General features: G+C 56.1%; 49 protein-coding genes and 6 pseudogenes (2 of these 55 cut by a window edge). 28 read left to right on the plus strand and 27 right to left on the minus strand.

Annotation, left to right across the window (positions count from 1 at the left end; genetic code table 11):
- Positions 1–116, minus strand: a pseudogene (locus ATI02_RS29315) (L-dopachrome tautomerase-related protein) (its annotated part extends 229 nt beyond the left edge of the window); the annotation flags it as partial.
- On the opposite strand from ATI02_RS29315, the pseudogene ATI02_RS33440 reads away from it, so the two are divergent.
- A pseudogene (locus tag ATI02_RS33440) lies at positions 108–254 on the plus strand (L-dopachrome tautomerase-related protein); the annotation flags it as partial. The pseudogenes ATI02_RS29315 and ATI02_RS33440 sit on opposite strands and share 9 nt — an antisense overlap.
- A gap of 36 nt (positions 255–290) precedes the next feature.
- On the opposite strand, the pseudogene ATI02_RS33445 reads toward ATI02_RS33440, so the two are convergent.
- A pseudogene (locus ATI02_RS33445) lies at positions 291–539 on the minus strand (L-dopachrome tautomerase-related protein); the annotation flags it as partial.
- A gap of 205 nt (positions 540–744) precedes the next feature.
- Here ATI02_RS33445 and ATI02_RS29330 point away from each other — a divergent pair.
- Positions 745–1321, plus strand: a pseudogene (locus ATI02_RS29330) (LysR family transcriptional regulator).
- A gap of 104 nt (positions 1322–1425) precedes the next feature.
- On the plus strand, positions 1426–1794 hold the full coding sequence (locus tag ATI02_RS29335) for a putative quinol monooxygenase (protein WP_192886588.1): 369 nt from the start codon (positions 1426–1428) through the stop codon (positions 1792–1794).
- Between the two features lie 42 nt (positions 1795–1836).
- Here ATI02_RS29335 and ATI02_RS29340 read toward each other — a convergent pair.
- Positions 1837–2112: pseudogene (locus ATI02_RS29340) on the minus strand (iron-containing alcohol dehydrogenase); the annotation flags it as partial.
- Between the two features lie 527 nt (positions 2113–2639).
- On the opposite strand from ATI02_RS29340, the gene ATI02_RS29355 reads away from it, so the two are divergent.
- The 4 genes from ATI02_RS29355 (at position 2640) to ATI02_RS29370 (ending at position 5854) form a co-directional block, all read left to right on the plus strand.
- Entirely contained in the window at positions 2640–3110 is a 471-nt protein-coding gene (locus tag ATI02_RS29355; protein WP_095191890.1) for a VOC family protein, read from the plus strand.
- Positions 3110–4015 (plus strand): glycine betaine ABC transporter substrate-binding protein, encoded by a 906-nt coding sequence (locus ATI02_RS29360; RefSeq protein WP_238156284.1) that lies wholly within the window; start codon positions 3110–3112, stop codon positions 4013–4015. Before ATI02_RS29355 ends, ATI02_RS29360 begins: the two co-directional genes overlap by 1 nt.
- A gap of 81 nt (positions 4016–4096) precedes the next feature.
- A complete protein-coding gene (locus tag ATI02_RS29365; protein WP_167394900.1) occupies positions 4097–4573 on the plus strand; it encodes an Atu1372/SO_1960 family protein in 477 nt (158 codons plus the stop codon).
- Between the two features lie 15 nt (positions 4574–4588).
- Positions 4589–5854, plus strand: a complete 1266-nt coding sequence (locus ATI02_RS29370; protein WP_100848097.1) for an MFS transporter — start codon at positions 4589–4591, stop codon at positions 5852–5854.
- Positions 5855–5867: 13 nt separating this feature from the next.
- Here the strand turns inward: ATI02_RS29370 and ATI02_RS29375 are convergent, their stop codons facing one another.
- Entirely contained in the window at positions 5868–6533 is a 666-nt protein-coding gene (locus tag ATI02_RS29375; RefSeq protein ID WP_202864025.1) for a TetR/AcrR family transcriptional regulator, read from the minus strand.
- A gap of 685 nt (positions 6534–7218) precedes the next feature.
- Between ATI02_RS29375 and ATI02_RS29385 the strand changes: the two genes are divergently transcribed.
- The 5 genes from ATI02_RS29385 to ATI02_RS29405 all read left to right on the plus strand — a co-directional run bounded on the left by ATI02_RS29385 (position 7219) and on the right by ATI02_RS29405 (position 13107).
- A protein-coding gene (locus tag ATI02_RS29385) for an IS3 family transposase (protein WP_095191983.1) occupies positions 7219–8381 on the plus strand; the annotation gives its coding sequence in 2 pieces (ribosomal slippage) (positions 7219–7474 and positions 7474–8381; 1164 coding nt in all).
- Between the two features lie 340 nt (positions 8382–8721).
- Positions 8722–9941, plus strand: a protein-coding gene (locus ATI02_RS29390; RefSeq protein WP_372241875.1) for an IS3 family transposase whose coding sequence is annotated in 2 segments (ribosomal slippage) — positions 8722–9067 and positions 9067–9941 — 1221 coding nt in all. Because the reading frame shifts where the segments join, the coding sequence is not laid out codon by codon here.
- A gap of 264 nt (positions 9942–10205) precedes the next feature.
- A complete protein-coding gene (locus ATI02_RS29395) occupies positions 10206–11294 on the plus strand; it encodes an L-dopachrome tautomerase-related protein (protein WP_100848528.1) in 1089 nt (362 codons plus the stop codon).
- Between the two features lie 102 nt (positions 11295–11396).
- A complete protein-coding gene (locus ATI02_RS29400) occupies positions 11397–12512 on the plus strand; it encodes an L-dopachrome tautomerase-related protein (protein ID WP_100848529.1) in 1116 nt (371 codons plus the stop codon).
- A 40-nt stretch (positions 12513–12552) separates the two neighbouring features.
- Positions 12553–13107 carry a cytochrome b gene (locus ATI02_RS29405; protein WP_272948221.1) on the plus strand — a complete coding sequence of 185 codons (555 nt, stop codon included), beginning with the start codon at positions 12553–12555 and terminating at the stop codon, positions 13105–13107.
- Positions 13108–13340: 233 nt separating this feature from the next.
- On the opposite strand, the gene ATI02_RS29410 is transcribed toward ATI02_RS29405, so the two are convergent.
- Positions 13341–14243 carry a LysR family transcriptional regulator gene (locus tag ATI02_RS29410; protein ID WP_100848099.1) on the minus strand — a complete coding sequence of 301 codons (903 nt, stop codon included), beginning with the start codon at positions 14241–14243 and terminating at the stop codon, positions 13341–13343.
- A gap of 97 nt (positions 14244–14340) precedes the next feature.
- Here ATI02_RS29410 and ATI02_RS29415 point away from each other — a divergent pair, with 97 nt between their 5' ends.
- The gene (locus ATI02_RS29415) at positions 14341–15351 is read left to right on the plus strand and encodes a zinc-binding alcohol dehydrogenase family protein (protein WP_100848100.1); all 1011 of its coding nucleotides are present in this window, start codon (positions 14341–14343) and stop codon (positions 15349–15351) included.
- A gap of 98 nt (positions 15352–15449) precedes the next feature.
- Positions 15450–15749 (plus strand): putative quinol monooxygenase, encoded by a 300-nt coding sequence (locus tag ATI02_RS29420; protein ID WP_238156167.1) that lies wholly within the window; start codon positions 15450–15452, stop codon positions 15747–15749.
- 389 nt (positions 15750–16138) lie between these two features.
- Here the strand turns inward: ATI02_RS29420 and ATI02_RS29425 are convergent, their stop codons facing one another.
- Positions 16139–16630, minus strand: a complete 492-nt coding sequence (locus tag ATI02_RS29425; RefSeq protein ID WP_042559172.1) for a cupin domain-containing protein — start codon at positions 16628–16630, stop codon at positions 16139–16141.
- 1029 nt (positions 16631–17659) lie between these two features.
- Here ATI02_RS29425 and ATI02_RS29440 point away from each other — a divergent pair.
- The 3 genes from ATI02_RS29440 to ATI02_RS29450 all read left to right on the plus strand — a co-directional run bounded on the left by ATI02_RS29440 (position 17660) and on the right by ATI02_RS29450 (position 21697).
- A complete protein-coding gene (locus ATI02_RS29440; RefSeq protein WP_095191265.1) occupies positions 17660–18151 on the plus strand; it encodes a sigma-70 family RNA polymerase sigma factor in 492 nt (163 codons plus the stop codon).
- 40 nt (positions 18152–18191) lie between these two features.
- Positions 18192–19175, plus strand: coding sequence for a FecR family protein (locus ATI02_RS29445; RefSeq protein WP_100848101.1), 984 nt, complete (start codon positions 18192–18194; stop codon positions 19173–19175).
- A 98-nt stretch (positions 19176–19273) separates the two neighbouring features.
- Positions 19274–21697 carry a TonB-dependent siderophore receptor gene (locus ATI02_RS29450; RefSeq protein ID WP_100848102.1) on the plus strand — a complete coding sequence of 808 codons (2424 nt, stop codon included), beginning with the start codon at positions 19274–19276 and terminating at the stop codon, positions 21695–21697.
- Positions 21698–21807: 110 nt separating this feature from the next.
- Here ATI02_RS29450 and ATI02_RS29455 read toward each other — a convergent pair whose 3' ends face one another.
- Positions 21808–23055: an IS256 family transposase gene (locus ATI02_RS29455; RefSeq protein WP_095191982.1), complete on the minus strand. Its 1248-nt coding sequence runs from the start codon at positions 23053–23055 to the stop codon at positions 21808–21810.
- A 111-nt stretch (positions 23056–23166) separates the two neighbouring features.
- Between ATI02_RS29455 and ATI02_RS29460 the strand changes: the two genes are divergently transcribed.
- Complete coding sequence (locus ATI02_RS29460) at positions 23167–23982, plus strand: VanW family protein (RefSeq protein WP_100848103.1); 816 nt, start codon at positions 23167–23169, stop codon at positions 23980–23982.
- A 311-nt stretch (positions 23983–24293) separates the two neighbouring features.
- Positions 24294–24416, plus strand: a pseudogene (locus ATI02_RS33450) (tellurite resistance TerB family protein); the annotation flags it as partial.
- Between the two features lie 97 nt (positions 24417–24513).
- Here the strand turns inward: ATI02_RS33450 and ATI02_RS29470 are convergent.
- The 4 genes from ATI02_RS29470 to ATI02_RS29485 form a co-directional block, all read right to left on the minus strand.
- Positions 24514–25059 (minus strand): hypothetical protein, encoded by a 546-nt coding sequence (locus ATI02_RS29470; protein WP_238156166.1) that lies wholly within the window; start codon positions 25057–25059, stop codon positions 24514–24516.
- Positions 25060–25214: 155 nt separating this feature from the next.
- Positions 25215–26434, minus strand: a protein-coding gene (locus ATI02_RS29475; protein ID WP_372241875.1) for an IS3 family transposase whose coding sequence is annotated in 2 segments (ribosomal slippage) — positions 25215–26089 and positions 26089–26434 — 1221 coding nt in all. Because the reading frame shifts where the segments join, the coding sequence is not laid out codon by codon here.
- 339 nt (positions 26435–26773) lie between these two features.
- On the minus strand, positions 26774–27070 hold the full coding sequence (locus ATI02_RS32185) for a hypothetical protein (protein ID WP_146166057.1): 297 nt from the start codon (positions 27068–27070) through the stop codon (positions 26774–26776).
- A gap of 11 nt (positions 27071–27081) precedes the next feature.
- Positions 27082–27834 (minus strand): hypothetical protein, encoded by a 753-nt coding sequence (locus tag ATI02_RS29485; RefSeq protein ID WP_338110225.1) that lies wholly within the window; start codon positions 27832–27834, stop codon positions 27082–27084.
- A gap of 401 nt (positions 27835–28235) precedes the next feature.
- On the opposite strand from ATI02_RS29485, the gene ATI02_RS29490 reads away from it, so the two are divergent.
- Positions 28236–29216, plus strand: coding sequence for an IS5 family transposase (locus ATI02_RS29490; protein ID WP_100845114.1), 981 nt, complete (start codon positions 28236–28238; stop codon positions 29214–29216).
- A 134-nt stretch (positions 29217–29350) separates the two neighbouring features.
- Here the strand turns inward: ATI02_RS29490 and ATI02_RS29495 are convergent, their stop codons facing one another.
- The 13 genes from ATI02_RS29495 to ATI02_RS29555 form a co-directional block, all read right to left on the minus strand.
- Complete coding sequence (locus tag ATI02_RS29495) at positions 29351–30421, minus strand: DUF6708 domain-containing protein (RefSeq protein ID WP_338110224.1); 1071 nt, start codon at positions 30419–30421, stop codon at positions 29351–29353.
- Between the two features lie 4 nt (positions 30422–30425).
- Positions 30426–30713 carry a hypothetical protein gene (locus tag ATI02_RS32190; protein WP_146166056.1) on the minus strand — a complete coding sequence of 96 codons (288 nt, stop codon included), beginning with the start codon at positions 30711–30713 and terminating at the stop codon, positions 30426–30428.
- Between the two features lie 179 nt (positions 30714–30892).
- On the minus strand, positions 30893–31978 hold the full coding sequence (locus ATI02_RS29505; RefSeq protein WP_338110223.1) for an Asp23/Gls24 family envelope stress response protein: 1086 nt from the start codon (positions 31976–31978) through the stop codon (positions 30893–30895).
- Entirely contained in the window at positions 31978–35340 is a 3363-nt protein-coding gene (locus tag ATI02_RS29510; RefSeq protein ID WP_100848107.1) for a toxin VasX, read from the minus strand. The genes ATI02_RS29505 and ATI02_RS29510 overlap by 1 nt, the downstream gene beginning before the upstream one ends.
- On the minus strand, positions 35337–36236 hold the full coding sequence (locus ATI02_RS29515; protein WP_100848108.1) for a DUF4123 domain-containing protein: 900 nt from the start codon (positions 36234–36236) through the stop codon (positions 35337–35339). Before ATI02_RS29515 ends, ATI02_RS29510 begins: the two co-directional genes overlap by 4 nt.
- The gene (locus ATI02_RS29520; protein ID WP_100848109.1) at positions 36229–38271 is read right to left on the minus strand and encodes a type VI secretion system Vgr family protein; all 2043 of its coding nucleotides are present in this window, start codon (positions 38269–38271) and stop codon (positions 36229–36231) included. Before ATI02_RS29520 ends, ATI02_RS29515 begins: the two co-directional genes overlap by 8 nt.
- A 132-nt stretch (positions 38272–38403) precedes the next feature.
- A complete protein-coding gene (locus ATI02_RS29525; RefSeq protein WP_007919523.1) occupies positions 38404–38919 on the minus strand; it encodes an Hcp family type VI secretion system effector in 516 nt (171 codons plus the stop codon).
- Positions 38920–39356: 437 nt separating this feature from the next.
- Positions 39357–40745 (minus strand): 2-oxoadipate dioxygenase/decarboxylase HglS, encoded by a 1389-nt coding sequence (gene hglS / locus ATI02_RS29530; RefSeq protein WP_100848110.1) that lies wholly within the window; start codon positions 40743–40745, stop codon positions 39357–39359.
- Between the two features lie 88 nt (positions 40746–40833).
- Positions 40834–42054, minus strand: a complete 1221-nt coding sequence (gene glcF / locus ATI02_RS29535; protein ID WP_100848111.1) for a glycolate oxidase subunit GlcF — start codon at positions 42052–42054, stop codon at positions 40834–40836.
- A gap of 2 nt (positions 42055–42056) precedes the next feature.
- Positions 42057–43106: a glycolate oxidase subunit GlcE gene (gene glcE / locus ATI02_RS29540; protein ID WP_100848112.1), complete on the minus strand. Its 1050-nt coding sequence runs from the start codon at positions 43104–43106 to the stop codon at positions 42057–42059.
- Positions 43106–44605: a glycolate oxidase subunit GlcD gene (glcD, locus tag ATI02_RS29545; protein ID WP_100848113.1), complete on the minus strand. Its 1500-nt coding sequence runs from the start codon at positions 44603–44605 to the stop codon at positions 43106–43108. The genes glcE and glcD overlap by 1 nt, the downstream gene beginning before the upstream one ends.
- A 36-nt stretch (positions 44606–44641) precedes the next feature.
- Positions 44642–45568: an alpha/beta fold hydrolase gene (locus ATI02_RS29550; protein WP_100848114.1), complete on the minus strand. Its 927-nt coding sequence runs from the start codon at positions 45566–45568 to the stop codon at positions 44642–44644.
- Between the two features lie 22 nt (positions 45569–45590).
- Positions 45591–47045: a flavin-containing monooxygenase gene (locus ATI02_RS29555; protein ID WP_100848115.1), complete on the minus strand. Its 1455-nt coding sequence runs from the start codon at positions 47043–47045 to the stop codon at positions 45591–45593.
- A 195-nt stretch (positions 47046–47240) separates the two neighbouring features.
- Here ATI02_RS29555 and ATI02_RS29560 point away from each other — a divergent pair, with 195 nt between their 5' ends.
- Positions 47241–48314, plus strand: a complete 1074-nt coding sequence (locus tag ATI02_RS29560; protein ID WP_100848116.1) for a diguanylate cyclase — start codon at positions 47241–47243, stop codon at positions 48312–48314.
- A gap of 136 nt (positions 48315–48450) precedes the next feature.
- Entirely contained in the window at positions 48451–48861 is a 411-nt protein-coding gene (locus tag ATI02_RS29565) for an SRPBCC family protein (protein WP_095190213.1), read from the plus strand.
- Between the two features lie 131 nt (positions 48862–48992).
- Here ATI02_RS29565 and ATI02_RS29575 read toward each other — a convergent pair whose 3' ends face one another.
- Both ATI02_RS29575 and ATI02_RS29580 read right to left on the minus strand, forming a co-directional pair.
- Positions 48993–50387 (minus strand): sensor histidine kinase, encoded by a 1395-nt coding sequence (locus tag ATI02_RS29575; RefSeq protein ID WP_100848117.1) that lies wholly within the window; start codon positions 50385–50387, stop codon positions 48993–48995.
- Positions 50365–51048 (minus strand): response regulator transcription factor, encoded by a 684-nt coding sequence (locus tag ATI02_RS29580; protein WP_100848118.1) that lies wholly within the window; start codon positions 51046–51048, stop codon positions 50365–50367. The genes ATI02_RS29575 and ATI02_RS29580 overlap by 23 nt, the downstream gene beginning before the upstream one ends.
- A 192-nt stretch (positions 51049–51240) precedes the next feature.
- On the opposite strand from ATI02_RS29580, the gene ATI02_RS29585 reads away from it, so the two are divergent.
- The 6 genes from ATI02_RS29585 to hcnC all read left to right on the plus strand — a co-directional run bounded on the left by ATI02_RS29585 (position 51241) and on the right by hcnC (position 56658).
- On the plus strand, positions 51241–51549 hold the full coding sequence (locus ATI02_RS29585; protein WP_095190223.1) for a YdcA family protein: 309 nt from the start codon (positions 51241–51243) through the stop codon (positions 51547–51549).
- A gap of 191 nt (positions 51550–51740) precedes the next feature.
- On the plus strand, positions 51741–52682 hold the full coding sequence (locus tag ATI02_RS29590; RefSeq protein ID WP_100848119.1) for a hypothetical protein: 942 nt from the start codon (positions 51741–51743) through the stop codon (positions 52680–52682).
- A 225-nt stretch (positions 52683–52907) separates the two neighbouring features.
- A complete protein-coding gene (locus ATI02_RS29595) occupies positions 52908–53447 on the plus strand; it encodes a hypothetical protein (RefSeq protein WP_095190209.1) in 540 nt (179 codons plus the stop codon).
- A gap of 238 nt (positions 53448–53685) precedes the next feature.
- The gene (locus tag ATI02_RS29600; RefSeq protein WP_095190222.1) at positions 53686–54000 is read left to right on the plus strand and encodes a (2Fe-2S)-binding protein; all 315 of its coding nucleotides are present in this window, start codon (positions 53686–53688) and stop codon (positions 53998–54000) included.
- A complete protein-coding gene (hcnB, locus tag ATI02_RS29605; protein WP_095190208.1) occupies positions 53997–55406 on the plus strand; it encodes a cyanide-forming glycine dehydrogenase subunit HcnB in 1410 nt (469 codons plus the stop codon). Before ATI02_RS29600 ends, hcnB begins: the two co-directional genes overlap by 4 nt.
- Entirely contained in the window at positions 55399–56658 is a 1260-nt protein-coding gene (hcnC, locus tag ATI02_RS29610) for a cyanide-forming glycine dehydrogenase subunit HcnC (protein WP_100848120.1), read from the plus strand. Before hcnB ends, hcnC begins: the two co-directional genes overlap by 8 nt.
- 118 nt (positions 56659–56776) lie before the next feature.
- Here the strand turns inward: hcnC and ATI02_RS29615 are convergent, their stop codons facing one another.
- Positions 56777–57671 carry the 3' portion of a monovalent cation:proton antiporter-2 (CPA2) family protein gene (locus tag ATI02_RS29615; protein WP_100848121.1) on the minus strand. 914 nt of this gene lie beyond the right edge of the window, so the window shows 895 of its 1809 coding nt (coding positions 915–1809); its start codon lies beyond the right edge, outside the window; its stop codon occupies positions 56777–56779.

Raw genomic sequence — 57671 nt, forward strand, 5'->3', positions numbered from 1 at the left:
TGATAGTCGCCAGCGTAGATCGCACCTTCGCTGTCAGCCTCTAGCCCGTCCGAGGGCCCTTTTTCGCCTGAATCCTTAACTGCCTCGCAGAGCTGCTGCTCGGTCAGCCGAGAGTTGAAGGTCAAATAATGAGAGTTCGCAACGCCGATGGAAGCATCAAGCCATTTGCCGTTGCTTCTGACGGTATTGCTCTCTCGGCGGATCGCCAGACGCTGTATTTCTGCCCACTGTCCAGCCGCCACCTGTATTCGGTGCCTCAAAGCTATTGCGCGCTCCGACAGGTCTGCCTGGTTTAACGCTAAATCGGGGTAAGGCACTGCCTTCCCTTCGCGTAATTCGCCGACAGTGAACGGTACATTGCCGCCCCAACGAGGGACGTTGACGAAAATGCGTCCCTTTTCACTGATGCTGACGCCCGTTGGCAGAGCGACGCGAAATGCGAAGACCTGTTCAATCTTCCCCTGAGACTGGTCTTTTGGGAGAGCGGTTATAGCAGCAGCCTGTGCAGGCTGGCTGCTGAACGCGACTATCAACGCCATGGATGCCCACGAAATTGATTGTTTAAAAGACAAGATAGGTCTCCTTGGCCTACTTCCGGCGGGCCAATATTGAAGAGTGAGCTCAGGGTCTTTTCGAGGCCAAGGCATGCCAAGCTGACAATGAGATTTCGGTGGGCATACTGACGCCTTTATTGGGGCTTAAAAAGCCGGTGAATTCGCTAGCACTTTCACTTGAATAGCGAAAATGATGCGGCTGGACGACTTAAGATTATTCGCGTGTACCGTAAAGCTTGGGAGTTTTCCAACACGGTACGTGAGGCTGCCCTTTTGCCGGGACAAGTCAACGCCGCCATAAAACGCCTGGAGCACGAACCCGGTATCCGCTTGTTCGCCCGCTCTACCCTTAGCCTGCGCCTGACTGGAGAGGGGATGACGTACCTCCCCAGCGCAATTACCGCATTGGAAGCGCTGGCTCAAGGGCAGGAAAGATTGCAGGGGCAAGGCAACGAATTATGGCTGTTTGGGCAGCAAAAGATTGCCATCAAGGGGCTATTGCTGAGTGACGGTGCGGATACCGTAAGGCTTTGGGCGATAGCAGGCGAAGGTATCGCCTACAAGTCCTGGCTTGACGTCCGCGAGGATGTTCTTGGCGGTCGTCTGGAGAGCATCCTGGAGAATTGAGCCCGTCAAATTTTGTCTGTCCGCACCGCAAGCAATACTCGCCGGTATTACGGCAATTGCACGAGATGCTGAGCCGCCATTTAGCGCCCTTCGCTGATGACATGTCTACAGCATTGGCGGACGGCCGCAAAAACCCTTAATTCGACTGCGTGATCAGTTGCTTGTAATTGTGTTGCCCGGGTGTTGGATTCTTGAAAAGCGAGTTCTGAATTCGTTGATTGCTGACTACTGAGGTATGGGTTTGATGGGTAGATTTGGTTTTGCAGAACGTATGCAAACATCTACTCACGAGGGTAAAGACATGCTTTATATGGTTTTCAGCGGCACGATCAAAGAAGGCAAAACCGAAGAGTTTTACCGAGACGTCGCAGCGGTATCGCAAAAGCTCACCCTGCAGCACGACAAGGCAGTGGTCTACCAATGGCATCGGGACGAAGAGAATGCAAACCGCTTTTTCCTGAATGAGCAGTGGGAAAGCGTCGAGGATCTGCATGCCCATTTCGAGACGCTCTACAAAGCCTTCGGACCGGCTAAGCCGACTGAGCGTTTGCCGTCCAAAATTCTCGACTACCTTGACGAGGCCAGAGTAAATTTCTATCAGACAGTTGGCTGATAGAAATTCGCTCCCTTGGGCAGGTTGCCCAAGGGAGCTGTTGCTGGCCTCAATCGCTGAAATGGCGAAGGTGTCCGAAACGGGATTGGCATTGATGTTCCAGATTGACTCCAATGCATGCGACAGCGCGTCCAGCCCCGTAGACACCGTGACACTGCCCGGAACCGCCAGCGCCAACTGCGGGTCAACAACGGCTACCTTTGGCCTGGTGCATTCCAGATGCAGCGAGTATTTTTTGTGGCTGGCCGAATCCCGGATCGTCGGCCAAGACGTGACTTCGCTTCCGGTACCCGCCGTGGTCGGAGCAGCAATCGGTTTCTCCGGCTGAAACCTTGAACTCGATGCCACGCAATACCGGGTTATCCCCGTAACGCTTGGTCAGTTGGCTGATGTTGATCATTTCAGCCTCCGCGCATCGATGTCTCGATACGGGTGGGCAAATCGGCGAAGGTGTTGGCCGATCTTGAGAATTACGGGACGGATATCGCGATACAGGTCCGGCGACCCGATGGGCGTATTGATACGCTGATCGTCGATCCCCGCCTGCATTGGGTAGACGCACCTTCCTTGATCGTGACGGAATGCTCTGGTTGCCAGCAGCGCAGATGGATCGGGTCAGTTTGTTCAATGACGGTACTTCGCGCTCCCCACGCGTTGAGCCTGACTGCAAAGCCCTCGCCTCGTTGACAAAGGATGGGGGCTGTTTCATGTGACCGATACAAATTATCAATTGATAACTTGTTGTCCGGTTTTATTTATCGAGTGATAATTAATTGCCGGTCAATGCAGCCAAAAGGATGCGCTGGCGCTTCAACTCACCGCATCAATTAATGCCAGGAGAAACCATGGGAGTGCTACAGCTCGACCATTTCACCATCCGCACCGAACAGTGGGCTGAAACCGCCGAGTTCTTCGAACACGTCATCGGCCTGACGCCAGGGCCGCGACCGGGGTTTCGTTTTCCCGGATGCTGGATGTACGCCGCTGGCCACCCGTTACTGCACATTGCCAGCGTTCAAGGCGATCCGGATGAACTCAAGGGATACCTCGGCGACAAGCCGGGCGGCTATGGCTCGGGTTCGCTCGACCACGTGTCGCTGCGTTGCGAAGGGCTGGAGCAGGTCCAGGCGCGGTTGCAATCGATGGGGATCGCGTTTCGTGAGCGCGTCATCCCTCAGATTGCTGAGCACCAACTGTTTCTCGAGGATCCTAACGGCATCACCATCGAGATGATTTTCGACTATGTGCCGGGTAGCCGCATCGTGGGTCAGGCCATGCCGCACCTTGCTGTCGGTCCGTCTGAGGAAGACCTGTGATGGCAGGTTTCAATCGCAGACAGTTTATTCACGCCTTGGGTGGCACGGCACTGTTGGCGCCTGTGCTGGCCCGCGGCAACATCTTCAAGGGGAACCAGACCATGGTACGACTCGGTGTCACCGACCTTTCCTTTCATCGCGCCACTGCGGCCGTCATTGTGCAAGTGTTGCAGCGCATGGGGTTTGCCGTAGAGCGTTCTTACGCACTACACGAAGCCAACTTCGAGCAACTGCGTGCAGGGTCGATCGACATGATTGCCTCGGCCTGGATTCCCTCCAGTCATGGGCTGTACAAGGCACGTGTCGAAGAGCAGGTTGCGACACGTGAACTGGGGCTGCATTACGAGCCGTATGCGCTTTGGGGCGTGCCTGACTATATCCCGGAGTCCGAGGTAGGTTCGGTCGAGGACCTGCTGAAGCCGCAGGTGTTAGCGCGCATGCACCCCCTGATCCAAGGCATCGGTCCGGGTGCCGGGATCACGCGTTTTTCCCTGCGCATGATGGACGATTACGGCCTTACGTCGGCAGGCTACCACTTTCGTACCGGCACTCAGGAAGAGTGTGTGGAAGCTTTTGAAAGTCTGGTGCAGACGGGGCGCTGGGGAGTGGTTCCGCTCTGGCATCCACAGTTTTTACATTTCCGTCATCTCATACGCGACCTCAAGGATCCCAAGGGGTTGCTGGGCAGCGTCGACCGCGCAGTATTGTTGGCGCGAGCCGATCGCCTCGGGCATTTGAGCGCTGCGCAGATTCAGGTACTGGACAACATTCGCCTGAGCAATGCCATCGTTGCCGAACTTGATTACGCCATCAACCGCGAGGGCAGAAGTGCTGACCAGGCAGCTATCCGCTGGTTGGATAAAAACCCGCAAATGCTTGCCTCCTGGCTCACCCCACTTGGCTGAGTAACCACAGATTTTTCCTCGGTATAGCGTCCAGGCGCGCCGTCGGTGTGCCTGACAATAAAAACAACACAGGACCTCACAATGAATATTCTCAATACTCCCGAGTTACGCCTGCAGGCAGCCGGTTTGCACTTGCCACGTCCCGCACCAGCACTGGGCAACTATGTACCTTGGAGCATTGTGGGCAACACGCTGATGACGTCAGGGCAGTTCCCCTGGATCGATGGTCAACTTCAGTACCGTGGACGCTTGGGCCGCGATCTCGATTTGGAGCAAGGGTATGCGGCCTGCCGCCTGGCAGCGTTGAATGCAATAGCTCAACTCAAGGATGCAGTAGGTGAGCTGAGCCGGATCCGCCAGATCTACAGGCTTGAAGGCGTGCTCAATGTCGCTGAGGATTTTTACGACCATCCCAAGGCCCTCGACGGCGCTTCGGACATTTTGGTCGAGATATTCGCTGAGCGCGCCCGGCACACACGGATGATTTGGACCAACCCGGTGATGCCCATGGACGGCTTCTGTCTGGTCTACCTGTTTGCCGAAATAGACCACCAGTGAACAGGAGCCAAAACCATGATTCAGGCCAATAAACTGTTCTTCGCCAGTTGCTTGTCGCTGCTGGTGACTTCAATGATTTTTTCCATCCGCGCGGACGTATTGCAATCGATCAGTGCCGACTATCTCTTGTCCAACGCGATGATCGGCTTAACGATTTCATCAGTGTTTTGGGGCTTTACATTGGGTATTATTTCCTGCGCCTTGATTGTTGATTGGGTCGGCATGAAGTGCCTGCACATTGTGTCTGGGTTGGGTTACCTGCTGGGGATTACGTTGATTCTGTTGGCACCGGCCAATAGCAGCGGCCAGCCCATTGACGATGTGTTTGCAGCCACGGGCACCACGGTGCTGTATCTTGGATTTCTGCTCACCGGTATTGCCCAGGGCATTGTGGAGGGCGTGACCAATCCTCTGGTTGCTACGCTGTTCAAGCGTGACAAACGGCGCATGCTCACTAGGCTGCATGCCTGGTGGCCAATGGGTCTGATCGTGGGTGGCTTGATTGCCTGGGGCCTGGGACAACTGGGTCTGTCCTGGCAAGTCAAGTTGGCGGTGGTAGCCTTGCCCACCCTCGGTTATCTGATGCTGGTCATTGCACTCCAGTACCCCAGCACCGAACGAGTAGACGCAAGGATATCCAGCGGCGTCATGTTCGCCCAGCTCAAGCGCCCTTTGTTCATCGTGCTGATGTTGCTCATGTGGTTGACAGCGGCCACCGAGCTGGCCCCTGATCAATGGTTCGCAAAAATCATGGTCGACCTGCTACCCCAATTGGGCAGCAATAGCATCCTGCTCTTGGTGTACACCGCAGGCTTGATGTTCATTCTCAGGCATTACGCGTCGGGCTGGATCTTCGCGCGCTACTCGCCTTTTGCGGTGCTGACCTCAAGTGCGGTACTGACACTGGTAGGCTTGCTTGGCCTGGGTTTGTCCGGACAAAGTGCTCTACAGGGAGGCTTGACGGGCGCCGTAGCGCTCTTCTGCGTAACGGCATTCGGCGTTGGCAAGACCTTCTTTTGGCCGACTATGCTCGCGATCACAAGTGAGTTGCTGCCCAAGGGCGGAGCGCTCTTGATCAACTTGATGGGCGGCGCAGGCATGCTGTCGGTGATGGTCGCCGTGCCGGCAATCGGTTCGTTGATGGATCAATACGACACCGCCAGCGCGTTGTTGGTGGTCGCCTTATTGCCGAGCGTGCTGGTCATCGCCTTTGCCAGCCTGTGGCTCTACTCACGCAAACGCGGTGGGTACCGTCCGAATGTGCTGGAGGCACCACACTGATGGCAATTGCAGCCTAAGGCGTCGGTGCCGGATGGCAATGCAGGGCGCCGTCCAGGAAGCTATTGACTCGATGGGTGATCAGATCGGTCAGATTTTCCGGGACGGGCATCTGGTAAACCCACTTACGTACCCCCAAGTAAAAGAAGCTGCTGTGGAAGCCCCACAGCACTTCGATATCGAGGGCCAGCTCGTGCTCGGTCGGCGCGTCGGTGAGTTGCCTCTGGTGACGCAGCTCTTCAATGATCACCAGGAAGATATTCTCATGCAGGCGCTTAAGGTAACGCTGGTTCAGAGCGGGGTCCTGCAGGCCTGCATACAGGAAGATTCGCACCCACTCATTGTTCAGTATCGTGCGGGTATAGCTGATGAAATACTCAATCAACCGCTTTCTCAAAGGGCATGTGCGATCTTTGAGATGAAGCTCCAAATCAGGATCCCAGCGGTTCATGAACACTTGCTGGTAAACCTGTTCGATTAACAGCTGTTTGCTGGGGAAGTAGCGGTAAAGCAGGGGCTGAGTCACTTGCAAACCCTTGGCCAGTTCCCTTGTGGTCAGGGCAAAGCCTTTCTGGGCAAACAAGGAGATGGCCCGGTCGACCATCTGCTGTTGACGGTCCACCGCTGTGAGGTTCTTGCGACCAGCAGTAGACACTTTTTCGGTGTCGCTGATTTTTGCCATTGTTGACCTATGCAATAAAGGGTGCGCAATTCCATAGAATAATCATACCCGTTAGCGCGAGCACAATGGTGCTGCAGTGCGACAGTCGTTCAGGGATATCGTAGTGAACGGGGCAAAGGCGAGAGGTAGCATGACCAGTGCGGCACCGACGAGTATTGCGCGTTGCCGCGTGGTTCGGGTGCTGCCCTTATTGCAGGAAAAAGCCAGACTGATTAGCGAAAGCGTTGTCAGTATCAGGTGAGCGTTAATTTATATCTTGAGTCGATGGGTTGGCAGCTGATCAGGTCATTACCCACAGTCTTGACTTCTGCAAAAGCACCTTCTTGTATTTCACTCCCTCAATGGCCTTCCTACCGCTCGTGCTGCTGGAGGCAGGATTCGCCAAAGTGACGAGCGGTCGACCCTGGGCCGCACGTTGGCCGGTGTCTATGACACGGCTCTCAAGACGTCAGCAAGTATGGCCAAAACCCTCAAGGCCGAGCAGCGTGGCGGGACGAATGCTGGAAAGCCGACGATATGCAGACATGTTATCGCGGCAGCAAACTTGACGATAATCAGGTATGGCAGTCTCTACACTCGTATGGGTGTAGAGATTGCCATCCGACAAGAGTGGGTCTAAAGTGTAGTGGTCTAATGAAACCGGACACCCATTTAGGCGAGAATGCTCGCCAGATAGAGGTGTCTGATGACCAAACAACGTCGTTCTTTTTCCGCTGAATTCAAACGCGAGGCCGCAGGCCTCGTGCTCGATCAAGGCTATAGCCATATCGAAGCCAGCCGCTCGCTTGGTGTGGTTGAGTCCGCGTTGCGCCGCTGGGTTAATCAGCTTCAGCAGGAGCGCACTGGCGTTACTCCGCAGAGTAAAGCGCTGACGCCAGAGCAACAGAAAATCCAGGAATTGGAAGCTCGAATCGCTCGACTTGAGCGGGAGAAATCCATTTTAAAAAAGGCTACCGCGCTCTTGATGTCGGAAGAGCACGAGCGCACGCGCTGATTGATCAACTGAGCCCCCAAGAGCCGGTTGATTGGCTTTGCGCAGTCTTTGACGTCACTCGTTCGTGTTACTACGCCCATCGTCTCAGGCGCCGAACTCCAGACGTTGAGCGGCTTCGGTTGCGCAGCCGGGTTAACGAACTGTTTACGCAAAGTCGAAGCGCCGCCGGTAGCCGCAGCATCGTGTCGATGATGCAGGAAGACGGCGAGCAAATTGGGCGGTTCAAGGTGCGAGGCCTGATGCGGGAACTGGAGTTGGTCAGTAAACAACCTGGATCACATGCCTACAAACAAGCGACGGTTGAGCGGCCTGACATTCCGAACATATTGAATCGAGAGTTTGATGTGCCGGCGCCGAATCAGGTCTGGTGTGGCGACATCACCTACATCTGGGCTCAAGGGAAATGGCATTACCTGGCTGTCGTTATGGATCTTTACGCGCGCCGAGTGGTGGGCTGGGCGCTGTCGAACAAGCCGGATGCGGATCTGGTCATCAAGGCGTTGGACATGGCTTACGAACAGCGTGGCAGGCCTCAAGGGCTTCTGTTTCACTCGGATCAGGGCTCGCAATATGGCAGTCGCCAGTTTCGCCAACGGCTCTGGCGTTACCGCATGCGCCAAAGCATGAGCCGTCGTGGAAACTGCTGGGATAACGCGCCGATGGAGCGTGTGTTTCGCAGCTTGAAAACTGAATGGATACCGACCGTGGGCTACATGACAGCTCAAGAAGCGCACCGCGACATCAGTCATTACCTGATGCATCGGTACAACTGGATTAGACCGCACCAATTCAACAACGGACTGGCCCCAGCTCAGGCCGAGAAAAAACTTAACGTCGTGTCCGGGATTAGTTGACCACTACAGTCCAACGGCCATGTCGAGGTGCTGCGTTCATCTATTTGTCTCTCAGAAGAGCGGTGGGCAGCGGATATGAAGGGACCTGAGTTGGCGCTCATGTTGAACAGTCCCGCTAGACGCAAAAACCCGCTGGTGGCATTAACAGTTTCATTGAAATCGATAAACTGAGAAGAGTTTGAGCTTTATGAGAGTTTCATTCGGTTGAGTCTAGTGACCACAAGCACAGGATTTTCATGATTTCGAAGAAAGTGTTTGCGGGTCTATCGATGAACGAGCCCCATGAAAGACAGGACACCGTTTCCCCCTTACGATAAGGGATAGGCAAACGGTTATGTTTATGACTAATAGCAACGATAAGAGTGGTGAGCTTTTGGGCCAGGAGCGGCGGCGCCGCTGGAGCCCAGAGCAAAAGCTGGCCATGGTTCGAGAGAGCCTTGAACCAGGACAAAGCGTTTCGGTCGTGGCTCGGCGCAACGGCATCAATGCCAACCAGTTGTTCCTGTGGCGCAAGCTGTACCAGGACGGCAGTCTATCGGCGGTCAGTGCTGGCGAAGCCGTGGTGCCGGCCTCCGAGCTGAGCGATGCGCTCAAGCAGATCCGTGAACTGCAACGGATGCTGGGCAAGAAAACGATGGAAGCGGAAATCCTAAAAGAAGCCGTGGAGATCGCCCGGTCGCGAAAATGGATTGCGCACTCACCCTTGTTGCCGGGGGACGACCAGTGAAGCTGGTCAGCGAATGTCTCGGTGTGGCGCGCTCGCAATTAACGGTTCGAATCAAGCAATCGGTATCGCCCAAGACACGGCGAAGCAGGCCTGTGAACGACGCTGAGTTGGTGGCCGAAATCCAGCAACAGGTCAGCGAGCTGCCCAGCTATGGCTACCGTCGAGTCTGGGGATTGCTGCGTCGCGCCCGTGAAACCCAGCTGCTACCTGCGATCAACGTGAAGCGGGTTTACCGGGTGATGCGTGATCACAACCTGCTGCTTGAGCGCCGGATCAAACAACCCGGCGTGCCGCGTCGGCACGAAGGCCGTATTGCGGTGCAAACCAGCGATACGCGTTGGTGCTCGGACGGCTTTGAGTTCCGTTGTGAGGACGGCGCTAAACTGAGCGTGACCTTCGCCCTGGACTGCTGTGATCGCGAAGCCATCGGCTGGGTCGCGAGCCCGACCGGGTACAGCGGCGATGATATCCGCGACTTGATGCTGGAAAGTGTGGAGAAGCGCTTCGGTGATCAACTGCCTGCAACGCCGGTGCAGTGGCTCAGCGATAACGGTTCGGCCTACACCGCCGAACAGACGCGCCTGTTTGCTCGGCAGATCGGCTTGCAGCCGGTGACCACACCAGTGCGTAGCCCGCAGAGTAATGGCATGGCCGAGAGCTTCGTGAAGACGATCAAGCGTGACTACGTGGCGCACATGCCCAAGCCGGATCGGGAAACGGCGCTGCGTAACCTGGCGATTGCCTTCGAACACTACAACGAGCAGCATCCGCACAGCGCCTTGAACTATCGCTCACCGAGGGAGTTCAGGCGCTTGGCAGTGGCATCAATTTAACGGGGAGTTGGTGTCCGGTTTTGTAGGGGCAAGTCCAATCGAGTGTTTGAGACGTAGCAAATTCGTTACGCTGGATTTATCACTCATTATCCTACGAAGCCAAACCATGCCATTTAAAAAGCTTTCCGATAACCTCAAAAGCGTTGAATCTGCCCTCGCACAAATATGGAATTTGCATCTGCGGGGTGGGTCTGTCTCCGCTGGAACATGGGGATCGTCTGCGCCGACTTCATCGAGCAGGCTCGAGAGCCTGGAGGTGACGCCATGAATGCTGTCCGTTCCTTGTCGTGCGGATTGGCGATAGCCGTTTTACTTGGTGGGTGTAAAAATCTATCGGATGAAGCACCCATTCTTGAGGTTGCTCTGCAAAGTCAAAAACAGATTTGGAACGCCGTCGCCCACTTCGACGACTATACATACGTTGCGGGGCCTCGCTGGACAGGGGCGGATGGAGGTTCGCAGCTTACCGTTGTCAATCTCCGTGGACAGCGTGAGGCTTATCCTAACTTGGCGTGGAATGCATGGGCGCCAGGAAAAGACGCCCGCGATGCGTTTGTGAACATAAATGCGTTACGTCTCGAAAAGGATGTTTTATGGGTAGTGGACACAGGCGCGCCTGACTTTGGAGGCGACCCATTGCCCGGCGGCGCAAAGCTGGTGGCTATTAATCTGGCTGAGAAACGCGTAGTGCGAACTTATCTTTTCTCGGCTGAGGTCGCACGACCGGGGAGTTACGTGGATGACGTTCGGTTTCAGGGCGACTATGCATTTCTGACCGATGCAGGCAACGCGGGCATTATTGTCCTCGATTTACGCAATGGTGACGCTAAGCGCGTGCTGGACGGGCATCATTCGGTCGTTGCTGGAAGTAACAGGGAAATCGTACTCAGTGGCAGAACGGTCAAGACGCCTGGGGGCAGTCCGTTACGTGTCAACGCTGATCCATTGGAAATTAGTCCGGACGGCGAATGGCTGTATTTCGGCGCATTGCAGGGGCCATGGTTCAAAGTTCGCATCACTGACCTGACAACCTCTACGCTAAGCTCGCAGCAGCTTGCCAGTCGTGTTGAGCCATTTGCTGACATTCCACCCACGGGAGGTACTGTCATGGACGCGAAGGGCAACTTGTATTTTTCCGATTTGGCTAACGACTCGATACGTGTGCGTCGCCCTGATGGCCGTGTCGATACGTTGATCACTGACGCACGTCTGCACTGGGTAGATGCACCGTTTCTAGATCAGGACGGAACATTGTGGCTACCTGCGGCACAAATGGATCGTGTGAGTCTTTTTAATGAGGGCGTTTCCCGCGTTCAATGGCCTATGACAGTCTTTCGTCTTTCTACTCGTTGATTTTATCAACGGTGGCTCATGCAGTATTAATGGGTGCTGGCCTGAGCCACCTGGGTCAGCACTCATAGGCCTTTGAAGTATGAATTGTTTGCGGGGGATATAATGAAAAGAACAGTCGCTATCTACTTGTTGATACTGTTTAGCCCTTTTTCGAGTGCGTCGTCTGATTCGTATGCACATCACAGTAAAGAACTCATTGCGGTAGCTGACTTGGGTCGGCTTCGAGCCGTTGGGCTCGGCGTGTCGTCAGATAATCGCATATTTGTATCATTTCCGAATCGGATTGCGAGCAACGACTATGCTGTTGCGGAAGTGGTTGGTGGGAAGTTGTTGGCTTATCCAGATACCGCTTGGAATACTAACGTTGGCGATGAGCGAAAGCGCTTTGTCAACGCGCAGGCACTGCATGTAGATGCTCGCGATAACCTTTGGGTGCTTGATTCAAAGCCCGTGAGCGGGCCGGTTGTTGAACAAGAGTCGAAAAATAGCGCTGAGGGTTATTTTAAATTGGTCAAAATAAACCTTTCAACCAACAGAGTAGAGAAAGAATACTACTTTGATAGTCTTGATAAACGGTTTTCCAGTTTAAATGATGTGAATGTCGATATCGAAAGGGGGGTGGCGTATCTTTCAGATCCGGGCCTGAAAGCCATTGTTGTACTGGATTTGATCACCGGCACCTCTCGTACTCTATTACGTGACAGCTTTGCAACCAAGGCGGACCCTAATGTGGTGCTCAGCTATGAAGGCCAGCCAATGCAGAGTCCTGACGGGACTTTATTTAAGTCTGATGTGAATGGAATCGCTCTGACCAAAGACAATCGCTATCTTTATTTTAAACCCATTAATAAAGTAAATCTGTATCGAATTGAAACTCGCTCTTTGGTCGATACCCGGCTTGATGATATAGAGTTGGCCTCGAAGGTCGAAGACCAAGGTGCGACGACGGTCAGTCACGGTCTGATAGCTGATGCGCAAGACAATATTTATATGACGTCCTCCCTGGATTACAGTGTCAAATACAAAACACCTGGCGATGGTTTGCTACATACGCTTGTGCAGGACGCTCGTTTGATATGGCCAGACTCTTTAGGCGTCGGGAATGATGGTTATTTATATATAACAGCTGCGCAATACCAAAGGGATTCGTACTGGAATAATGGGAGTGAAGGTACGGTTTATCCTTACCAGCTTTATAAAGTCAGGTTGCCGCAATAAACCATCTACTTGTTTTTTTGAACTAATTAAGGGTTGGAAAGTGATAAAATCAGAGTTTGCTGATGTCAATGTCTCTCGATACGATACGATCAGCCGAAGGTTGCATTGGTTGATGGCGCTACTGTTTGCATGGATTTATTGTTCGGCCGCCGCTCATTATTTATTATCCGACACTGCGTTGGACAAACTGCTTTGGCCTTACCATAAGTCAATAGGTCTCGTTCTTTTTGTGCTGCTTATCGTGCGTGTGGGGTGGAGCATACAGAGAAAACGTTACCGTCCGAAAAGCATCAGTTTCGCTGCGTCTATAGGGCATAAGATATTGTATACGCTTATGTTTATAATTCCCCTGGTTGGTTTATTACGTCAGTACGGTTCCGGTCGCGCATTTTCGGCGTTTGGTTTACCGGTGATGGGCGGTTTTGAAGGGGAGAAAATCCAGTGGATGATTGATCTGGGAAGTGACTTTCATAGTTTACTGGGCTGGGTGATGGCGTTGTTGGTATTAGCTCATGTCGGTGCAGTAGCCCGGCACTATCGGCGTGGTGAACTGCAGGTGCTGCGACGCATGTTCGGCAACGCTCAGGAGGATTAGCGCACCGTGAAACCCAAAGGCACATAAAAATCTGACTTGATGCGTGAATGGTATATCCACATTACGAGCCTCAGCAGTGTCTCCTAGCGCTTCCAGTTCAAATAGCAGTGGATCTTTTTCTCAGGGGCATGGTTTCTGCCGCGTCAGAATGAATAATGTCATGTAATAGATGCCGGATGTCGTCAGATCGTTAATCAGGTTTCGTAGCGGTAGACGCAGCACATAACAACGTTTTAAACCGGTTTATTAAATGGGGGGATCGCTCCGAACTTTTCGCTCAGCCACTGATGAAACCGCGTCACAGCGCGCGTTAATTGCGCTCGATGTGGGCACGCAAAGCAAAGGGGGTATACATCGCCGGGGTGATCAGTCATCAGCACTACGAGCCGCCCCTCTTGCACATCAACACTGACATCCAGCCACGATTTATAGGCGATGCCTTCGCCTTCCAGCGCCCATCGACGTACCACATCGGCATCATCACTGAATAGCGGACCGCCGACCTGTATCGTTTGTGTCCCCAATTGCCAGCGATCGTGAATTCGGCCGTTTTGCAGGTAAGGCAGGCAAGTATGGTGCTTAAGGTCGTCAGGCACTACCGGCGTGTCATTGCGTGCCAGATAGTCCGGCGATGCCACAAGCACCCGGCGATTCAATGGCACCAGGGGGATGGCGATGTAGTTAGCGTCCTCATTGAAGCCGTAGCGGACGGCCACGTCCACTGGATCACGAAACAGATTACTTATTTGATCAGAGAGCAACAAACGAAGTTTCAGCTCAGGATGCAGGCGCCGAAACTCCGTGAGCCATGGCAACAGGATATTGCGTCCCAGGTCTGAAGGGGCGGCGATTTGCAGGGTACCGCGCAGCGGCGCATTGTCGCCGCGCAGATTCTCCCGGCCTTGGCTTAAATGATCGAGAACAGAGCGAGCCGTAGGCAAGTATTGCTCACCTTCAGCGCTCAAACGGAGGCTGCGCGTAGTGCGGGTAAACAGGCGCACCTCCAGCTCCCGCTCCAACCGTTTGATAGACGCAGCAACCTGCCCCGGCAGCAAATCGGCCTCAATTGCTGCAGCGGTAAAACTGCCCAGGGCGGCGCTGCGCCAGAATAGCCCAAGATCATCGATGCGGATCATTTAGGCTCCAGTAGTGAAAGTGTTGCTGCATTGTGTCGATTTTTCTTTGTATAGGGAAAGGTAAAAATCTCTGCAACCCCATTACAGATGAGTTGCCATGAAAGCCATTACCTTTACCGAGCACGGTCTACCCATCAACGATCCGCGCGCGCTGCAAGACGTAAACATTGCTGCGCCAAGGCCTGGCCCAAGGGATTTGCTGGTTGGAGTCGAGGCTGTTTCGGTTAACCCCGTTGACACCAAAGTACGCTCTGGCACCTTTGCCAGGGAGCCGAAAATACTCGGTTGGGATGCGGCCGGCACAGTGCTTGAAGTCGGAGTGGATGTTACGTTATTCAAACCTGGTGACTTGGTCTACTACGCTGGCTCGCTGATCCGTGCAGGCAGCTACAGTGAAATGCAAGTGGTAGACGAGCGTATCGTCGGTCACCGGCCGCTATCCTTGAGCGCTGCCCATGCGGCCGCATTGCCGCTGACCTCCATCACCGCCTGGGAATTGCTATTTGATCGCTTGGGCGTCAACGAAGGTGGCGGTTCTGGTGATGTATTGTTGGTGGTGGGTGCCGGTGGTGGTGTGGGATCGATGTTGGTGCAGTTAGCCCGCAGACTAACTTGCATGACTGTCGTCGGCACGGCCTCACGCCCGGAGACGGTCGAATGGGCCAGGCGTATGGGCGCTCATCATGTGATCGACCACGGCCAACCGATGATGGCTCAATTGCAGGCACTGGGAATTGGTGAGGTCAGTCACGTGGCGAGCCTCACACACACCGAGGAGCATCTTGCACAACTGATTGAGGTATTGCGACCGCAGGGTTGTCTGGGAGTAATCGATGATCCACAAACGCTAGACGTGATGCCACTCAAGCTCAAATCACTATCGTTACATTGGGAACTGATGTTCACTCGCCCGCTATTCGAAACTCCGGACATGATTAACCAGCACCACCTACTCAATCGCATTGCCCAACTGATCGACCAAGATATTTTGCACACTACTTTGGGTGCGCATTTCGGTACTATCAATGCAGCCAACATGCGCAGTGCTCATGCCTTGGTCGAAAGCGGGCAAGCGCGGGGCAAGATCGTATTGGAGGGATTTAAATGAAACATTTAATCAAGCCGCTAGGCTTGGCGTTATTTGCATTAATGATTGGGGGTTGTGCAACCCCGCATCTGACCCTTGACCCGAGCGGAGCCACCACCCTGCAAAAACCATTGGTATCCATCGCCGTGCTCAAAGCAAAACCAGGTAAACATCAGGCGTTAAAACAAGGATTGTTGGCGTTGGTTGAACCCACGCGTACTGAGCCTGGGAACCTTGACTATGTGCTGTTTGAGCTACGCGACGAACCTGGCACGTTCTACATGCGTGAGGCGTTCAAGAATCAGCAGGCTCTCGACGCACATTTTGCAACTCCTTACTTTAAGAAATTTGCGGTAATGGCCGATGATTTGCTGCAGGAGCCTTTGCAACTCATCTTCCTTGAGCAAGTCTCAAACTGAGCTTATCCCACTTCAGGCACCATCATTGACCTGATAACGTTACATATCCAGGGCAAAATACCTCTCTGAGTCGTTTCCGACACCCGGATGCGGCCCCTGACGAAGGGGCCGTTCCAGGATTCGGCGCTCGCGGTATAGCACGCGTGCGCGATCAGTCGCGTCCGCTAAACAATAGGCGGACACCATCACTCTTGATTTGCGAATCCGGTAGGCGTGTTGGCTGTTCGCTTACGCTTAAGCCAAATCTTGTTTAGGAGAGAGCTTGCTCGCGAAAAATCTCAATGATTGGCTTGACGCTGCGCTCTTAAGTTCTTCGTGAGCAAACTCTTCCTACAGATACATTAATAGCTATACATCAAGATATCCCTTTCAGGGGCTTTGAGATATTGCTACTTCAACTTGTTATAGCTGCCATTGCCATCAATCCAATCCTGCCGAGGCGGGGTGAAAAAGTCGACATTCACAGTACCTTCTTCCAGGGCGTGAAATTCATGGGGCACGTTCGGTGGGAAAATAATCACCTCTCCAGCACGGACCGTATAGCGTTTGCCCTGTGAAAAAACTTCCACTGCTCCCGACACTATCCAGGTGACCTGCTCGTGGGGCTGATGGTGAAGAGGCACGATGGCACCCTTTGCAAATACCCAGCGCGCCAGAGTGCTCTGAGAACCGTGAATCACTTGCCGAGTGACGCCAGGCAAGGTTTGCTCGACTGGCGCCTTATCGAAATTGTACAGGTCGGGAAGTGTATGCCGATAGGGCGACAGCAGTGGCAGTTTGCCTCGGCCTGGTGCCTCGGTAATATTGGTGTTCGTTTCGGCAGATACGGCATTACCAACCATTAAGGTAGATAGCAAAACCGCGGTGATTGTTTTCTTCATGATGTGACTTCTCCGGACAACGATTTGACGTATTCGAATCAACGTAAACAGACGGTGTTCTGTCTAGCCAAGGTGAGTTTGGTGTTTGCGCATCGGATTCACACTTGTGCAAACCCTTCGAAAAACTAAAGCGTTGAACGACTCCGAAAAAGTCTGTTTGCAGACTAAGAGTTACTGTCGAGAAGTGAAAGTCGAAAGTTCAAAACGCATGTCTTTTCCCGACCTACACTCCGTTTGCAACCTAATGGTTGAATCGCCCGGGTCTTGTAGACGCGTCTTCGCCTTAAACTGAGGCGAATTAGGAGGTGCCATGAGCAACCCGCTTTACTCCGAAGAATTCAAAATACAAACCTCGAGATCCATGACGATCTGCGCGAGGTCGGTGAAGACTGTGGTCGGCATCGTGTGGCGAGGCTGATGCGTCTTCAATTAATTTTCATAGCCTTTCCACCGTCGTACCGGGTCCAAACGCTCAATCGAGTATCGATGTACCTTGGCTGGTCATTAGTGCGTGTTCGAATCGCACCCTGAGGCGGACCTTCGAACACGTAGGCCGGCAAAGAGGAGGAAGGGGCAGAGTGTCCTTGATGGACTGATTTGGGCACGATACGGCGTGGCATCGTCGACGTGTCAGGCCAACCATGGACTCGTCGGAGTTCGTCCGTGGCCCTCTCGAGATCATGCCCACGCCAAGTAAGCCAAAAAGTAGTCGGCAAAGGTGTAGCGAAAGTAATGCGCAGACACAAATCAAGTCATCCTGCTCGGTCAAGCCGCAGTTGTTTGGGATGGGGTAGGGCTCAACCTGGGATCAGGTGCGGTCCACGACAGATGGACTGTCGCCATCACATTTCCTCTGCGCACGCTTTACAGAAAATCAATCAGTTAGGAGAACTTTTGGATCATTTATTTGAAAGAAGCTTCATCTTTTTTGAATGACTACATCTTTGGTATGGCAAGGAATGCATTGCCTCTCCTTAATAGGAAGCATTACTATTCGCGTCCCTTTCCTCAATCCGCCGCCAGTACCCCATGCGTCCCCGCAAACCCGGCTTTTTCGAGCATTACGAAGAGTTGATCGGCACCTGGACTCGCCGCTTGCGCAATCGCGCGCAGGCCGAGGATCTGGCGCACGACACCTTTGTGCGGGTGCTTGAGTCCAATTCGGCGCAGGTACAGCAGCCACGGGCGTATTTGCACCAGACCGCGCGCAATATCGCGGTGGATGGTTATCGGCGTGAGGATCGGCGCGGCGCCATGGAGTCGCAGGTGATCGATCTCAGTGTGTCGTCGTCCGGCGACCCGGAGCATTACATGCACGCGATCCAGTTGGCCGACTCCATCGAACGGGCGCTCGCCGAGTTGCCGGTCAACTGCCGCAAGATCTTCGTCTGGCAGAAGATCGAGGGCCTGACCCAGGCGGAAATCGCCGAACGCCTGGGGCTGTCCAAGAACATGGTCGAAAAGTATATGATCCGCACCCTGCGGCATCTGCGTGATCGCCTCGACGGGTTGCAGTCATGAGCGGCCGTAGCTTTTCATCCCCAGCCAAACAGGACATTCCATGATGGATACTCGTGATTGCGCGTGCGGGCAAACAACGGTACGTGATGACGCGGCTGGCTGGTTTGTGCGTTTGCAGGAGCCGGCTGTCAGCGCCGACGAGCAGCAGCGCTTCGATGCCTGGCTGAACGAACATCCGCAGCACCGTGACGAATTTCAGTTGCTGCAGGGATTGTGGTCGGCAGCGGATTTGCTGCCGGCGCCACGCCTCAACGCCCTTGTCGAGGCAGCACCTGCGCGCCGCGAACGCCGTCCGCTGCTGCGGTATGCAGTGGCGGCCAGTGTGCTGGCGGTGGCGCTTGGACTTGGTCTGTTCAGCGGCTTGAATCATCCGGGTGATTACAGCGCCGAGTTCGCCACGGCGTTGGGCGAGCGCAAACATGTGGCGTTGCCGGACGGCTCGGTGATTGATCTGAACAGCCGCAGCCGTTTGCAGGTGCGCTATGAAAAGGATCGACGGCTGATCGAGTTGAGTGAAGGCGAGGCGATGTTCAGTGTCGAGCACGACAGCGCCCGACCTTTCGTGGTCGAGGCCGGCAACGGCAAGGTTACCGTCACTGGCACTCGCTTCGATGTGCGCCGGGATTCAACGCAAACCCGTATCGCGGTGGAGCAGGGCACGGTCAAGGTGCAGGGCCGTGCGGCACCGGACAACGAGTTCATCAGCCTGACCGCGGGCCTTGGCACCTACGTCAATGCGCAGGGCAAAGTTGCGGCGGCCTATGCGGTCAACCCGGCAGAACTGACGGCGTGGCGCGGCGGCAAACTGGTGTTCAACAACGCCAGCCTCAGTGAAGTCGCCGCCGAAGTGTCGCGGTATCGCGAGAAGCCGCTGACGGTCGCCAACCCGGCCGTGGCCAGCCTGCGCCTGACCAGCGTGTTCAACTCCGACAACACCGACGCCTTGCTCAAAGCCTTGCCGGGCATCCTGCCGGTGGCCGTGCGCACCCTCGCCGATGGCAGTCAGGAAATAATTTCAAAATAACATTCAGGTTTTTTTCGAGTTCATCGTCTTCCTGTTCAACTGCAACTGGTTTGCATTAACAGTCGCACACTCTTGCGATCCACAGGACTACGTTCGACGTGAAAACCACCCCTGCCAACAACAAAAAATCCCACTGGTTGCCGCTGGCCCTCGCGCTGGCGGTCAACGCTGCCATGCCACTGGCATTCGCTGCCGGCGCCATTCATATCCGCGCACAGCCACTGGGCCAGGCCCTGAGCGAACTGGGCCAGCAAACTTCGCTACAAGTGTTTTTCAGTCCCGATCTGGTCGCCGGTAAACAAGCCCCGGCAGTGGATGGCGACATCGCGCCGGAGCAGGCGCTGCGCCAATTGCTGCAGGGCAGCGGTCTGGACTATCAGATTAACGACGGCTCTGTGACCCTGTCGCCCGCCGCGACTGCCGCCTTAAACGGCCCGCTGGAACTGGGAATAACCGACATCAAAGTGGTCGGCGACTGGCTCGGTGCTGCCGACGCCGCCGTGGTGCAGAACCATCCCGGCGCGCGCACGGTGATCCGCCGCGAAGCCATGGTCGAGCAGGGCGCGATGAACGTCAGTGACGTGCTCAAGCGGGTGCCGGGTGTGCAAGTGCAGGACTCCAATGGGACCGGTGGCAGCGATATCGCGCTGAACGTCGGTGTGCGCGGTCTGACGTCGCGTCTGTCGCCACGCTCCACCGTGCTGATCGATGGTGTGCCGGCAGCGTTCGCCCCGTACGGCCAGCCGCAACTGTCGATGGCGCCGATTTCTGCGGGCAACCTCGACAGCATCGACGTGGTGCGCGGCGCCGGTTCCGTGCGTTATGGGCCACAGAACGTCGGCGGTGTGATCAACTTCGTCACCCGTGCGATCCCGGAAAAAACCACCGGTGAAATCGGCACCACGCTGGAGACCACCCAATACGGCGGCTGGAAGCACATCGACACGGCATTCCTCGGCGGCACCGCCGACAACGGCATGGGCGTGGCGTTGCTGTATTCGGGCGTCAACGGCCACGGTTACCGCGAGCGCAACAACGGCAACGACATCGACGACGTGCTGCTCAAGACCCATTGGGCGCCGACCGATCAGGACGATTTCAGCCTCAACTTCCACTACTACGACGCCAGCGCCGACATGCCCGGCGGCCTCACGCAGAAGCAATACGACGACAAGCCGTATGACTCGGTGCGTGATTACGACAACTTCACCGGCCGCCGTAAAGACGTGTCCTTCAAGTGGATTCGCCAGATCGACGAGCGCACCCAGGCCGAAGTGCTGACCTATTACACCGACAGTTTTCGTGGCAGCACTATCGCGGCTCGCGACCAGAAAACCCTCAGCTCGTATCCGCGCTCCTACTACACGCTCGGTATCGAGCCACGGGTGTCGCGTGTGTTTGACGTCGGCCCGACCACGCAGGAAGTCAGCGTCGGTTATCGCTACCTGAAAGAGGCGATGCACGAACAGTCGAGCCGTCTGGCATTGGTCAACAATCAGCCGGTGGTGACGCCGACGTCTGACGGCCATGTGTTCCAGGATCGCACCGGCGGCACCGAGGCCAACTCGGTTTACATCGACAACAAAATCGACGTTGGCAACTGGACCATCACGCCGGGCATTCGCTTCGAGCACATCAGCACCGACTGGCACGACCGCGCCGTGCTCGACACCGCCGGCAGACGCGTGCCGGAGAAAAATCGCAGCATTGAAAGCAATGAGCCGTTGCCGGCGCTGAGCGTGATGTATCACTTGTTGGACGCGTGGAAACTGTTCGCCAACTACGAAACCTCGTTCGGCAGCCTGCAGTATTTTCAACTGGGGCAGGGTGGTTCGGGTGACCAGACGGCGAATGGTCTGGAGCCGGAGAAGGCCAAGACTTACGAGATCGGTACGCGTTATAACGATGACGTGTGGGGCGGGGAGGTGACGCTGTTCTACATCGACTTCGATGACGAACTGCAATACATCAGCAATGACGTGGGCTGGACCAATCTTGGCGCGACCAAGCACCAGGGGCTTGAAGCGTCGGTGCATTACGACATGGTGGCCCTCGATCCGCGTCTTGATGGTCTGACTGCGAATGCCGGTTTTACCTATACCCGTGCGACGTATGGAGGTGAGATTCCGGGGTTCAAGGGGCGTGATCTGCCGTTTTACTCGCGTCAGGTGGCGACGGTTGGTTTGCGCTATGAGGTTAATCGCTGGACTTACAATATCGACGGGTTTGCCCAGTCCAAGCAGCGCTCGCCGGGTACTGGTGTGAATGCTGATGGCAGCTTTAACGGCAACTACATCACTGACGGTACGGCGGATGGGCAGTACGGTGATATTCCGGGTTATGTGACCTGGAACGTGCGTGGGGGGTATGACTTTGGGCCGCAGGTGTCGAATTTGAAGCTGGGGGCGGGGGTGAAGAACGTTTTTGACAAGCAGTACTTCACGCGTTCGAGCGATAACAATTCGGGGATGTATGTGGGGGCGCCTCGGACGTTTTTTGTGCAGGCGAGTGTGGGGTTTTGATTGGTTGGTTGATTGGGTGAATATCCGTTGCTGCGGTGATGGCTGCTTAGGAGAGTGTCAGATTTTTTGTGTGCGGGCCGGTAATGGCCTGCCGTCAGGCAGGCCGGGTTTTACCAGGTCGGCCTGATAAATCGATCTCCGTACAGAATCGCAAATTGGTTCATCGCACTCTTCCAGTCATGAGCCGCCGAGCCCCAGTTTGCCGTGATGTTACGCAGCCCAAGCCAGATCAGCTTGGTCGCTGCGTCATCCGTCGGGAAGTGGCCCCGGGTCTTGATGATCTTGCGTAGCTGAGCGTTGATGCTTTCGATAGCGTTGGTCGTATAGATCACTTTTCGAATGGCAGGCGGGAAGACAAAAAATGGAATCACTCGATCCCAGGCTCGTCTCCAGGCCGCCACCACCGTTGGGTATTGCTTACCCCAAGGGCCATTTTCAAAGGCATCCAGTGCTTCCTCAGCCGCTTCTGCGTTGATGGCTTGATAGATCGGTTTTAGCGCCTTGGCCAGCTCACGGCGCTTGTCCCACGCCGCGTAATCGAGGCTGTTGCGGATCAAGTGGACGATGCATGTTTGCAGCGTTGTTGCCGGAAATACTGCGCTTAGCGCCTCTGGCATGCCTTTGAGACCGTCAGTCACGGCGATCAGCACGTCCTCTACGCCGCGGGTCTTGAGGTCGTTGAAGACCTTCATCCAGAACTTCGCACCCTCGGTGTTTTCGATCCAGATACCAAGAATATCGCGCGTTCCATCGGGTAAAACACCCAGCGCCAAGTAAATCGCCTTGTTGCGGACAAGGCCTTCTTCTCGGATCTTGACCCGCAGCGCATCGAAGAAAATGACTGGGTACATCGGCTCAAGCGGTCGCTGTTGCCACGCACCAATTTCCTCCATCACCTCGTGCGTGACTGAGCTGATGAAGTCATGGGAAACGTCCGTCCCGTATTGCTCAGAGAGGAAAGCGCGGATTTCTCGAACGGTCATGCCTCGGGCATACATGGCGATGATCTTGTCATCAAAACCGGTGTAACGCCGCTCATGCTTGGGGATCAGAATGGGGGCAAAACTGCCATCCCGATCACGGGGAATCTCCAGCCGCAGCGGGCCATCCCCCGTCAAAATCGTCTTGCCCGTTTTGCCATTGCGCTGGTTGGTTTCATCCTCTGGGCGCTGCGCGCCCGGCGGATACCCCAGGTGGTGACCGAGCTCGGCACTCAATGCTCGCTCAATCAAGGCCTTCTTGAAGGCCGCAGAAGCGTCTTCAATAGCCTCTGCGGTAATCAGCCCCTCACCGAACTCTTCGAGCAGCTCCTTGGGGATTTTTGGTAGGTCACGCAGGGGTTTCTTTTTGGTTGGCATACATGCACCTCTTACTCATGTTATGCCCGAACACAAAATTTCTGACACCCCCCTAAACTGCGCGCCCATTTACGTCTCAAGGAAGACACGGCCAGCGCCGTTGCGTCATGGATGAAAAAACCACTTTCCCTCTACCACCCGGCCCTGTACTGGCTGCGCGTGTGGCAAAAAAGACTGTTCCGCCAAATCGCCTGGCGCTGTTCCAGCAAACGCTACGCACGACCAGTTGCTTTGGCCGAACGGCTGCCCTTCCGCTACCTCAAACACACCTCAAAACTGATCCGCAAACTCGGCGACTCCGACCTCGCCCTGCAACACAACAAAGTCATCAACCTGAAATTTGCCGTCGCCGCCATCGACGGCGTCGTCATTGGCCCTGGCGAACACTTCTCCTTCTGCCGCCTCGTCGGCCGTCCAACGTTGAAGCGCGGCTACGTTGAAGGCATGGAACTGTCGTTCGGCGAAGCTCGCACCGGGGTGGGTGGCGGCATCTGCCAACTGAGCAACCTCATTCACTGGATGGCGATTCATTCGCCGCTGGTGGTGGTCGAACGCTCCAACCACAGCTTTGATCCGTTCCCGGATGAGGGGCGAGTGCTGCCGTTTGGCTCCGGGGCGGCGATTTTTTATAACTACGTTGATCTGGTGCTGCATAACCCAACGGACCGAAGCTTTCAGTTGAAATTGAAGGTCGGCGAGACACAACTCGAAGGGGAGTTGTTGTGTGATCGGGTGCGGGTGTATCGCTATCACGTGTTCCAGGAGGCGCATCGATTTGTGCGGGATGGGGGGAGGGTGTTTCGCGAGAATGAGATTTGGCGAGAGGTCAGGGAAAAAGGGCAGGTGGGGGCGTTGGTGGAAAGGGAGAGGCTTTATCAGAATCGGGTCGTGGTGAAGTATGAGGTGGCGGGGGAACTGGTTGAATAGATGCATCGTAAATGCGGGTTTTCAACTTCTACGACTTAACTGTTGCTCTTCAACATTTCGCGGATTTTTATGCGGGTTAGCTATTTTAACGAGTAAGGGGGGGCAGGTTATTCAGGGGGGAGACCACTTCCAGAAGAAAGAAAACGTGGTCTGTCCCCCGTTTACCTTTTTTTGTCCCTTGGGAACGAAGAGGCGTCTTTGATTTCCTGTTTCGGAGTATCTGCAGTTGTAGGCAGTTCTTTTAGGGGCTGCAGCCCCTCTACATGGCTTTTGGGTTCAGCCTTCCGTGAGCCAGTCTTTGGCGCTTCGGTGGTGGCTTCGCGGCGCTCGGCGTGCTGGCCTACAAGGCCTACGGCAACTACAACGCCCAAAAAGGCACCGCTCCACGACGCGAACCGCAAACCCTGGACCGCCTGCCACCTGCGCAAGCCGAGCACCTACCTGGATGAACTGGCGCGGCAGCTGAAGCTGGAGCCGGGGTTGAAGGTTGAGTTGGAGAAGCAGGTGCGGCAGTTGAACTAAGGCGCTACATCATCCGGGCCGATGAACGTCATCAAAATCATCGGCCTTCGGAGTAGCAACTATGCCTTTCGCTTCTTGAGCGCGGTAATACGCCTCAATCGTCAACGATGGATCGATACGCGCTTTGACAATGCAAGCTTCCTTTTGCCATGGATACTCTTGCAATTGCTTGGACAGAGTTTTCAGGCCGCCTGTGACCCATCCGTTTTCCGACTGATCTCTCCATCGACGTGGGTTGCGGCCTGTTTTTACATCGTGGGCCGCAGTCACGGGATCAAGATGGCGACTTTGCTCAAGCACAGGCAGGTCAGGCAACGGCTGCGTGACATCCATGTAACGCTGCAGACAGTCCCAAAACGCGAGTGCGTTCGACTGATCCAATCCCAGCGAGTGAACCTTGGTCGCCAAGCAAATTCTGTTATCGGTATAACGGTGATGCAACCACAGGGCATAGTCATGGGAGCCAAAGCCATTAGGAAGCAGCTGAAGCACTGGGTCAAACTCTTCAAACGGTGCAACGAATAGCTGACGGAAGCGCCTTTTGAATCTGAGCATGCCATCAGTCCGATTGAATTCGCTGCCATCATGCGTGCTGATTTTGCTATGAGTCCACAATAATGCGTCGGTGCCAAGAGAGGCTACGAAATATAGAAAGGCGCCTGCCCATAGGGCGTGGACTTGCCCCTACAAAACCGGACACCAACTCCCCGTTAAATTGATGCCACTGCCAAGCGCCTGAACTCCCTCGGTGAGCGATAGTTCAAGGCGCTGTGCGGATGCTGCTCGTTGTAGTGTTCGAAGGCAATTGCCAGGTTACGCAACGCCGTTTCTCGATCCGGTTTGGGCATGTGCGCCACGTAGTCACGCTTGATCGTCTTCACGAAGCTCTCGGCCATGCCATTACTCTGCGGGCTACGCACTGGTGTGGTCACCGGCTGCAAGCCGATCTGCCGAGCAAACAGGCGCGTCTGTTCGGCGGTGTAGGCCGAACCGTTATCGCTGAGCCACTGCACCGGTGTTGCAGGCAGTTGATCACCGAAGCGCTTCTCCACACTTTCCAGCATCAAGTCGCGGATATCATCGCCGCTGTACCCGGTCGGGCTCGCGACCCAGCCGATGGCTTCGCGATCACAGCAGTCCAGGGCGAAGGTCACGCTCAGTTTAGCGCCGTCCTCACAACGGAACTCAAAGCCGTCCGAGCACCAACGCGTATCGCTGGTTTGCACCGCAATACGGCCTTCGTGCCGCCGCGGCACGCCGGGTTGTTTGATCCGGCGCTCAAGCAGCAGGTTGTGATCACGCATCACCCGGTAAACCCGCTTCACGTTGATCGCAGGTAGCAGCTGGGTTTCACGGGCGCGACGCAGCAATCCCCAGACTCGACGGTAGCCATAGCTGGGCAGCTCGCTGACCTGTTGCTGGATTTCGGCCACCAACTCAGCGTCGTTCACAGGCCTGCTTCGCCGTGTCTTGGGCGATACCGATTGCTTGATTCGAACCGTTAATTGCGAGCGCGCCACACCGAGACATTCGCTGACCAGTTTCACTGGTCGTCCCCCGGCAACAAGGGTGAGTGCGCAATCCATTTTCGCGACCGGGCGATCTCCACGGCCTCTTTGAGGATTTCCGCTTCCATCGTTTTCTTGCCCAACATCCGTTGCAGTTCACGGATCTGCTTGAGCGCATCGCTCAGCTCTGAGGCCGGTACCACGGCTTCGCCAGCACTGACCGCCGATAGACTGCCGTCCTGGTACAGCTTGCGCCACAGGAACAACTGGTTGGCATTGATGCCGTTGCGCCGAGCCACGACCGAAACGCTTTGTCCTGGTTCAAGGCTCTCTCGAACCATGGCCAGCTTTTGCTCTGGGCTCCAGCGACGACGCCGCTCCTGGCCCAAAAGCTCACCACTCTTATCGTTGCTATTAGTCATAAACATAACCGTTTGCCTATCCCTTATCGTAAGGGGGAAACGGTGTCCTGTCTTTCATGGGGCTCGTTCAGGGCGATACACATTGAGTTCGCACTGAATAATGAGCCTTGTATCCAATAGGTAGTCATTGCACCGGCTACAAATCCCAGGATTTGCATGTAGTGAGCAAATTTATTTCCCGTCATGAATAACACGAGAGAGGTGAGCATCAAAATGGCGGTGGAAATACCAATGATCGCACCTCCTGCAGTGCCAGGGTTGCCATATCCTAGCTCTGTTCCTATAGAACCAAAGACCCCTAGAACCCACGGCGCCCAGATGAACGAATAGCAAACGAGCTTAAGTACGAAAAAAATGGGGGAGTTTGCTGGAGTTTTGAAATTTCCAGCGCTTATTGCTGCAATAGGTTTCTTCGTCGTGATCGCTTGTTTTATCCCTGACGAAGAGTTTGATAGCTTCAAGTTGAGAGCTGACTTCTACCTCAGGCTCTAAATTGGCGTAATTGCCAAACGCCAAATGAGTGTTAAATATCCCGGTCCGGTTTGCATCGTCCGTGCTGCGAGGTGGTGGTAAAGGTTTTTTGCTGTTGCTTCGATATGCTCCATTTGCATAGATTTTATCTGGTTCAGTAATCATTCTACTATGTTCTAATTTAAGATATCGACTTTCTCTATTGTGCAAGTGGTGTCGGTTAGTAAATTGGATTTAATGATATCAATTGCTTCTTCTCTTTGTGAGTCAAAAAAAACATAGAGGCTTCCTAATGCTAGGTGCTTGGAGTTTTTTTGTGGTACGCCATACTCAAGTTCCACCATATTTCTGTTTGTTGATATTATTAATTTTTTTAATTCTTTCCATTGTAAAAAATGGTGGTGATACTCGGTGTGCAAATTTTGATAGCTTTTAGAGTTTGCCATCGCTAGATACATCAATCCCATGCCTCCAGGGCCTATCATCGCTCCGATCAAAAAAACTGGATCAATCGTCGCCAAAAAGATGAAAATAATCGCAGTTGCACCGGCGAACCACTTAACGAAAGTCAATGTCCATTTGGCGGGGGATTTCCACTCGCAATACTCAATTCCAGACTTGGTAAAGCGATAAGCAAAACTCACCCGCTGGTGGGTCATGCACGAAATTGTAAATAATATGAAAAAAAAGAAAAATATACAGGAAAGAGTTCGCCACGGCTGGCTCATTCCCTCATAGACCGAATACATGATGAAAGAGCCACCGAGCGTGAGCGCAGCCATAAAAGCAAACATGCAATTAGCCACGAATGTATTGTAGTTTCGTGCGCGAATGGCCCATTCTAAAAATTTCGGTTCTGCAAAGTACTTCCATTGAAGTTGCGGCGGTAAACTAGGTGCTTTGCTGAAGTTGAATATTGTACGGATCATTCTACTATTCCGTTAGGTACAGCTAATTTCAAAAATAGGGTGCTTTTTTACTTAACGCAATATCTTCCTTTAGTTCGCCGCTGAAGGCGTTGTTGGCTCGGTCGGCTTCACTTGAAGTCCTTTCGAGCGCTAGTCGAAACATATAGCCGCGATTATCTTTGCGTTGAAGTACTCCTGGTGGGTATTTGACCTCTACTTCAAGAACGGAGCTTTCAAGCAAAGGTGACATATTTATTTTGTAAAAAATACATCTATCACCCTGTCACCTTTTGCTCTCTTGGCTCCTACGCCTCGTTAATTATGCTGTGCTTCCTGTTCCGTCGATGAGCGCTCTAGGGAAACTCTGAAGAAGACTTCCTGATTTTGGCAAAATACCGGGACTCCACCCGCCGAGCTTTCCGATGAAACAGATGACCTTCGCTGACGCCGAGTACGCAGGCAAGCGTAAGCAGACCCGCAAAGAGTTGTTCTTGATCGACATGGATCAGGTGGTGCCGTGGAACGGCTTGATCAAACTGATCGAGCCGTTCTACCCGAAGGGTGAAGGCGGTCGTCCGGCTTATCCGTTGATGACGATGCTGCGTGTACATTTGATGCAGAACTGGTTCGGTTACAGCGATCCAGCGATGGAGGAAGCGCTGTACGAGACCACCATCCTGCGGCAGTTCGCCGGGCTGAATCTGGAGCGTATTCCCGACGAAACCACCATCCTCAACTTCCGCCGACTGCTGGAGAAACACGAGCTGGCTGCCGGCATCCTGGCCGTGATCAATGGCTATCTGGGTGACCGAGGGTTGTCGTTGCGCCAAGGCACCATTGTCGATGCCACGCTGATCAATGCGCCCAGCTCGACCAAGAACAAGGACGGTAAACGCGATCCAGAAATGCACCAAACCAAGAAGGGCAACCAGTACTATTTCGGCATGAAAGCGCACATCGGTGTGGATGACGAGTCAGGTCTGGTGCACCGCGTGGTGGGCACAGCCGCCAACGTGGCGGATGTCACTCAGGTGGACAAATTGCTGCACGGTGCGGAGAACGTGGTCTGCGCCGATGCCGGTTATACCGGCGTCGAGAAACGTACCGAGCATGATGGGCGCGAGGTGATCTGGCAGATCGCGGCACGCCGCAGTACTTACAAAAAGCTGGGTAAGCGTAGCGCTCTATACAAAGCCAAGCGCAAGATCGAGAAGGCCAAGGCCCAGGTGCGCGCCAAAGTCGAGCACCCGTTTCGGGTGGTCAAGCGCCAGTTCGGTTTTGTGAAAACGCGCTTCCGTGGCCTGGCCAAAAACACCGCGCAACTGGTGACGCTATTCGCGCTGTCGAATCTGTGGATGGCACGCCGACATTTACTGACGAGTACAGGAGAGGTGCGCCTGTAATGTGGGAAATGACCGTTGCGAGGTGCTCGCGGCGGCTAAAAGCGCAGAAATACGCGGATGATCTGATCGTTTTGGTCGATTCGCCGTTTTCAAAATCAGCGGAGGCTGAAGTCAGCCAGAAAAGCGTGACTACTTCAGACCATCCCTAGATCTATTTCAAAGTAACTCATGAAATCTTGACCACGAGCAAAAGCTTTTTCGATTTTTGCTGACTGTTCTTTCAACGCTGCGCTCGGTTGTGCCCACTGTTCGGGTGGAAGCTCTTCAGACCACCTTTCAACTGACTTGGGAAATCCTTTCATGCTGTAGCGGTGATCCCATTCCGCTATCCAGTACGGAAGACGCCACCACGTAATTAAATGAGTCAAATACCACCATGCCACACCTAGTGCAGAGCGCTCCTTGTGTCGGTATTCCTCTCGCATGTCATCGCGTTCTTTATTGAAACTATGACTGCCCTCAAAAGGGGTCTTGCCTGGGCAGAATTGGGTGCCCTTTTCCATGTAGATGCGGATGGCTTCCCATTTTCCTAAACCATGAATAGGTGTCATTACCTCTTGATTAAGAAAGTGTACCGTATCAGCCTCGGGGTTATCGATGGCCATGCCAAAGGTATAATTTCTCATTACACCTACTCCCGTAACTCCCGTACTTATTGAAAGCCAGGCGACAGTGTCTTCCCAAGGTTGGATTATCGGTTCATCAGAGCCGTCAGGGAAAAAACAGACTTCACGCCGTTGGCGATTAAAGCGAATTGGACGAGCCCTTGATTTTTTGAGGGTACTGCTGATTACTACATAGCTACCGAGGATCGCCACTCCTCCAGCGCACCAGATAGATAGTCGCAAGCCAAACTCAAAAAAATCGCTAAAGTACCACCAGAAACTCCGACCAAAGGGATTATTGATTCCAGCGAGACCTGCAAGTGTTGGAACAATTAATAAACATGAAATGAGTACGAGCATTACACTTGCGATCATCACTCTCGCTTGGAATGCCTTGTTCACATTACTGCTGCCTACATCAAGAAACGTATCGTTTACTTCAATGAAGCTTCCTCCCAAATCCATGGGCGTTTGCCCCGTCGGAATTGGTTTTGGTGAGAAAAATATGGCTTCACCTGTAGCGAAGCGCCGGCGTTCTCCCGCAAAAGGTCGGCTTTGTTTGAAATCAAACTCATCGTTTTTCTTAGGGTTCGAATACATGCTTTCAACCTGTCAGGTTTGGAGAACTCAAGGCTTCACTGTTGATTACTAACCATGGAGCATCGGATGCTCGAGTTCGTAGTACTGAAACTGGTGAAAACGGCTTGCCACTTTGGGCGTTAAGCGTAACAGACTCGAAGCGCTTTTCTCGAAATGTCTCTTCGCCTGCCACAGGGTGGTAGCGCAGAGCAATACCCATGCCATGTTGCGCATTGGTTTCATTCTGAAAAATCTCAAAGCCAAGTTTGAGTGGTGCATCCAGAGCACTCAACAGATTGAGTTGATAGAGCATCGGCTCACTCCACGGCTCCCAGTCATTGCGTTGGTGGTTAGGGCTCGAAAAGGGGACGGAATTATTTTCTTTTGAAAATAAATCATCCCATTGTTTTTCATTTTTGTAAAAGCTCAGACTTGACCTGATGGTTATTGGGTTATCTAATTTTTGGTAACTATATAGCTCAGCTGTATCTTCTATTCTTCTGCCTTGCTTTCGTTTAGGTTTGCCTTGAAATACGTCATAAAATCCTGCCCTTGAGCAAAGGCTTTTTCGATTTTCGCGCTTTGCTCTTTAAGCGCTGGGCTTGGCTTGCCCCATTGTTCAGGCGGAATAGGTTTGGACCACTCAGCAATGGATTCAGGTAGAGATTTCATGCTGAAACGATGGTCCCATTCTGCTACCCAATACGGAAAACGCCACCAAGTGATCAAATGTGTCAGGTACCACCAACCAACTCCTAAAGCGGAACGTTCGTTGTGCTGGTATTCCTCGTGCATGTCTTGTCGTTTTTTATCAAAGGTGTGGCGACCCTCGTAGGGTGCCTTGCCTTGGCAGAACTCTGGACCTTTTTCCATATAGATCCGTATGGCTTCCCACTTACCCAAGGCATGGGCAGGAGTCATCACGCCTTGTCTCACAAAATGCACTACGTCAGCTCTGGAATCGTCGAACGCCATACCAAATGTATAGGCGCTTGTTACGCCTACTCCAGTAACACCTGTACTGATTGAAAGCCAAGATACTATCTCTTCCCATGGTTGAATGACGGGGAGGTCAGAACCTTCGGGAAAGAAACAGACTTCACGGCGTTGGCGGTTGAATCTAATTGGACGGGTGCGCGACTTCGCTCTGGTAGTGCTCAAGATAACGTAAATACCCAAGAGCGCAGCTATTCCTCCACCCCAAATACTAAAGGTCACACCGAAATCGAACATGCCTGCTGTTCTGTCCCAAAAGGACTCGGAAAATGGGGATCCCCAGGTAGTAGATCCTGCAAGCAAAGGCAGAATAATCAGGCATGAAAAAATAAACATCATCCCGAGCCCAATCATTGCCCTCGCTTGGAAAGCCTTGCCGAAATTACTACTGCCTACGTCGAGGAATGTGTCATTCACCTCAACAAAGCTTCCGCCCAAATCCATGGAGACGTTGCCCGTTGGTATCGGAAGCGGGGAGAGGAATAATGCCTCACCTGTCGCGAATTTACGCTTCTCACCAGCCATGGGCCGTATTTTTTTGAGATTTAGATCGTCGCTGGATTGCTCATTTATTGAAGACATTAGGTTTGCCCGGCTTGTTTTGATGATTCGAGCACAGTTAGCGTGTCGGTGGTCACAATGAATGCTTGAGCGGTTGTATTTCGTGCGCTGAGAAACCCGGTTGGTGAAAATTCCTTCCCGCTTCCAACGTTAAGTGTCTTGGTTTCAAACATTATTTCCTGATATTTTTGGGCTCCGGGGAGTGGATGGTATCGCAACTTTATGGCAAGACCGTGCTGAGCGTTAGCCTCATGCGCAAAAATTTCTAACCCAAGTTGGAGTGGCGCGTCTGGTGGACTCAGTAAGTTGAGTTGATATAGCAAAGGTTCAGTCCAAGGCTCCCAGTCATTGCGCTGGAGATTGCTTGACCAATACGCGGTAAGGCCAAATCCAACATCATCCAGCTCTCGAATTGTTATATTCGGAATGCTAATCACCGCAGTAGGTCTGTTATTTATTTGTCTTAGACCGACCTGAGGGGTTGAAGTGATCTCTGCCAATTGCATGCGATCTTCTTGGAATCCGCGATTTTGGTTCTTCTTTCCCCACGCGCCCTGCTGAAGCCAGTTATCAAGCTTCGTTTTATTGTTTCGGTTGTAAATCCACTCGCCACCTAGCTGCAACACCGTCAAGCCTAACCCTATTAAATTAGCTCTCGCAGCAACGCTCAGAAGTTTTCCTCCAGCTGTAACCCAAGCGACAGCTCTTGCTTGACTAACATTTGAAGCCGCTTCAAACATATATTGCCCTGTTCGTGCAACTGCCCAACCGTTAACGACGAACTGTCCAGAGTCGCCCGCGATTGTCATGCTGGCACCAGCCAGCTTTGCACTATCTCCCGACCTCAAGGCTTCAGTCCAACGAGCGACAGAGCCTTTTTCCCCGTACAGACTTGTGGCTGCCGCTGCCATACCGAACCCGTAAGCAGCTAGCCCCAGCCCCCCGGTGAGCTTTCCAATGCGCGCGGCTAGCTGGACTTTGCCGGCAGCACTTGAATAGTTGCTTTTGACTACGTTTAGAGTGGTGGCTGATATCCCCTGTGCAGCCGCAAAGCCTCCTCCGCTTGCAGAGAAGAACGCATTGCCAAATGCAACGTAATCAGTTTTATCCCAGCTGGGTTTTCTTCTTAGCTCTGAATAAACAGTGACAAAGCTAATTAATTGCACGACAAATACAGCTGATGCGAAGATGTCGCCTCCCGCAGATTGAAAGATATCTTTTCCTAGTCCTCTTACCTTATCGCCTGCATTTAAGCGATGATCTTCGGCCATTCGGTGGAATTCAGCTTCTTGGGCGCTGGTTAGGCCTTTAATTTTTATACTTGCTTTACTCGGGCCTTCGCCAACAGCAATCATCGCAGGTGCGATTTTTTTCTCTAACGGGGCGACGGATTGCTGAACAGATTTACGCTGTGCAACCAAAGATCGATAGCTCCCCTTGGGGGCCCGACCTTTTCGCTCGTTAGCCAATGTCTCTCTGATCCTGTTTTTCAACGAGGACATCTGCTGGCGGAGTTCGGTGAGTTTCGCCATGTCAGCTTCGAACGCATGAAGCTGGCTTGCAGAAGCAAACTCAAGAGTAATTCCTTTTTTGCCAAATGTTCTTAGTACGTCGATCCATGCTGAGCCGGGAATATTTCGTAGAATTTTAGATGGGTCTATTGCCCGGCCGTTGCGTAGTCCTTCTATAGCTTCTTCTAGAGCATTCGCCAGGCGGAGTTGTTTGGCAGGTTCATAAGCAGTGTTTCGTGCTTGATCGAAAGTTATACCATCGTTACTTAGATTGATTGATGCCGCGAGATCCTGAGTCAGGAGTGTTACAAAATCTCGACTAATTTTTTGCAGTCCTTGGAAGTCCTTCGCTGAAAGGGGTATATCCCGGGCCGATTTTATTAATGAGCCGATTTTTGCAAACAGGTCCTTCTGATCGGTCAAACTTGCAGTAAAGAAGGTTGGAACTGTAAAGCCCGGCTCTTTTTCTATTAGGTCTGCAATCGCTTCGGTAGCCTTGTCGGTGCGACATATATCTTTCATGCATGCGTATTCAGTAGCAAGAGCCGATTCAAGTTGGGTTACAAGTTTTGGATCAAAATACCAAGCAGATTTATAGAAGCGTTTTTCACATACTAATTTTACTCGATCTTCAGTTATCAGATCCAAACGCTTATTCCAACGGCTTAATTGTGCTCGCTGTTGTTTAAGAAAGGCTTCCATAGCCGGTCGGTCAATCAGGTCGTTAATGCCTTCTTGTCCCATTTTTGCGCCATTGAGCGCTTCATCCGCGTTGTCTTCGATGGTCTCGATCAGGTCTTCGTATTTGGAATACAAAGGTCCAAGATTCGTACGCATCCGCGACTTTGAAGCTCCAATAGCCCCACGATGCGTACCAGCGCCTGAATACTGGGTTTGATTTTTAACGTTGACGTAGTCGACGATCGATTGCCGCTGCTCTTCGCTTGTTTCGTCCTTGAGTTTGGCGAAGCGTGGATCGCCTTGCGCAGCATTCAGGATGGTTTCGCCTGTTACGGTGTACAACGATTCGATGTAGCAACCAAACACATACTTCTTTTGATTGGCCTCAGCGTCGCTCCAGTCGCTGATCCAGCCTGTGACCAAGTCCTGATGCTCAGCGAGATCGCGTAACACGCCCAGGTCATCCTGTAAGACCAAGTACAGATGGTCACGCTCATGTTCTGCCTTGACTTGCTTTTTCAGCGTGCCCAACTGAGTTTTCTTGAAGTGCGATGCTTGCTCCCAGAGATAGTCCTGACTTTCCTCAGGTTTGGCACCCGTAACCGACGGCTCTTTACTCGGTTGCTCCGCAACCTCCGCAATCCACTTTTCCGCCTGACTCGGAGTCAGTAGATTAGCTGCTCCTTTCTCAGGGTCAGCATTGGTGAGATCGACCTTCTGCATGAAGTATTCACGTTCAGACTTGTGCTTGATGACCTGCGCGCATTTCGCGGCGGTCCATTGCACCTCGGAGTAGTTGACGTAGAGTTTGCTTAATCGAGGAAAAACTAAAGTGGCTTCGCCCACATTACTTTCGCGTTTGTTGGCTTTGATCTCGCCTTTTTCCCAAAGCAGTTGGGTCACGATACCGTTTTGCACACGGTATTCATGAAGGATCGCTTCGGGCTTTTTTTCAACGATGACGTAAAGCCATCCGTCGCGGATCAAACGAATACCCAGCGGGCGCGACTCCAATTTGTACGGCATAGCCAGCGCACTCGATGGATCTAGCCTTTCCACAATTCCGTAACGTAACGGAATGAGCTGGATCTTGGCTTTCATCAGCGAACAGCCGCCCAAAGCGCATTTGCCATCGTCCCGGCTTTTCGCAGCGTTGTTCGGGTTTTTTGCTGCCGATGTTGGCGTTGTCATCCTTGGCTCCTGTTCAGGGTTGTAGCCCTTTCCTGGGCAATATCAGCGACCCTTTCGAGTCGTTGTGCAGGCGTTTGTTCCGACGGGGTTTTGAGTATGGCGTCGAGGTCTGGATGTTCTTCCAGTGCTCGCTCGCCAAGGAACCCGTGAATGTTGGCGTAGAGGGTGATGTCGAGTTCGGTGTTGAAGCCGCGATCGTAGGAGGTCGTTGCGAGTGCGTGCAGGTGTTCCCAGCGTTGCAGTGGGGTCGACTGTGCCTGATAGCTTGGAAAGTATTCTTGCATGTGTGCATCGAGGCGCATTACTACGTTGCGAAAGTTCACCTCATCCAGTTGACTGAGTTGTGCGTCGCTCAATCGATAGCGCTTATTGTGGTCGGGCTCGGGAGAATTGCCCGGCCGCTGGTTTATGTACCAGCAACCCAATGCAGCATCGGCAGTAACGATTTGTATGCAAGGGCCGAACAGGGTCGGATCCTTGATGGTTGCTGCGTGGGCGAGCAGTGCATGGGTTACGGCCGGATCCGCGATACGCAACAACACTTCTTCGCCCATCGGGTGCAAGACGCTGGTGAGCCAGCGAAAGTGTGCGACCAGTTGATCCCATGATTGATCGCTGAACACCAAGTGACCCCATTCTTGGTTTGAGGCGTTTAGGAACTGAGCCAAGATCGGGTCGTTTTGGTTTTTTATGAGCACGAGGCATGGGGAAATATCGCCCAGTTCTGCCCAGCGTGTCCCGAGATAAAGCGGCTCGAATTGAGGGTTTTCTGCCCACTGATATAAGTGCTGTGGGAGCTTCTCAACGCTGACACCATCAAGCAATAAACCAACCGTGCCATTCCACGGAAGACCTTGGGGAAGGCCGTTTTCCAATGGAAATTCCGCCTTAAGCATTCTGAGCCTCCAGTTTGGCCTTCTCGCACACCGCACAAATCGGCTTCTTCTGCATCAACGCCTGCCGCTGGGCCGGCACCAGCAATTGCCCAGCCTTATCCGCATCCGCCTGCTTCAACGGCCCCGGCAACAACGGCGCAGCGCCCGTGCCGCTACCCGGTCCACCGCCGGAGTTCATGTTGATCACCGGCCCGCTCATGGTCACGCCGCCAGCGTCGATCTTGATGAAGCTCCCACCGCCAATGAGCGTCAGTTCAGCGCCGGCTTCCATCACCACTTTCATGCCGCTGCTCAGGTGGATTTCCTGCCCGGCATCAATGAACTGCCCAGTCCCAATCTTGATGTGCTGATTCACGCCCACGGTCAGGTGATCATTCGCCCGCGCTTCGACTTTGCGATCGGCATAAACCGTGTGGTGTTCTTCGGCCTTGAATTCGCTGTAGCTGTTCTTTTCCACGGTGTCGTGGCGTTCGTTGCCGACGCGGATCTTCTGGTCGTGCTCGATGTTCTCGTCCCAGTCGCGCTGGGCGTGCAGGTAAATCTGCTCCTGACCTTTCTTGTCTTCGATGCGCAGTTCGTTGTAACCGCCGCCACCCATCGAGCTCAGGGTCTTGAAGGTGCTGCGGGTTTTGTTCGCCGGCAGTTCGTAGGGGGCGGTGTTTTCCTTGTGGTACAGGCAGCCGCTGATCAGCGGTTGATCGGGGTCACCTTCAAGGAAGGTGACCAGCACTTCCATGCCGATGCGCGGGATGGCGATGCCGCCGTACTGGGCGCCGGCCCAGGCGGATGAGACGCGCAGCCAGCAACTGGTTTTGTCGTCGGCCTGGCCTTCGCGGTCCCAGTGGAACTGGACTTTGACGCGTCCGTACTGGTCGCAGTGGATCTCTTCGCCTTTCGGGCCGGTGACCACGGCGCTCTGGCTGCCGAGGATGCGCGGTTTTGGATGGCGCAGCGGCGGGCGGTTGGGCACGTCCCACGGGGTGGCCTGGAAGCGGTTGCGGTAGCCCTGGTGGAAATCGTCTTTCAGTGCGGTGGTGTCGCTGGTTACCGATTCTTCCAGCACTTGCGGCTGTTTGCCTTCGTGCAGGACTTCGGTGAGCAACCAGAGGTCGTTCCATTTGGCTTTCGGGTGCGCGGTCAGCGCGAGGAAATGGCCGCTGACCAGCAACGATTGATCGCTTTTGCCTTCAGCCAGTTGGAAGTCGCTGCGGTGGCGTTCGAGGGCGCGTTTGGCCAGGTGTTTGCCGCGCTCACGGTCGATGAAACGGCCTGGGTAGTCGTAGTCTTCGAGGTCGGGCAGGGCGTCGCCGCGGTTTTCGCTTTCCAGCGTCAGGCGTGGTTTTTCGAAGTCGTAATCGCGGCGGGTGGTGCGGCTGGTGCGGGTTTCCAGGCGCAGGTCGAAGCGCTTGATCACCGGGTCGTTGGCGACCATGCCGGAGTCCTGCTGGTAGGCCACTGGCTTGAGTTTCGGGAACACCGTCTGGTCATCGCCGAACACGAGCTTGTGCGCCGTGGCGCTGTGCTGGAAGTGGTAGTGAATGCCTTCTTCTTCGCACAGGCGCTGGATGAAATGCAGGTCCGACTCGTCGTACTGCACGCAGTAGATGCGCTCGGGGTAAACCGAGCCGGTCTGGAATTCGTAGGCGTTGCTTTGGATGCCGTGCTCTTCGAGGACCATGCCGATGATTTTCGGCACGCTGAGGTTCTGGAAGATGCGTTGGTTGATGCGGTGCGCCAGGTACGACAGTTGCGGGCGCAGGGTCACCGAATAACGGGTCAGGCGTTTGCCGGAGTCACCTTGCGCGGCGCGGTAGATCTGGCCGTGGATGCCGCTGCCATCGGGCGACAGCTGCAGGAAGGCCGGTTTGTGCAGCAGGGTTTCGAGGTCCAGCGACGGTTTTTCACTGACCAGCTCCACCTCAAAGACAAAAGGCTGGCTGATGGCTTCCCGGCCGGTGAGGGTAAACACCTGAAAATCGGCGGAAAGCCCTTCGATGGTCAGGGCAAAGTGAGTTTCATTGGCCGGCGCGAACATCCCTTGTTCCTCGTGCTGTACAGCGGCGCTCGTCGACGGCCGCAAAAGCGGGTCAACGTACGCGAAATTCTGGAGGGGCGTAAACAACATCGACCAGCAAAGCTGGCCGATGTTTGTAACGATCAGCCGTAATTAAACGACTGGAGCACGCCAGTCATCGGAACCCGAAGTACCGGATACTTCGTGGGTCCAGGTGATTTTGCGGTAGGTGAACTGCACTTCTTCCAGGTGGGTGAAGTGCGAGTTGCCTGGATCCTGGCAGTTGTGCATTTTGTTGTTGATGGCGACGATGATCGCGTCTTCCAGTTTGGTGGTGTAGTAGTGCTCTTGGGTACCTTGAGCCGAAGTACGGAACCACTGGATAACGATTTCGCTCATGCGCTCGCCGGAAGTCAGAGCGGCTTGCAGCAGAGGCGAAGCCTTGTCGTAGACCTTGGTGATCACAACTGGCTTGTGAACGCGCTGACCGGTTGGCTGACCGGATTGTGGGTCACGCGGGATGATCACGTCGTGGCTGAAAGCCTGAACCATGACCTGGTCTTCGTGGCCTTCCTGGTAGGTGTTGCCAACGGAGTCGGCAGTGAAGGCGCCTGCAGTGATCAGGCCTTGTTTTTCGCCGGTAACCGACATGTACGCTGGTGTTGCCATGGGGTGCTCTCCTTGCGGATAAATTTAGGGTGCCCGGGAGGCGAAATCGCCCGGTGGGTGCCTAAGAGCTATCAAGGAGCGTGCCAGCTTGTGTGAGGGGACCTGAATCCGGGGGGTTAGCGGGTGTCGGTCGCTAAACATAGGATGTTTGGTCGTGGTTTGGGGGTAAAAGTGCGCAAGAAGTTGCGCAGTACTGCGCAACTTCTTGCGCACTTGGCTGCAGGCCCCGTGACGTATGGGCTGTAGCGCTTCAGAGGGGTGTTTTATTATGGGGTACTGCGCAACTTCTTGCGCAGTACGGCCGAAGGCCATCACTGGCAGTGCACTGACTAAAAAATCAAAAGATCGCAGCCTTCGGCAGCTCCTACAGGAAAAATGCATTCCAAATGTAGGAGCTGCCGAAGGCTGCGATCTTTTGATCTACCGACGACCTGCCGTTAGATTATTTTCAGGCCCAGCACTTGCGCGCATTCTTCAATCGAACGCCGCTGCGTCTGCGCATACAACCCCAACTCATCAATGGTCGGACGTCCCAGCGCCTGTTCGAATGCCTGACGATTGGAGTGCTCGCCATAGTGTGTCTGCGCCGCATCGCCAAGGTTCGACTGAAAAATCCCCGCCGCACTGACCGGCAGGAAATCTTCGTACACCAGCGGTTCAGCTTTCACATGACCGTCGCGCAACAAATCCTCAAGCGAGGCCTCACCGAGGCTACCCGCCGCCAGACCCTTGGCCGTGGCGAAGTAGCGAAAGTACGCCAGACCCTGTTCGCGCATGCCCTCGACGCTGTCAGGGAATTCGCCAAAGTGTTGAGTCATCAGCGCGTTGTAGCGTGCGGCGTTGGCTTCATTGGGGAAATCACCCAGTTCCTCCCGCGCCGCATTCAACAGGCGGTCATACAGCGCCCGGCCCTTGGGCGTCAGCGCTGCACCGCGTTGTTCGATTTCGCCGAAACGCGCGCTGTGGCTGCCACGGGTTTCGCTCTGGTCGGTGAAGGCGATCGGCTCGTCCAGCGCCTTGAAACTGGTTTGGCGCAGCAGGATCGGGCATTGCCGACGCGGCGGACCTTCGATCACTGCTTTGGGCGTGATGCCATGGGCCGGCATCTGCTCCTGAACGACGTCGATGTCGAGAGTGCGCGGTGTCAGGTGATTGATGTGCGGACCTTTGAACGCCACTACATCCGCGATCAGACGGTGTTGGGCGCTCAACGTCTGGTACTGCGCGGCGGTGACGGTGGCGCTGTGATGCCAGCGAAAGGTCTCCAATGCCTGTAGGACAAACTCTGCTGCTTCGGTCTCGCTCAGTCCTCCTGCCGTTTCAGCCTCGGCGATCAGGCGCAATGCCGCAGGAGTAAAGATCGAACGCTTGGCCAGCACCGAGTCGGCAAAGGCGCGCAACTCAGGATCTTCAATCAACTCCAGCCGCAACAACGAGGTAAACACCCGAAACGGGCTGACTTGCAGCGCCTCTTCATGCACCGCGCGAAACGCCGTGGAATGCACCGGTACGCCTGCCGGGGTCAGGTCGTAATAACCCACCGGTTGCATACCCATCACCGCGAACAGGCGAGCGAGGGTGGCCAGTTCCGTTGCGGTGCCGACACGGATGGCGCCATGGCGCTCCATGTCGAGGCGTTGGATTTCGCCGGTATTGTCGAGTTGCCGGGCGATGTCTGGCTGACGTGAAAGCACGTCGCGGTTGGTCTGCTCCACCAGTTCCATCAGCGCGCCGTACAGCGGGACTTCTTCGCGGTACATGTCGGACATCGCTTTGGAGAAGCGTTGGCGGATCAGGTCGGGGCTGACGAAAGGCTGCACGGTCATGAAAAAAATTCCTGCCACGGTCACGAGATGGGTGGAGGAAAAGATCGCAGCCTTCTCCCGCGTGGGCAAACGAAGAATCCTACGAACTTCATTCTGCCAACGACTGATCCACCAGTTCGATCCAGTGCCTGACCGGGGCCCGACCAGCGCTGGCCAGATGACTCTGGCAGCCGATGTTGGAGGTGACGATCAGCTCAGGACGCCCGCTTTCCAGGGCATTGAGACGGTTGTCGCGCAATTGCCGGGCGATCGTCGGTTGGGTCAACGAGTAAGTGCCCGCCGAGCCGCAGCACAAATGCCCGTCCGGCACGTGGGTCAGGTTGAAGCCCAGGCGAGTCAGCACCGCTTCCACTGCGCCGCCAAGCTTCAGCGCGTGCTGCAAGGTACACGGACAATGCACGGCGATCCGCCGTTCGCTGGCGGCGCACACTTGCTCCAGCGGTTCCTGCGCGATGACCTGCACCAGATCGAGGGTCAGTTCGCTGATTCGCCGCGCCTTGTCGGCGTAAGCCGGATCGTCTTCGAGCAGATGCCCGTAATCCTTGATGAACGCGCCGCAACCGCTGGCAGTCTGGACGATGGCTTCGGCACCGTTTTGCAGATGCGGCCACCAGGCGTCGATGTTCTGCCGGGCGCGGTCGAGGCCTTTGGCCTGGGCGTCGAGGTGGTAGTCCAGCGCGCCGCAACAACCTGCTTCTGTCACCGCGGTGATGCTGATCCCGAGTCGATCCAGCACCCGCGCCGTGGCGTCATTGGTATTGGGGGACAAACCCGGTTGCACGCAGCCCTCCAGCAGCAACACCCGGCGCGCATGCCGTGGTGCCGGACGCAAGCCTGAACTGGGCAGATGCTGCGGCAGTTTGCTTTCAAATATTCGCGGCAACAGCGGTCGGAATGTCGTGCCCAGCCGCAACAAGCCTTTGAACAAACCGGGATTCGGCGCCAGTGCCCGCAACCCTTCACGCAACAACCGCTGCGCGGCCGGACGCGGTACCGCGTGATCGACCACCGCCCGGCCGATGTCGAGCAGGTTGTGATAATCGACGCCGGACGGGCAGGTGGTTTCGCAGTTGCGGCACGACAGGCAGCGATCCAGGTGCAGTTGCGTCTGCGCGGTGGCCGGCGCGCCTTCGAGCACTTGCTTGATCAGATAGATGCGCCCGCGCGGGCCATCGAGTTCATCACCCAGCAGTTGATAGGTCGGACAGGTGGCGTTGCAAAAGCCGCAATGCACGCAAGTGCGCAGGATCTTTTCCGCCTCGGCAGCGCGGGGCAGCTGTCGGGATTGCTCGCTGAGGGTGGTTTGCATGGCTAGAACTCCGCGTACATACGACCGGGGTTGAACAGCCCTTGCGGGTCGAGTTGCGCCTTGAGTTGCCGGTGATAGCGCAGCAGGGTCCAGGCCAACGGCTGGAACGGCGAGTCGCTGGCGCCGTGAGTGAAGCACGTGGCGTGACCGCCGAGCTCCTGGGCGAGGATCTGGATGTGCGGTTTGTCGGATTTCAGCCAGCGTTGCGCGCCGGCCCAGTCGATCAGTTGCGCGCCGGGCAAGTCCAGTGGGCCGAGATTGTTCGGCAGCGATAAGCGCCAAAGCGGCAGGCCTTCATCGAAAAACGGCAAACGTTGCTCGTTCAAGTCACGCCAGAACACCGAGTCCAGTGGCTCGCCGCCCAAGCGTTGATGCGCCGCCGTCACCGAGCCTTCGCCGCCCTCCAGGCGCAGGTACAAACTGGCGCCGTCGTGACACGCCGCGCTGATCGGCAGTGGTTGCTGGCCCCATTCGGCAAGATTGGCCAAGGCGCGGGTGCAGTCGATATCGAGGCGGATGCTCAGGCATTGCCGAGGTTTGGGCAGGACTTTCAGCGACACTTCAGTCAACACGCCGAGGCAGCCGTAACTGCCAGCCATCAGCCGCGACAGGTCATAACCGGCGACGTTTTTCATCACTTCACCGCCGAAGCGCAAGTGCTGGCCAAGGCCGGTGATCACTCGCGTGCCGAGGACGAAATCGCGTACCGAGCCCGACCATGGTCGCCGTGGCCCGGACAGCCCGGTGGCGATCATGCCGCCGACCGTGGCGCCTTCGCCGAATGCCGGCGGCTCGCACGGCAACATTTGCCCGGCAGCGTCCAGCGCGGCGAGCAGCTCGGACAACGGCGTACCGGCACGTACAGTGACCACCAATTCAGTCGGGTCATAACGAACGATGCCGCGATGCGCGCGGGTGTCGAGCACTTCGCCGGCCACTTCGCGCCCAAGGAAAGCCTTGCTGTTGCCGCCCTGAATCTTCAGTGGCGTGGCGTTGGCGCGCGCTTGATTGACCTGATCGAGCAGGGCGCTGCTGGCATCGAAGTCGGCCATCAGAAGCGCTCCAGTTCAGGGAACGGTAGTTGCCCGGCATGAATATGCATCGCACCGAATTCGGCGCAGCGGTGCAGGGTCGGGATGTTCTTGCCGGGGTTGAGCAGGCCCTTTGGGTCAAACGCGGCTTTAACCGCGTGAAACAGGCTCAGTTCGTCACTGTTGAACTGCGCGCACATCTGATTGATTTTCTCGCGGCCGACCCCGTGTTCGCCGGTGATGCTGCCGCCGACCTGCACGCACAGTTCCAGTATCTTGCCGCCAAGGGCTTCGGCGCGGTGCAGTTCGCCGGGTTGGTTGGCGTCGAACAGGATCAGCGGGTGCATATTGCCGTCGCCGGCATGGAACACGTTGGCCACGCGCAAGTTGTATTCCTCGCCGAGGCGAGCGATGCCTTGCAACACGCCGGGCAGTTCGCGACGCGGGATGGTGCCATCCATGCAGTAATAATCCGGCGACAGGCGGCCAATGGCCGGGAAGGCATTCTTGCGCCCGGCCCAGAAGCGCACGCGCTCGGCTTCGTCACGGGCCTGGCGCACTTCGGTGGCACCGGCCTCGGTCATGACCTCGCGCACCCGCTGGCAATCGTCGTGGACATCCGCTTCGACACCATCGAGTTCGCACAGCAGGATGGCTTCGGCATCCACCGGGTATCCGGCATGGATGAAATCCTCAGCTGCGCGGATGGCGAGGTTGTCCATCATTTCCAGGCCTCCGGGAATAATGCCCGCCGCGATGATTTCGGCCACGGCGCGCCCGGCTTTTTCCACGGAATCGAAACTGGCCAGCAGCACCTTGGCGACCTGGGGTTTGGGCAGCAGTTTGACCGTGACCTCGGTGATGATCCCCAGCAAGCCTTCGGAACCGGTGAACAGCGCGAGCAGGTCGAAACCCGCTGAATCGAGGGCGTCGGAGCCCAGCGTCAGGCGTTCGCCTTCGATGGTCAGCACTTCGATTTTCAGCAGGTTGTGCACCGTCAAACCGTACTTGAGGCAGTGCACGCCACCGGCGTTTTCCGCGACATTGCCGCCGATCGAGCAGGCGATTTGCGACGACGGATCCGGCGCGTAATACAGCCCGAACGGTGCGGCAGCCTGGGAGATTGCCAGATTGCGCACGCCCGGCTGGACGCGTGCGGTGCGCGCGGCCGGGTCGATGTGCAGGATGTTGTTGAATCGCGCCATCACCAGCAGCAGACCTTGTTCCAGTGGCAAGGCCCCGCCGGACAACCCGGTGCCGGCGCCACGCGCGACCACCGGCACGTTGTGTTGATGGCAGAGCTTGAGCAGGGTCTGCACCTGTTCCAGTCGCCGGGGCAGGGCGACCAGCATGGGCGTGGTCCGATAGGCCGACAATCCATCGCATTCGTAGGGTTTGAGTTCTTCCTCACGCCAGAGAAGGTCGAGATCCGGCAGCGCCTGCTGCATAACCTTGAGCAGCTTCGCCTTATCAACGACGGGGAGCGGGCCGTCGAGGCGTTCGTCGTAAAGAATGTTCATCTCAAATCCTGTTTACTGGCTGCAGGGTGCGGGCATTTATCGTTGCTTACCCAGAAACTCCCGATACAGGCGCGCCGTATTCGCCGGTTGTTCGACCATCGGCATGTGTCCGACGCCGTCCCAGACGTCCACCTGCAGATTGGCGATGCCCTTGCTCCAGATCGGTACGCTGCTGACGTCGATCAGCCGATCCTTGCGCCCCCACAGCAACAGCGCCGGGCATTTGATGTCGGCCAGTTTTGGCTCCATCGGCGCACTGGCACGGAAATCGCGGAAGATCTCTTCCAGTTCATCTCGTTGTCGTTCATAGCGCTGGGCAATGGCGTCCAGTACCAGCTTCGGCACCCACGGCGGCTCAGCCATGGTCATTGCATAAAACTGCTGGAACTCTTCCCGGGAGTTGATCAGAAACGGGTTGTGCCCACGGGCCAGATGCCGCTCCATGTCGCTGGCCTGCGGTGCCGTGACGCCGGCCGGGTCGATCAGTGCCACTGAGGCGATCCGCTCCGGGTAGGTTGCGGCCAGCCACGCGGCGATGTAGCCGCCCATCGAGTTGCCGATCACATGGACTTTTTCCACGCCGCAGACGTCGAGCAACTGGATCATGCGCTTGGCCTGCACCGGGATATCGTAGCCACCGCCGGCCTTGAAGCCGGTTTCACCATGGCCGGCCAGATCCGGGATGATCACCCGGTACTCGCGGACAAAATGCCGGGCAAAGCGCAGCCACAGATTTTTGTCGGCGCTGTAGCCGTGCAGCATCAATATCGCGCTGGCCGCCTCGTAGGGCCCGCCTTGCCAGGTCGAAACCGTCATCTCGGTGATCGGCACCTCGATTTTGTGCAATTTATACAACTTGGCCTCAAGGGCCATGCTCAGGTCATATAGCCAATGACCTACCGCCGGGTAACTCAACCAGCTCCAGGCCACGAAAACCGCGAGAGCGACAAACAGCAAAAGCATCAGACGTCTTCCTTTTACGTGTTCAGGACAAAATGTGGTCTGCCGGTTTCAACGCCCGGGTCAACCGGTAATAGCTGAAGCTGAAGCCGGGAAACATCGCGATCACATGACCGTCGCGGCTTTGATACCAACTGTGGCAGCCGCCGGACTTCCAGACTGTGCGCTCCATCTCACGGTGGATCATTGCAGTGTAGGTACGTTCCGCTTCGGGGCGCACTTCAATGCTGCGCAAGCCTTTAGTCTGCACTGTGCGGATGCAGTCGAGGATGTAGTTCATCTGCGCTTCAATGATGAACAGCGCCGAGGTATGGCCGATGCCGGTGTTGGGGCCGGTGACGATAAACAGGTTGGGAAAGTCCGGCAGGCTGGTGCCGAGGTAAGCGCGCGGGTATTGCGCCCAGACCTCTCTGAGTTGTACGCCGTTTTTTCCGCTGACAGGGTAGGAAATCACCCCGTCGGTGGCGTCGTAGCCGGTCGACCAGACGATCAGGTCAACCTTGATGTGTTGGCCATCCTGCGTGTTGACACCGGTTTCGTCGATGGAAGCGATGCCTTGCTCGTGGCTGTGCAGCGTAACGTTGGGCCGGGTCAGGGCCGGGTAATAGGTGCTGGAGACCAGGACCCGCTTGCAGCCAATGGTGAAATCAGGCGTGAGTTTTTCTCGCAGTTGCGGATCCGTCACCTGGCGCTTGAGAAAACGCAGCGCTTGGCGCTGCACCATATGGATCGCCGGTTTTGAGTATTTGAAGGCGATAACCCGTGTTTCGAATTGCCAGTAGAGCAGCCAGCGCAGCAGTTTATGGGCTGGTTTGATCCCCAGCAGCCAGCGCTGGAAACGCCCGAACCGGCGATCTGCACGGGGCAGCACCCAGTGCGGTGTACGCTGGAACACATGCAATTGCTCAACCTGCGGCGCAATCGCCGGGATCACTTGAGCCGCACTGGCGCCGCTGCCGACGATGGCCACGCGTTTGCCCCGGTAATCGTAGCGGTGGTCCCACTGGTTGGTGTGAAAAGTCTTGCCCTGAAAACGCTCCTGCCCGGCAAAGTGCGGGATCACCGGTTGGCTCAACGGTCCGCTGGCGTTGATCACGAACTGCGCATGGAAGATGCCCTTGGCGCTGGTGTGAACCGCCCAACGCTTTTCAACGTCGTCCCACTCGATGCATTCGACGTTGGCCTGCAGTTCCACTCGCTCGCGCAGGTCGAACGTGTCGATCACATGTTCGGTGTAGCGCTGCAGTTCTGCCTGTTCGGCGAACATCTGCGACCAGCGATACGGCGCGAACGACAATGAGTACAGCGGCGATGGCACATCCACCGCCGCGCCGGGGTAGGTGTTCTGGCACCAGGTGCCACCGAAGAAGTCCCGACGCTCCAGCAGACGGAAATCGTCGATCCCGGCCTTGAGCAAGTTCACCGCCGCACACTGGCCGCCAAACCCGCTGCCGATGATCAACACTCGATAGGTGTGCATGAGCCTCCTTCTTATAAATTTTTTTCCGTTTTCGTCCTTTCATGTATAGCCAAATATTTGCACTGTGTGCTCGCAAATTCCCACGGTGGACGGGAGCCTGCCGGCCGGTGATGGCTATTCAACGGCGCCCTGTTAGACTCCGGGAACACCGCTTTTGGGGGTGTGCGCAAGTTCCATCGAGTTATCGAGGCCCTTATGGGAAACAAGGGGGGAAAGGGACTTTCATTGGCAAGGAGGCTGTACACGTCGCGAACCCTCGGACTAGTGCTGGGGCTGCTCTGCGTGGGCGTGGCGATGTACCCGCTGGACCCGCCGCTCTGGGTTTGGGCGCTGATGGCGTTCAACGGTCTGGTCTGGCCGCATCTGGCCTTTCAATGGGCTCGCCGTGCGCGCGTTCCTTACCACGCCGAACACCGCAATCTGTTGATCGATGCTTTTCTCGGCGGCTTCTGGGTTGCCGCCATGCATTTCAATCCGCTGCCCAGCGCCACGACCATTTCGATGATGGCGATGAACAACGTGGCCATTGGCGGTCTGCGTTTTCTGCTGGCCGGGTCTGCTGCGCAATTGCTCGGGGTCGGTGTTGGGCTGGTGGTGTTTGCCCCGGCGTTCGTTGCGCAAACCTCACCGTTGCAACTGTATGCCTGTTTGCCGTTGCTGATGTTGTATCCGCTGGCGCTGGGCTGGATCTGCTTTCGCCAGGCCTATACGCTGGGCTTGCACAAGCGCGAACTGCTGGCCCTGAGCCGCACCGACAGCCTCACCGGCCTGCTCAATCACGGCGCCTGGAAGGATCAACTGGACATCGCCTTTCAGCGTTGCAGACGCCAGCAGCAGGGCGCTGCGATCGCGCTGATCGACATCGACCACTTCAAGGCGATCAACGACACCTATGGCCATGTGGCCGGCGATATCGTCCTGCGCCAACTGAGCAAGATGCTCAAGCAGAACTTGCGCGTCGACGATATTGCCGGGCGCTACGGCGGCGATGAATTCTGCGTGATCCTCCCGGATTTGCCGTTGTTCAATGCCGCGCAGGCCATGGAGGCCTTGCGCGAACGCTTCGCCACCCTCGTTTACGAACAGAATCCGGCGTTGAAGGTCAGCCTGAGCATTGGTCTGGCGGCGTACGACCCGGCTCACGACGATGCCACCCGTTGGCTCAATGACGCCGATCAGGCGTTGTATGAAGCCAAAGCCAGTGGACGCAATCGGGTGATCTGCAACTGCGATAATTTGCCCACGCATGAGCTGTTCGATTCGGTCTGAGCGGCCTTGCCCGTCAGATACGCGACCTGAAGTCAGTAGACGCCGGGGCCTCGGCCACTACCGGCGCCGCTCGGCGAATCGACGGTGGCGTGGCCGACAGCCTGACAATCTGAATTCCTTAGGAGAGACATTTTTTATGGCAACTGCATCCGCAACAATCGATATCCCGGCTTCGGCCGATCAGGTCTGGCAATTGATCGGCGGCTTCAACACGCTGCCGGACTGGCTGCCGTTCATTGCCGACAGCCAACTGAGCGACGGCGGGCGTGTGCGCACCCTGCAAACCGCCGATGGCGCTGTGATAATCGAGCGCCTGCAAGCGTTCGATAACGCTGCCAAGACCTACAGCTATTCGATTGAGCAGGCACCGTTCCCGGCCACTGATTATCTGGCGACGATCAAGGTTGAAGCCCAAGGGCAGGGCGCACGGGTGACCTGGTCTGGGCGCTTTAACGCCAAAGGCGTGAGTGATGAGGAAGTGGTGGCGCTTTTTAGCGGTATCTACCAAGGCGGCCTTGAAGCGCTGCGCGCCAACTACCCGGCTTAATCAGCCACCACAGAACCTGTGGGAGCGAGCCTGCTCGCGAAGAGGAAATGTCAGGCAACATCTTTGTTGAATGACACACCGCTTTCGCGAGCAGGCTCGCTCCCACATTGATTTCATTCCAAGGTGGGGGATCAGGAGCTTTCGATCAAACTCTGCCGACAATCAAGCACCAGTTTCGCCCCACCCAGGTCACTGCTGTTCACTTCAAGCGTAAACCCATGCAAGCTGACAATCGCCGCGACAATCGATAGCCCCAAACCAAACCCGCCTTGCGCCTGCCCACCTTCGGCGCGGTAGAAGCGCTGGAACACCGCTTCACGCTCTGCCTCGGGAATCCCCGGCCCTGAGTCATGGACTTCGATCCGCGTGTGCCCGGCGTCATTCACCCCGCGCAAAATCACCGTGCCACCGGCCGGCGTGAACTTGATCGAGTTACTGAGCAGATTCGCCAAAGCCTCGAACAGCAATGCCCGATCACCATTGAGCGGCGGCAGTGTCTGCGGCATGTTCAGCTCGAAGCGCAGTTCGCCTTCCTCGGCCAGCGGCAGGTAAAACTCATGCAACTCTTCCAGCAACTGCACCGGGTCGAGCTCGACAAACCCTGAGCGGCGCTGCCGGTCCTCCAGCTCGGAAATGCGCAACAAGCCACGAAACCGCGCCATCAGCGTATCCGCTTCAGCCAGCACCAGATCCAGTTGCGCTGCCTCTTGCGAGCCTTCGCCAGCCTGCTGTTGCATGCGATACAACTGGGCGCGCAAGCGGGTCAGCGGCGTGCGTAAATCGTGGGCGATGTTGTCGCAGACGCCTTTGACTTCATTCATCAGGCGCTCGATGCGTTCGAGCATGGCGTTGACGATGGCGGCGAGCATGTCCAGTTCATCGCGGCGATTGGACAGCGGTAAACGGTGGGTCAGGTCACCGGCGACGATAGCTTGCGCGCTGTCCTGGATCGCCCGGATGCGCCGCAACGGACGCCGCCGCAGCAAGTGCCAGCCGGCAATCCCCGGCAGAATCGTCAGTGATACGCCCCAGAACAACGCATGCAAAATGATTCGCGTCACCGCGAACAGCGAACCGTTGTCGCGTAGCAACACCAGCCAGCGGCCGTCGCGGGTCTGGGTGGCGACGGCGTCGCAGCTGTCCGCGGGCAGGGTCGGATCATTGGAGTCGGCGCATTCGGCGAGCATGTGGATCTTGCCGTCCAGCGGCAGGCCTTCGGGGATCTGTTGCAAGGCGCCGCCAAGGTACCGGCCTTGTGCGTCAAACAGGCCGTAGGCGTCGATCCCGCGAATGTCGAAGGTCATGCTCGCGGCCAGCGCTTCTTCCAGTTGTTCGCCGCGAAAATGCGAAAACAGATGCTGACGTTGCATCAGCGAATGCTTGGCGAGGTTGTCGAGGTAGCCGGAAACCTCGTAATACATGACCCCCATGAGGATCGCGCTCCAGGCCACGAACAGCGAACTGTACAGCGCCAGCAAGCGGCTGCTGGAGGAGCGCCAGCCGTCAGACGGGTTCGGCAATGACATAACCCGAGCCCCGTACCGTGCGAATCAACGGAACGTTGCCCGCCGCGTCGATCTTCTTGCGCAAACGGCCGATGTGCACGTCGATCAGGTTGGTGCCGGGGTCGAAGTGATAGCCCCAGACCTCTTCGAAAATCATCATCCGCGACAGAATCTGGCCGCTGTTGCGCATGAGGAATTCCAGCAGTTTGTATTCGGTCGGCAGCAGCGTAAGGACCTGTTCGGCGCGGCTAGCCTCGTGACTGATCAAATCCAGTTGAAGATCCGCCACCTGCAACGTGGTCGCGTGGGCGCCGCCACTGTTTTGCCGGCGCAGCAACACTTCAACCCGCGCGGCCATTTCGTCGGTGGCGAACGGTTTGGTCAGGTAGTCGTCGCCGCCAGCGCGCAAGCCGCGTACACGCTCGTCGACATCGGAAAGGGCGCTGATCATCAGAATCGGCGTGGCGACGCCCATGGTGCGCAGGGTGGTGACGATGGCCAGGCCATCCAGTTCCGGCAGCATGCGGTCGAGAGTGATCAGGTCATAGTTGCCGCTCACGGCACGGTCGAGGCCTTCGCGGCCATTGTCGACCCAATCCACGTCGAGCCCGTGGCTGCTCAGTTCGGCGACGATTTCCCGGGCGGTCACGGCGTCATCTTCGATGGTCAAAATACGCGTCATAGGGCAGGCCTTGATCGGTTCAAACGGAATGGGAGCATTTTGCCAAGAATTTTCCGTGACGCTTTAAATTAACTTTCATGTTGTAGCTGCCATTGGGCGGACCCAGGGATTAATTTGACGGAACGTTGATATCATCTGGCCATAAATTCAACAGGGAGTTGTTCCGTGGGTACTTTGAATCGCATTGGCTGGATGCCTGTGATCGGTCTGTTGCTGGCGCTGGTGAGCGCTTCGACCGTAGCAGCAAACACACCGTGCTCGGGGAAGAAGGGTGGTATTGATCGCTGCGACGGCGATCTGTTTCTGTGCAATGACGGCTCTATCAGTGGTTCGAAGAAAAGCTGTGCGGCGATGTTCGGCAATCAGGGCCAGACCCGAGCGCAAAAACTGCTGCAAAGCAACGACGGCTGCGCCTGTGGCACGGGATCGTTTTGCACCGGTCCACGGGGCGGCGTGTATTGCCTGACGCCCAGTGGTAACAAGAGCTACAAGCGTAAATAGCGGGTTTTTTGCCAATGCATAAAACCCGCCGTATTCATCCCCTTGTTGCAATTTGCAATGTCCTAAGAAGTTCACAATTTCTAATGTGTTGAAATACAACGATTTATTTATTGTTGGCAACTGGCACGGTCGCTGCAATTCGTAGTGTGACGAGTTGTAACACCATTTTTCATGCCTGGAGCACTACAACAATGAATAGATCCTCTGATGGGTTTTATGCTGCCTACGAAGGAGAGTCGAGCAACGTCTCAGGCGTGTCCTGGGGCGCGATCTTCGCGGGTGCCGCGGCTGCCGCTGCACTGTCGATGATTCTGGTGTTGCTTGGTTTCGGTTTGGGTTTCTCAGCCGTTTCGCCATGGGCCGGGGAGGGGATCAGCGCCAAGGGCCTGGGCATTTCCACGATTGTCTGGTTGGCGGCGACGCAAATCATCGCCTCCGGGCTGGGCGGTTACATTGCCGGTCGCCTGCGAGTGAAGTGGGCGAACATGCACGGTGATGAAGTGTATTTCCGCGACACCGCGCATGGTTTCCTGGCCTGGTGCGTGGCCACGCTGGTGACCGCGATTCTGCTGGTCGGCTCGGTCAGCAGCGTGATCAGCGGCGGCGTACAGGCCGGTGCCAGTGTTGCTGGCGGTGCCGCAAGCGCTGTGACCCAAGCGGCCGGTTCTGCAGCGGCGAACACTGACAGCAATCAATACGGCTACTTCATCGACAGCCTGTTCCGCGATGATCGTCCTGCGTCCGTCAGCGATGACGCCGCCCATGGCGCAGTGGCGCGAATCTTTGCCCAAAGCCTGGCTAACGGTCAGCTCAGCGCTGAAGACCGTACCTACCTCGCGCAACTCGTTGCCCAACGTACCAACCTGAGTCAGGCCGATGCGGAACGTCGCGTCGATGAAATCTACGCCCGCACTCAGAAAGCCATCGCCGACGCCAAAGTGAAAGCCCAACAAGCGGCTGACACGGCTGCGAAAGTCGCTGCCTTGACTTCGTTGTGGATGTTCATTGCGCTGTTGGCCGGTGCTTTCTTTGCCAGTCTCGCGGCTACCTACGGCGGCCGTCGTCGTGATGCAGTCGAGTACGTTGAAGTCGACACCTACGCCACCTCGTCCACTCTGCCTCCAGTCCGTTAAACAAGGAGAATCACCATGCGCTCATTACTGTTGTTTTTCCTCGGCGTACCGATCCCGATCATTATCCTGATCGCCCTGTTCGTGCACTGATTGCTCTATTGGGGCTCATGCCTCGGCCGCTGCCACCTTCGGGTGGTAGCGGCTTTTTGCTTTCTGGGGGGCCAACGGCGAGAATCGCCGGCGGCAACGGGTCGGCCGTTGCTCGCACGTTTAAGGATGAATAAGTTGAACAAGCGGGAAATCAAGCGGCAACTGGTCGAGATGCTCGACGCCGGCCGGTCCAAGACTGAAACCTTCAACGCGCTGTCCGGTGGCAAGGTCAAGGATCGAGTGTTGGCGGCATGGATCGGGGGGCGCCCGGACCCGACCCTCAGAAAGCGACATTCAGGCAAAGTGACCTTCCTGGTGGTGCTGACGGGCATTCTGGGGATTATCGGTATGCTGGCTGGATTTGTTCAAATCAACGATGGTGGCATCGCTATGGCTTTGGCCATGATGCTAATTGTCGGCGTCATTCCGCTCTTGTTTGCGTGGGGCTTCTACAAGGGGATCGCGGTGGTTTACACGATCTATGTCACCTTCACGATCAGTCAGGTTCCGCGCATGTTTGCAGGCTATAGCGAGGAGCCAGTGTCGACTGTGCTCGGCGTGGTTTTCACGCTGGCTATGATGTTCTACGCCGCCTGGGTCAAATCGCTGCTGTTCCCGGATCTCGCCTTGATTGGCGCGAAAAAGATCAAAGGCCAGTTCGTCTTCTCCAACTGATCGTTGAACAATCCAACTGTTTCACTGGCCTGGATCAATATTTGTGTTGGCGCTATCACCTAACGTAAATGTTCCAGGCCTTTGCTGAGGTATGAACTACAGTGCTTCTCGCGCACCTCGTTGCGCTGACGAAGTACCCGCGTCGACGCTCCAATCACAGTCATAAATGCGTCGACAGGGTGTAGTGCAGCAAGGAGCTGACACAACCTCAACCGAACCTTCACGGATGAACACCGCAATGCACTGCCTAGAACGAACCTTCGATATCCAGCCTTTGGCGCAGGCGGATATGACCGTCCATATCAACGGCCAACCGGTCACCGCCGCCATCGGCGAAACCGTCCTCAGCGTTATCCAGTCCCTGGGCGTACGCCAGATTGCGCGCAACGATCATGACCAGATCAGCGGCGCGTATTGCGGCATGGGCGTGTGCCAGTGCTGTCTGGTGAAAATCAACGGGCGCCATAAACGCCGTGCCTGCCAGACCGTTGTGCGTGACGGTATGCAGATCGAAACCCAGGTTAACCGCGTCGCTGCGCAGGAGGTCGTATGAGCCTGCAACCGGTGATCGTCGGCGGTGGACCGGCGGGGATGGCGGCGGCCATCGAACTGGCGCGCCACGGCGTGCGCTGCACCTTGCTTGAAGAAGCCTCTCGCCTGGGCGGTGTGGTCTATCGCGGCCCGCTGCGTGATGGCGTGCAACTCGATTACCTCGGGCCGCGTTATTCCGAAGCATTGGGCAAACTGCACGGCGAATTCCAGGAGCAATCCGGGCTGATCGATGTGCACCTGAATCATCGCGTGGTCGGCGCCGAGGGCACTCGGGCACTGGTGGTGCTGGACGGCGATGAGCAACTGCATGAGTTCCAGTATTCGCACGTGTTGCTGTCCGCCGGTTGCCACGAACGCAGTGTGCCGTTTCCCGGCTGGACGCTTCCAGGCGTGATCCTGCTTGGCGGTCTGCAACTGCAAATCAAGAGTGGTGTGGTCAAGCCGCAAGGGCCGGTGATCATCGCGGGCACCGGGCCGCTGCTGCCGCTGGTGGCGACGCAACTGCATGCGTCGGGCGTCAAAGTCGCGGGCGTGTATGAAGCCTGCGCTTTCGGCAAAATCGCCCGCGAAAGCCTCGCGCTGCTGAACAAGCCGCAGCTGTTTCTCGACGGCTTGAGCATGCTTGCGTACCTGAAACTGCACGGCATCCCGATGAACTACGGCTGGGGCGTGGTTGAAGCTCACGGCGATGGCGAACTGCAAAGCGTCAGCGTCGCACCGTACTCGGACAGCTGGGAGCCGGACCTGTCGCGTGTCGAACGCTTTGAAGCGAAGACCCTGGCGGTCGGTTACGGTTTCATTCCGCGCACGCAACTGAGTCAGCAGATGGGGCTGGATCACGGCTTCAGCGATGACGGCTATCTGCGCGCCAACGCGAACATCTGGCAGCAAAGCAACGAGCCACACGTGCATCTTGCCGGTGACATGGGCGGGATTCGCGGCGGTGAAGCGGCGATGCTCGCGGGCAAGATCGCCGCGACGTCGATCCTGCTGCAACGCGGCGTGCTGGAGGAAGAACTGGCGCGGGTTCGTCGTGATCGTTATCTGGGCAAGCTGAAAGCCATCGTGCGTTTTCGCGCGGCAGTCGATCGCTACACCGAACGCGGCGTCGGCCAGACTGCATTGCCGGCCGCCGACACGGTGATCTGCCGCTGCGAACACGCGACCCGCGCCGATATCGACCGGGCGCTGGAGCAGGGCGTGCAAGACATCGCCAGCCTGAAAATGCGCACCCGCGTGAGCATGGGTGATTGTCAGGGACGGATGTGCGTCGGTTATTGCAGCGACCGCCTGCGCCAGGCTACCGGGCGCAAGGATGTCGGTTGGCTGCGCCCGCGCTTCCCGATTGATCCGATTCCTTTTTCCGCGTTCCAGAATGTCGGCACGGAGGCCGCTTCCCATGAGTAAGTTCTACGACGTGATCATCGCCGGCGGCGGTGTGATCGGGGCGTCCTGCGCCTATCAGTTATCCAAGCGCAAAAACCTCAAGGTCGCGCTGATCGACGCCAAGCGTCCAGGCAACGCGACCCGTGCTTCGGCCGGTGGTTTGTGGGCGATCGGTGAGTCTGTAGGGCTTGGCTGCGGGGTGATTTTCTTCCGCATGATGTCGGCCAACCGCAAGCGCGAAACCCAGGGCGCGGCGGTGGCGGTGGACGCCAGCACGCCGCACATCCTGCCGGAGTCGTTCTTCGATTTCGCCTTGCAGTCCAACGCGCTGTATCCGGCGTTGCACCGCGAGTTGAAAGACAATCACGGCATGGATTTCAAGTTCGAAAAGACCGGCCTGAAATTCGTGATTTATGACGATGAGGATCGGCTCTACGCCGAACACATCGTCGGCTGCATTCCGCATCTGGCCGATCAGGTGCGCTGGCTTGATCAAGCCGCACTGCGCGAAGCGGAACCGAGCGTCAGCCATGAAGCGCGCGGGGCGCTGGAGTTTCTCTGCGATCACCAGGTCAGCCCGTTCCGCCTCGCCGATGCCTACATGGAAGGCGCACGGCAAAATGGCGTCGACATCTTCGTCAACACCAACGTTACGGGCGTGTTGCACCACGGCTCGCGCGTGACGGGCGTGCAGACGGCCGAGGAGGGCGTGTTCCACTGCAAGATGCTGATCAACGCCGGCGGTGCCTGGGCGGCGGATCTGAGCGAGTGGGCCACGGGCATTCGTATTCCGGTGAAACCGGTCAAAGGCCAGATTCTGCTGACCGAGCGCATGTCGAAAATCCTCAACGGTTGCCTGACCACCAGCGATTGCTACGTGGCGCAAAAAGACAACGGCGAGATCCTGATCGGCAGCACCACCGAAGACAAAGGCTTTGACGTCACCACCACCTACCCGGAGATCGCCGGGCTGGTGCAGGGCGCGGTGCGCTGCTTGCCGGAGCTTAAAGACGTCAACCTCAAGCGCACCTGGGCCGGGCTGCGTCCGGGCTCGCCGGATGAGTTGCCGATTCTTGGGCCGATGCGTGGAGTTGAGGGCTATCTGAATGCCTGCGGGCACTTCCGCACCGGGATTCTGACCTCGGCGATTACCGGTGTGCTGCTGGACAAACTGGTCAACGACGAGCCGCTGCCGCTGGATATCACGCCGTTTTTGGCGGATCGGTTTGAAGTGATGCCGGTCAAACAAGCGCTGGAGCTGGAACTGGCCTGACACCGATTCCCTGTGGGAGCGAGCCTGCTCGCGAAAGCGGTGTGTCAGCCAATACTTCGATCACTGACAGATCGCATTCGCGAGCAGGCTCGCTCCCACATGGGGTTTTGTATGTGGCTCAGGCCTTGCGCGATTCTTCTTCCAGTTGATCCGATTCAAACAACCGCGCCAGTTCCGCCCGGGCTTCCTGGGCGGTTTGCAGGACTTTGGCCGCGTCGTCGTACACCGCGTGTTGCGCCTCCAGCACCTGTTCGTCGTGGTGTTTGAAGCGCTTGATCCGCGCATCGGCCTGCGCCTGGGTCAAACCCAGCCCCACCAACGTGCGCCGGCTCATTTCCAGACTCGAGTAATAGGTCTCCCGGATCGCCTCTGCGCCGACATCCACCAAGCGGTGAACGTGCTGACGGTTACGCGCCCGGGCGATGATTTTCATGTGCGGGTAAAGCTTGCGGACAACCTCGGCGGTCTTGATATTGGTCTCCGGATCATCCGTGGCAATCACGAAATATTCCGCCTCGCCGACTTTGGCCGCATTGAGGATTTCCGGGCGCATCGGGTCGCCGTAGAACACCGGCACACCGCCGAAGCTGCGCGACAGTTCGATGGTTTCCACCGAGGTGTCCAGCGCCACGAACTTGATGTTCTGCGCACGCAGAATCCGCGCCACGATCTGGCCCATCCGGCCCATGCCGGCGATCACCACCCGTGGCGTTTCGGCGTCGATCTGGCGGAATTTTTCCGGCACTTCAACCGGCTGCACCTTGGGGCTGACCAAGCGGGCGCAAATCAACAACAGCAGCGGCGTCACCGCCATCGACAGGGTGATGGTCAGCACCAGCAGGTCGTACAGACGCGGCTCGAACAGGCCTTGATCGCGACCGATCTTGAACACCACGAAGGCAAATTCACCGCCCGCTGCCAACACGATGCCGAGGCGAATGGCGCTGATCTTGTTCAGTCCGCCTGCCAGCCGTCCCACTACAAACAGCAGCGGCAGCTTCAAGCCAATCAGC

The sequence above is a fragment of the Pseudomonas baetica genome, assembly GCF_002813455.1.
Classification (GTDB): Bacteria; Pseudomonadota; Gammaproteobacteria; order Pseudomonadales; family Pseudomonadaceae; genus Aquipseudomonas; species Aquipseudomonas baetica.

Coding starts and splice junctions, on each gene's coding strand:
- ATI02_RS29335 (WP_192886588.1), top strand. CDS start 1,426: ATGGGTAGATTTGGTTTTGCAGAACGTATGCAAACATCTACTCACGAG.
- ATI02_RS29355 (WP_095191890.1), top strand. CDS start 2,640: ATGGGAGTGCTACAGCTCGACCATTTCACCATCCGCACCGAACAGTGG.
- ATI02_RS29360 (WP_238156284.1), top strand. CDS start 3,110: ATGGCAGGTTTCAATCGCAGACAGTTTATTCACGCCTTGGGTGGCACG.
- ATI02_RS29365 (WP_167394900.1), top strand. CDS start 4,097: ATGAATATTCTCAATACTCCCGAGTTACGCCTGCAGGCAGCCGGTTTG.
- ATI02_RS29370 (WP_100848097.1), top strand. CDS start 4,589: ATGATTCAGGCCAATAAACTGTTCTTCGCCAGTTGCTTGTCGCTGCTG.
- ATI02_RS29375 (WP_202864025.1), bottom strand. CDS start 6,533: ATGGCAAAAATCAGCGACACCGAAAAAGTGTCTACTGCTGGTCGCAAG.
- ATI02_RS29395 (WP_100848528.1), top strand. CDS start 10,206: ATGAATGCTGTCCGTTCCTTGTCGTGCGGATTGGCGATAGCCGTTTTA.
- ATI02_RS29400 (WP_100848529.1), top strand. CDS start 11,397: ATGAAAAGAACAGTCGCTATCTACTTGTTGATACTGTTTAGCCCTTTT.
- ATI02_RS29410 (WP_100848099.1), bottom strand. CDS start 14,243: ATGATCCGCATCGATGATCTTGGGCTATTCTGGCGCAGCGCCGCCCTG.
- ATI02_RS29415 (WP_100848100.1), top strand. CDS start 14,341: ATGAAAGCCATTACCTTTACCGAGCACGGTCTACCCATCAACGATCCG.
- ATI02_RS29425 (WP_042559172.1), bottom strand. CDS start 16,630: ATGAAGAAAACAATCACCGCGGTTTTGCTATCTACCTTAATGGTTGGT.
- ATI02_RS29440 (WP_095191265.1), top strand. CDS start 17,660: ATGCGTCCCCGCAAACCCGGCTTTTTCGAGCATTACGAAGAGTTGATC.
- ATI02_RS29445 (WP_100848101.1), top strand. CDS start 18,192: ATGATGGATACTCGTGATTGCGCGTGCGGGCAAACAACGGTACGTGAT.
- ATI02_RS29455 (WP_095191982.1), bottom strand. CDS start 23,055: ATGCCAACCAAAAAGAAACCCCTGCGTGACCTACCAAAAATCCCCAAG.
- ATI02_RS29460 (WP_100848103.1), top strand. CDS start 23,167: ATGAAAAAACCACTTTCCCTCTACCACCCGGCCCTGTACTGGCTGCGC.
- ATI02_RS29470 (WP_238156166.1), bottom strand. CDS start 25,059: ATGCTCAGATTCAAAAGGCGCTTCCGTCAGCTATTCGTTGCACCGTTT.
- ATI02_RS32185 (WP_146166057.1), bottom strand. CDS start 27,070: ATGATTACTGAACCAGATAAAATCTATGCAAATGGAGCATATCGAAGC.
- ATI02_RS29485 (WP_338110225.1), bottom strand. CDS start 27,834: ATGATCCGTACAATATTCAACTTCAGCAAAGCACCTAGTTTACCGCCG.
- ATI02_RS29490 (WP_100845114.1), top strand. CDS start 28,236: ATGAAACAGATGACCTTCGCTGACGCCGAGTACGCAGGCAAGCGTAAG.
- ATI02_RS29495 (WP_338110224.1), bottom strand. CDS start 30,421: ATGTATTCGAACCCTAAGAAAAACGATGAGTTTGATTTCAAACAAAGC.
- ATI02_RS32190 (WP_146166056.1), bottom strand. CDS start 30,713: ATGCTCTATCAACTCAATCTGTTGAGTGCTCTGGATGCACCACTCAAA.
- ATI02_RS29505 (WP_338110223.1), bottom strand. CDS start 31,978: ATGTCTTCAATAAATGAGCAATCCAGCGACGATCTAAATCTCAAAAAA.
- ATI02_RS29510 (WP_100848107.1), bottom strand. CDS start 35,340: ATGACAACGCCAACATCGGCAGCAAAAAACCCGAACAACGCTGCGAAA.
- ATI02_RS29515 (WP_100848108.1), bottom strand. CDS start 36,236: ATGCTTAAGGCGGAATTTCCATTGGAAAACGGCCTTCCCCAAGGTCTT.
- ATI02_RS29520 (WP_100848109.1), bottom strand. CDS start 38,271: ATGTTCGCGCCGGCCAATGAAACTCACTTTGCCCTGACCATCGAAGGG.
- ATI02_RS29525 (WP_007919523.1), bottom strand. CDS start 38,919: ATGGCAACACCAGCGTACATGTCGGTTACCGGCGAAAAACAAGGCCTG.
- hglS (WP_100848110.1), bottom strand. CDS start 40,745: ATGACCGTGCAGCCTTTCGTCAGCCCCGACCTGATCCGCCAACGCTTC.
- glcF (WP_100848111.1), bottom strand. CDS start 42,054: ATGCAAACCACCCTCAGCGAGCAATCCCGACAGCTGCCCCGCGCTGCC.
- glcE (WP_100848112.1), bottom strand. CDS start 43,106: ATGGCCGACTTCGATGCCAGCAGCGCCCTGCTCGATCAGGTCAATCAA.
- glcD (WP_100848113.1), bottom strand. CDS start 44,605: ATGAACATTCTTTACGACGAACGCCTCGACGGCCCGCTCCCCGTCGTT.
- ATI02_RS29550 (WP_100848114.1), bottom strand. CDS start 45,568: ATGCTTTTGCTGTTTGTCGCTCTCGCGGTTTTCGTGGCCTGGAGCTGG.
- ATI02_RS29555 (WP_100848115.1), bottom strand. CDS start 47,045: ATGCACACCTATCGAGTGTTGATCATCGGCAGCGGGTTTGGCGGCCAG.
- ATI02_RS29560 (WP_100848116.1), top strand. CDS start 47,241: ATGGGAAACAAGGGGGGAAAGGGACTTTCATTGGCAAGGAGGCTGTAC.
- ATI02_RS29565 (WP_095190213.1), top strand. CDS start 48,451: ATGGCAACTGCATCCGCAACAATCGATATCCCGGCTTCGGCCGATCAG.
- ATI02_RS29575 (WP_100848117.1), bottom strand. CDS start 50,387: ATGTCATTGCCGAACCCGTCTGACGGCTGGCGCTCCTCCAGCAGCCGC.
- ATI02_RS29580 (WP_100848118.1), bottom strand. CDS start 51,048: ATGACGCGTATTTTGACCATCGAAGATGACGCCGTGACCGCCCGGGAA.
- ATI02_RS29585 (WP_095190223.1), top strand. CDS start 51,241: ATGCCTGTGATCGGTCTGTTGCTGGCGCTGGTGAGCGCTTCGACCGTA.
- ATI02_RS29590 (WP_100848119.1), top strand. CDS start 51,741: ATGAATAGATCCTCTGATGGGTTTTATGCTGCCTACGAAGGAGAGTCG.
- ATI02_RS29600 (WP_095190222.1), top strand. CDS start 53,686: ATGCACTGCCTAGAACGAACCTTCGATATCCAGCCTTTGGCGCAGGCG.
- hcnB (WP_095190208.1), top strand. CDS start 53,997: ATGAGCCTGCAACCGGTGATCGTCGGCGGTGGACCGGCGGGGATGGCG.
- hcnC (WP_100848120.1), top strand. CDS start 55,399: ATGAGTAAGTTCTACGACGTGATCATCGCCGGCGGCGGTGTGATCGGG.